Genomic DNA, 57,671 nt, shown 5'->3' with positions numbered 1-57,671 from the left:
GTGCTCCTGGCCTGGCTTCTCCTCAAGGAGCGCATCACCAAGGTGCAACTCTTGGGCCTTGCCATGGCGGCTGGGGCGCTGAGCCTGGTCGCCTACGGGCAGTAGTTCACGAACCGAGATCGCTCGCCTGGGCCGAACGGCCCTTCTTGGGAGCGGACGGACCGAAGTTCCTCAGGCGAGTTACTTCAGATCCGATACGGGAATCGTGAGGAACCTTTGGAAATTCTGGCTTGTCACGGCGTTGACGCTCACCACCGTCTACTTCGTGGCCCCGCACTCGTCCGAATCGAAGCTGCTGCTCTACAACGGCACGGGCCTGCTCGCTGTGTTGATGACGCTCGTCGGCGTCAAGATCAACAAGCCTGATCCGCGAGCACCGTGGCTGTGGTTCGCCGCCGGTCTGGCCTCGTTCCTCACGGCCGACATCATCTACTACGTCCTCGAGCTGACGATGGAGGAGCCGCCGTTCCCCAGCATCGCCGACTTCTTCTATCTCCTCATGTACCCGCTGGTGATCGTCGGCCTCACCAAGCTCGTCCGGGCCACCTCCCCCGGCCGCGACGGCGCCAGCTTCATCGATGCCGCAGTGGTCGGCATCTCGATGTTCGGTGCGCTGTGGGTCCTGTACGTCGATGACGTCTTCATCACGGGCGACCACTCGACGGCGGCGCTGATCACCCAGCTCGCCTACCCGGTGATGGACGTCGCCCTCCTCGCCGTGGCCGCACGTCTCGTGGTGACCGTGCACCTCAAGCATCCACCGTTCGCCTTCATGGCCATCTCGTTCGTGTCGTTGGCCATTGCCGACATCGGCTACGGGATCGCCAACGCAAATGGCACGTTCCAGACCGGCTCGTACCTCGATGCCATGTGGCTCGGGTTCTATGTGCTCCTCGGCTTGGCTGCGCTCCATCCCGACGCCGGCCTGCCGGCGAAGTCGTTCGATGTCACGTCGACGACTCAGGGCCGCCTCACCGGCGTCCAGCTGGTCTTGATGCTGGTCGCCACCATGGGTGTGCGCGTGATCGACCTCTTCTGGGGCAATGAGCAGGATCGCATCGTCACGATCCTCGCCTCGGCGGCACTGTTCCTGTTGATCCTCGTCCGGGTGTGGAACCTGATGAAGGCGCTCGAACGTGGCCGTGACGACCTTCGCTACGAAGCCACCCACGACTCGCTGACCGGCTTGTGCAACCGAGCGGTGTTTGCCGAACGGACCGACGCGGCGCTCCACAATGCCGACCGCTCGAACCAGATCTCGGTGCTCTTCATCGACCTCGATGACTTCAAGACCATCAACGACAGCCTCGGCCACGAGGCCGGCGACCAGCTGCTGGTCGAGGTCGCTCGTCGCCTGCAGCGCTGCGTTCGTGCCGGTGACACGGTCGCCCGCCTCGGCGGCGACGAGTTCGCCGTCCTGCTGGAGTCCGCGGTCGACCGCAACGACGTGATCGCCGTCGCTCATCGAGCCCTCGAGTCGCTTGCCGAGCCCGTACATCTCGAGATGCGCACGGTGTCTGCTTCGGCGTCGATCGGCATCGCCATGGACCTGGCCGACGACATGGACGTGCAGGACCTCCTGCGCAACGCCGACGTTGCCATGTACCTGTCGAAGTCGCAGGGCAAGGGCCGCTTCGAGTTCTTCGAGAACAAGATGCAGGAAGAGGCGATCGAACGCCTCGACCTCAAGGCCGATCTGCAGAAGGCGGTCGACGAGCAGCAGTTCGTGCTCTTCTTCCAGCCGATCTTCGATCTCAACTCCGGTCGAGTGACCATGGCCGAAGCGCTCATCCGGTGGAAGCACCCCGAGCGCGGGATGGTCATGCCCGATCGCTTCATTCCGCTGGCCGAGGAGAGCGGGCTGATCGTGCCCATCGGCGAGTGGGTGCTGCGCGAGTCCTGCAAGCAGGCCGCCAAATGGCGCAAGATCGCCGGCTGCGAGGACATGAGCATCACGGTCAACCTGTCGATGCGGCAGCTGTACGAAGCGGAGCTGTTCACCACGCTCACGTCCGCCCTGCGTGAGTCCGGCCTCCCGGCTGAGTACCTCGTGCTGGAGATCACCGAGTCGATGCTCGCCGTCGACGCCGAGCGCACGACCGGTCTCCTCGAGCAGCTGAAGACCGTCGGCGTGAAGCTCGCCATCGACGACTTCGGTACCGGCTACTCGTCGTTCAGCTACCTCCGGAGCTTCCCGGTCGACTCGATCAAGATCGACCGCAGCTTCATCAACGAGCTGTATCGCAGCCCAACCTCGACGGCGCTGGTGGAGGCCATCGTCAACCTCTCCAAGGCGCTGGGTGCCTACACCGTCGCCGAGGGCATCGAGCATTCCGAGCAGGCCAGCGTGCTGCGTCGCCTCGGTTGTGATCGGGGCCAGGGCTTCTACTACTGCCGTCCGATGGCGGCGCCGGCCATCACCTCGCTGCTGCGGGAGCACGCCGACGAAGCCGTCGAACCACTCGATGCCTGGCGGCGCTCCTCGGACAAGGTCCAGGATCGGATCTTCGACATCGAGGTGCACCGCGGTCTGCGGGAGATCACACCCCTCACCGATCAGATCAACACACTGCACGAAGAGGTCGGTGCGCCGCTGATGGCTCGCCTGCCGTGGCTGTTGAACTGGGCCGAGGCCTTCGACGCCTGGAAGCCGATCGCCGTTGCCGTGAGGTCGGCCGAATCGGGTCAGCTCGTGGCCTGCGCCATGCTCGCCATGCGGGAGCGGGCCGAAGGCACCGCCATCGTGGCCATGGGTCACGGCAGCTCAATCTGCTCCGTCCTGCCGGCCCTCGGTCCGGAAGCGGCCGACGCGTTGGCGCATGGCATTGCCGACTTCCTCAGTGAGGTCGAGGGCACCTGGTCGCTCGACCTGGAGCAGGTCAATGACCTCGACCCGGTCATGCTCAAGCTGTCGGATCTCCTCGAGAACGCTCAGGTGCTGCCGGAGCTGAGGATTCCTCGAGTCGCCTTCGCCGCCGAGCATCGGGCCGACAACATCTTGTCGAAGAGCATGCGCAAGCAGCTCCGCCGCTCGACCAACAAGATCCACGCCGACGAGCTCGAGATGACGATCGGCTTCGACCGTGGTCGAGCGATCACCGCCGAGCTGATCGACGAGGTCGAGGCCGTCCACATCTCCCGGGACCGGGCCGCTCGTCGCCAGAGCGATCTGGATCGACCGAGCGAGCGGGACTTCTGGCGTCGTGTCGTCGAAGGCGGCGTCGACGCCCAATGGGAAGTCGAGATCGCCACGCTGCGGCTCAATGGTGAGCTGGCGGCGTACGTGGTCGCACTGCTCGATGGGGACGTCTACCGGGTGTACGACGGCCGAATGAACACCGATTGGCAGGACTACTCACCGGGTCGACTCGTCGAGTCGGCAGCACTCAACCGAGCGTTGGCCGATGCTCGGTTCAAGACCCTGGACTGGATGAACGGGGTCGCCGCCGAGAAGCTGCTCATGACGAACGTCGCCGAGAATCGGGCCCGCATCGTGGCCACCTCGGGCAGCCGGTTCACCAGTGTGCCGAAGCGCCGGGCATCCGAACTCGAAGAGGTCGGCGCGTAACGGCGCTCGAAGAGGTCGGGGCGTAACGGCGCTCGAAGAGGTCGGGCCTGAGGGTGCGACCGTGACAACAGAACGAGGGCGTGAGATGGGCCGGTGTCGAGCGATCGACGTCGGCCCGTTTCGCGGTCGACGACATCGAGGATGGGTGTGAGGCCCAGCTGTGCCGCATGGCCGGCGGCGTGATCGAGGAGGCCACGAGCGATACCCGAGCGTCGCTGCTCGGGATCGACGAGAAGACGGGCCACCACGGCGATCTGCGGCGGTGACAACGCGAGTTCGGTGCCGGCCAGTGCCATGACCGCATCCGAGGACGAACGGTGGAGCGCGACCTGCGCCGCAACGCGATCGTCAACGCGCGCCACCCACGCACCAATCGCGTCGCCCGATGCCAGGAAGCCCTCGAGGTCATCGCCGGGGAGATAGGGCGGGTAGCCGTCGGCGGCGTGCACACGCCGGGCGATCGGCAGGAGCGCATCGAGGTCAGATGGCCGTCGCTCGTCGATCTGCACCGGGTCAGGATGGCAGGTGCTCCGCGTCGAGGCGAGACACTTTGACATGCAATTGATTGACGGCCAATGGATGGACGTGCAATTGATTCAAATAGCCGGCGACATCGCTGAAACCGATTGTTGTGACATCGTTGACAATTGGTCACGTTTTCCCATGTCAGCGAGATTCGAGCTCGGTGAAATCATCGCGATCAACCATCGTTACTTCTCGGTAGGCGACTTCGCCTTTTGACCAATCACGATTGTTATGGCACCTTGTGCGACACCGCGAACGACAACGTTCGCGCCCCGAGCCGCTGGACTCCCCAGCTGTCGTGACTCGCAACGGAGCGTGCCGATGACATCAACCCCTGTTCGACCAGCACCGGGCCGCGAGGCCCTGGGCCTCCGCCAACTCGATCACGTGGTGGTCCTGGGCGCCAACGGCACCATGGGCTTCGGGAGCGCAGCGCTCTTCACCCAGGCCGTGCCTCGGGTCACCTTCTTGGCCCGCAGCAAGGAGAAGGCACAAGAGGGTCTCGACGCGGCGATCAACCAGGTGCGCTCCAACACCGTGGCGCTGCGAGCCGACACCGGCTCCTATGACGATGATCTCGAAGCCGCGCTCGCCACCGCCGACCTGATCTTCGAGGCGGTGGCCGAGGAGATGTCGCTGAAGAAGGCCATCTTCGATCGCATCGAAGCCCATCGCCGCCCGGATTCGATGATCGCGACCGTCAGCTCGGGGCTGTCGATCAATGCGCTCGCCGAGGGGCGTTCCGACAGCTTCCGCCGCAACTTCTGCGGTCTGCACTTCTTCAACCCACCGAACGTCATCACTGGCACCGAGCTCATCGCCAACGCCGACACCGATCCCGAGGTGCTCGACTTCCTCGAGGCGTTCGGTCGGATCAGGCTCGGCCGGGAGATGGTCCGCACGTTCGACACCCCGGCCTTCGCCGGGAACCGGGTCGGCTTCAAGGTGATGAACGAGTGCGCCCAGTTGGCCGAGGGCATGAGCCCGCTCGTCGTCGACGCCATCGTCGGGCCCTACACCGGACGGGCGCTCACCCCGCTGGCCACCATCGATCTCGTCGGGTGGGACGTCCACCAGGCCATCGTCGACAACGTCTACGCCAACACGAGCGACGAGGCCCACGAGACCAACAAGCTCCCCGACTACATGGCCTCGCTGATCGGCCAGGGGGTGCTCGGCAACAAGACCGGCGGCGGATTCTTCAAACGCAAGGAAGGGCTCGTGCTCGATCCGGCGACCGGCGAGTACGTAGCCAACGATACGATCGACATGCCCGACCTGTCCTACGTCGCCGAGATCGCCGACCTGTATCGGCAAGCCCGCTACGTGGAGGGGCTGCAGGCCCTCGTCGACGCCAAGGGCGACGCCGCCAAGCTCGCTCGCAAGGTCATGGCCGGCTACATCAGCTACTCGTTCGAGCGGGTCGGCGAGGTGTGTGAGACCATCACCGACATCGATCGCATCATGGGCATGGGCTTCAACTGGGCGCCGCCCTCGGTCCTGGTCGACTATCTCGGTATCGACAATACGGTCAAGATGTTGTCCGAGGCCGGGGTCGTCGTGCCTCGAGCCATCGCCGACGCCTCCCCCGGCACCACCTTCTTCCACCACCCACAGACCAACCGCGGCCGCTTCTTCGTCGCCAGCTGAGAGGACCACACCATGACCACCCCTGATGTTTACGTCCTCGGCGGCTACCAGACCGACTTCGGCCGCAACTGGACCAAGGAGAACAAGCACTTCTCCGCCCTGATGAACGAGAGCGTGCAGGGCGCGCTCGATGCCACCGGAGTCAATCCCGAAGACATCGAGAGCGCCCACGTCGGCAACTTCGCCGCCGAGCTCTACTGCATGCAGGGCCACCTCGGCGCCTTCTTCACGGAGGCTCACCCGTCGTTCAGTGGGCTGCCCACGGGGCGCCACGAGGCGGCGTGCGCGTCGGGCTCCATTGCGCTGCTGGCCGCATCGGCCGAGATCGAGGCCGGGCGCTACGACCTGCAGGCGGTCGTCGGCATCGAGCAGATGAAGAGCGTGAACTCCTCGCTCGGTGGCACCTACCTCGGGACGGCGGCGTGGTACGAGAAGGAGGCCGAGGGCATCGACTTCCCGTTCCCCAAGCTGTTCGGCAAGCTGGGCGACGAGTACGACGCCCGCTACGGCCTGGCCGACGAGCACCTGGCCGAGATCTCCAAGATCAACTACGACAACGCCAAGCTCAACCCGAACGCCCAGACCCGCACCTGGTACATGAACAAGGAGCATGCGCTGGCGCGAGACGACATGAACGCCGAAGTCGGTGGTCGCATCCGCTTGGCGGACTGTTCACAGGTCACCGACGGCGCGGTCACCGTGTTCCTCGCGTCGAAGCGCTACGCCGAGCTCTACGCCCAGCAGCGCGGCATTCCGCTGTCGTCGATCCCCCGTATCAAGGGCTGGGGCCACAACACCGCACGCCTCAAGTTCGAGGACAAGATGCGCGAGAGCCGCGAGGCGGAGTACGTCCTCCCCCACGTGCGGTCCACCATCACCAAGGCGATGGAACGGGCCGGCATTGCCGACGTCTCGGGCATCGACGCCATCGAGACCCATGACTGCTTCACCACGTCGGAGTACATGGCCATCGACCACTTCGGTATCACCGCCCCCGGCGAGAGCTGGAAGGCGATCGAAGAGGGTCGCATCGCGCTCGACGGCGACATTCCGATCAATCCCTCCGGCGGTCTCATCGGTGCCGGTCACCCAGTCGGCGCCACGGGCGTCCGTCAGCTGCTGGACGCGCACAAGCAGGTCACGAATGCGGCCGGCGACTATCAGGTCGAGGGCGCCAAGAACGTCCAGACCCTCAACATCGGAGGCTCCGGCACCACCAGCGTGAGCTTCGTCGTCGGCGTCGACTGACCCTGCTTCCAGCGCTCCTGTCCGAACTCGAGAGCCAGAGCGACAACCCCCATCGAACCTGAGAGCCCTAGCGACACTTCTGTCGCTGGGGCTCTCGAGTTCGGGTGGGGGTGTCGCTGGGCGTCTCAGGTTCGGTCAGGCCTCGGTGTTCGGCTGGACGAGGGCGTTGAGGGCACCCTGGGCGTGCAGGTCGGCGATGAAGGACCGCTCGTAGACCCGCTCGGGTTCGGCCCGGACCATGGCGTCGACGATGTGCGCGTCGTCGCCGACCAGGATCCGCCACTGGTTGTTGCGGACACCCTCGAGGATCACGTGCCCGGCCTCATCGGCGGTCGTCGGAGCGAAGGCCCGGAACATGTTGGAGCCTTCGACCACCTCGGGCTCGGCCTCCATCCCGTGCACCGTCGCCGAGTTTGCGACGATCCCCGTACCGATGTGGCCGGGCATGACTACCGAGGCCGACACATGCGGAGCGTTGACTCGGAGATCGGTGATGAGCGCCTCGGTGAAGCCACGCACGGCGAACTTTGCCGCCGCATACGCGGTATGCGGACGGTCCGGCCCGATCGACGCCCAGAGGCCGTTGATGCTGGAGGTGTTGATGAGATGGCCCTCTTCGGCGGCGATGAGGAGCGGCAGGAAGACCCGAGTGCCGAGGTAGACGCCACCCCAGCAGACGTTGAACGTGCGCTCCCAGCTGGCCCGCTCGTCGGTCACCATGCTTCCGGCGCCGCCGATCCCGGCGTTGTTGAACACCAGGTGCACGTGGTCGGTGTCGTGTTCAGCCATGACGGCATCACGGAACGCCTCGAGCTGGGCCTCGTCGGAGACGTCGCAGCGATGAGTGGTGACCCGAGTGCCTTCGGGTGCGACGGCCAGGGCGGCCGCCTGGCTGGTCGCGAGGTTGGCTTCGTTCACGTCGCACATGGCGACGTGACAGCCTTCCGAGGCGAGCGCGACGACGAGGGAGCGGCCCATGCCGTCTCCCCCGCCGGTCACGATGGCGATCTTGTTGGCAAAGGAGTCCATGAGCGGCGATTCCAGCAGCTGGTCTCCCGCCCGTCCAAACGCCGATCGTTCGAATGTCGCCCCCGGATCGATGGCGTCAGCGTTGCGGCGTGCCCAGGAGGGTCACGGCGAGGACCGAGTCATCGGCTCCTCGCTTGGCCCCGCCGAACACCACGCCGATCCGGTCGGCGTCGACGAAGGCCCACGACGGGTAGCCGTTACCGATGTCGCCCGCCTCGGCGTCATCGGTCGACCAGGTCGAGCCATCGCCACTCGTGGCGATCGTCCACTCCATCGGTCGGTCTCCATTGCCAGTGTCGGTGCCAAGGACGACCACGATGCCGAGATCACCCGCCGCTGCCGTGGCGATGTAACTCGTGTTCCCGAGACCGGGAGCGAGATCGTTCGTGGTCAACTCCCGCCACGTGGACCCGCCATCCGACGACAGTGCAATCGAATCGGTCATCGACTCGCCGCGGTACATCCGTGCGACGAGCGTCCCGTTCGTCGTCCCGATGATGTCGAGCGAATCGGCCGAATCGATGGCGATCGGGCTCCAGTCGGTGCCGTTCGCCGAGCGGAAGTACGAGGCCTGGCCGGTCTGAGAGTGGTCGGCGGCCACGAAGACACCGCCGGCGAACCACACCTGTGCACCGGGAATCGTGGCGGGCGACCAGGTGACGCCATCGGTCGAGATGGCTGCTGCGGACTCGATGAGGTCGCCCTCAATCCCGAGCTCGCCGAAGCTCGCCTCGGCCACGATCGTCGGTTGCATGCAGGGCTCGGGCGTCGTCTCGGCCATCGTGTCGCCGTCGGACGGTGCCATCGTGGTGGGCGGGGTCGCCTGCTGCGACGCCCATGCCGCCTCGCATTCGGTGTAGTCCCGCAGCACCACCTTCCGGCCCCCGCTGCCGTCGTCGAGGATCTCGGAGTACACGCTGTCACCGGCGTGGCCCAGGAACGCCGCCAGCTGCTGGTCGTCGAACCATCGGTAGCGAACGGCGGTAGCGATGAGCTGATCGTCGCCCACAGCAAGCGTCAGCGACGGAGTTCCCTCGGGGAAGAGGAGGCCGTTGGGATCGGTGACCGTGCCGAAGTCGAGCGGCACGTCGACGCCGCTCCACGCTGCGCCGCTGTCGTCGGAGCGAAGCACACGGTTCACGATCTCGCCGTTGGTATCGGTCGAGGTCGACACCGAGTACATGACGCCGTCTCGGGTGTAGAGCCCGCCCAGGCGTGGTCCGTCCTGGTCGATCACGTCCCAGTGCTCACCGTCGGTCGTTCGATAGATCGCCTGCGGCACCGGTGTGTAGCCATCACCGGAGGCATCGGAGAAGCGGGTACCGGGCGCCGTAGAGAGTGCGTACCGGAATCCGTCGGCGCCGACGAAGCTGGCGATGGGCCAGTCGACGTCGGCGTCGGCAGTCCGCCACTCGAGCGAGAGCGAACCAACCGTTGCAGCGTCGGACGTGGTGCCATCGCCAGACGCCGCAACGACCGCGGTCTGTGCGGGAGCACGAAGAGTGAGGGCGCCCAGGGTCAACCCTCCGATCGCAACGACACCAGCCGCCACGGTGGCGGTGGTGCGACGCTGTTGGCGCTGGCGGGCTCGGGCGATGGCGTGGGCGGGGTCGCCGGTAACCGGAAGGTCGGCCGCCGACTCGTGCAGTTCGGCGCTGAGCCGGTCCTGGAGGTCGTGGTGGTCGTTCGTGAGGGAGGTCATGACAGTTCCTGCGTGTGGTGGAGTTTGGTTTCGAGCAAGGCGAGCGCCCGGTGGAGGCGGCTCTTGACGGTGCCGGGTCGGATGTCGAGCGCTTCGGCGGTCTGGTCGACCGACCAGTCGGCGAGCAGGCGACACACCACGACGGCACGAAGATCGACATCGAGCGAACGGAGGGCCTCGGCAACGAGCGGATCGCGAACCTCGGGCGGAGCGACCTCGCCACGGCCGATGATCGGGAGCTGGCGGGCCAGCCGGCGATGGATCGACCGAGCCCAGTTGAGGCCGACGCGGTAGGTCCAGCCCGCCGGGTTGGCGTACTCGCACACCGTCGACCAGTTGGCGTAGGTCCGCGCCATTGCCTCGTCGGTGGCGTCGCGGCCCAGCTCGACGTCGCCGAGGGTGTAGCTGAGCGCCCGCACGATGTCGCCGTAGTGCCGCCGGTAGTAGTCCTCGAAGGATCCCCCGATCGGTACCGCCCGGTCGGCGATCACGATCGGGTGTTCGCCCGTGTCGGCGGCTTCGGCTCTGGTTGCTGTTGCTGGCACGTACACCAGACGTCCGAGGCCCGCATTCGGTTCACGATTTCTCGATCGACTCGGCCAATGCTCTGAGCTCGGGATCCTCGGGAGCGAGATCGAGGGCCCGTCCTACCTGTTCACGGGCATCGTCCGACCGCCCCGCAAGCCGCAGCGCCTCGGCGTGAGCGCCGAGGAGCTGCGGCGAGTTCGGGGCGTCAGCGGCCGCTCGTTCGGCGGCGTCCACGGCGGCCGCCAGGTCGGAACCCAGACCGGAGCGACGCGCCCGCTCCACCAGTGCGAACACGTACTCGGTGCGTAGCGCCGGGTCGCCCGGATGATCGACGAGCCCGGCCTCGAGGATCGACAGTGCCTCGTCGAGGTCGCGCAGCGTCGGACCGTTGAGGTGCACCAAGGCGACCGCGTAGACGAGGCGAACCGACTGGGGTCGAAGCGCGAGCGCTCGATCGGCGGCCTGCTCTGCTGCGGCCTGATTGAACGTCGCCGATCCGGCGAGGCGGTGTTCGGCCACGGCCGCCGTTGCGTTCCACCACGACGAAGCCGCCATGGCGACAACGCCGACGGCCGCTACGACGGTGGGCAGATGCGAGCGGGCGGGGTGATCGCGCAAGGCCATCCGGTGGTGGTGCTCGGTGGCGTTCCCAACGAGTGCCCCGGCGAACAGCCAGATCATCGGATCGAGTTCGGCGAGCGGAAACAGCACCAACTGCTGGGCGAGGCCGGCTACCACGGCGGCCGCAAGCCCGATCGTCGTCGGCGAGGCCTCGTGCTCACGCACCCGACGCAGGGCGGAGTGCCCGACGAGCACCCACAATGCGCCAAGCAGCGCTGCAGCGAGAATTCCCGATGACAACGCGATGTCGATGAACGCGTTGTGCGCCCGGTCGGTGATCACCGACGACCCGTAGGCTCGGACGTAGTCGGCGTCGACCAGGCGTGGGAACTGGTCTCGATATCCCTCCGGGCCGAACCCGAGGAGCGGGCTCGCCCGCACCCCGCGGAGGCCCACCGTCCACTCATCGATCCGTCCGCCGAACGAGTCCCAGCCTCGTCGCATCGAGACGACGGCAGCGGTGCAAGCGACCGCGCCAACGGCCGCCACCCCCGTCCACCGTTGGCCGCGTGCGACGAGCACCACCATGACGCCGACCCCGAGACCGAGCACCGGTCCACGAGCCGCCGTGGCGACGAGGGTGAGCACACCGGCGGTGGCGATCGCCGCCGTCGCCACTCGACGCAGCCCACTCAATGAACGGTCGAACGCCGGCGCCGCAGCCAGCGGGAGCAGCACCACGAGCGCAACCGCGAGGTAGGTCGACTGGGCGAACGGCGCTCCGACCCGTCCGCCGGTCCACGCCGTGTTGCCCGGGTCGAACCCCAACAACTCGAGTCCGGCAAGACTCGCCAACAGCCCGACCGCAAGAGTGGCCGCAGCGGCGAGGAGATGCTCGGAACGAGGGGGTAGCGATGCTCCGACGCCGAAGGCGATTGCGAAGCCCATCCAGGTCAGGAGCCCGAGGTTCCGCTCGGGTGTGCCGAACACACCATGCCAGCGGTCGGCGCCGGTCAATGCCGACGCAGCGATGACGGCCAGGAGCGCCAACCAGACCCGGCCCATGACTCGCAGCGCCCGGCTCGGCGACATCGACGACCGACCGACCACGACCGCGCCGATACCCAGGACGACGGCGAGCGCGGCGAAGCGTGCCGGCCCGGAGGGTGCGAGCCCGCCCGGGTCGACGACGAAGATGCAGCCGATGAGCAACACCGCCACCGCTCGAGCTGCCACTCCGCTCCTCGTCATCGCCACAGCATGCCCGCTCGATCCACACCCAGGGAGGCGCCCCACTCGCCCTCCCCTCAGCAACTTTGGAGAGTTGATGCCGCTGAGAGGTGTCGGGACGCCAGAGTTGCTGGGGTTTCGGGAGGGTGAGCTAGCGTCGGCGTCATGATCGAATTCCTGGATCCCCGGGGTGAACCCGGTCAACCCATCGAGCCCTACGAACTCGGCATTCGAGCCGGCAGCGGTCCGATCACGATCGGCCTCCTGGCCAACGGCTTCCCCGATTCGGTGCGCTTCCTCGACGCCGTCGAACGAGCGCTCGCCACTGCGAACCCCGAGGCGACCTTCGAACGCTTCGACAAGGGCGATGCCTCCTCGATCGTCTCCGACGCCATGCTCGACGATCTGGTCGAGCGGTGTCAGGCGGTCGTCGCCGCCTACGGCCATTGAGGCAGCTGCACCACCGGCACCGTGCGTGACGCAGTGAAACTGGCTCATCGAAACATCCCCGCCGTCGCCCTCGTCACCGAGGCCTTCTGGGACCAGGGCGACTTCGTCGCCCGATCGGTCGGCATGCCCGACATCCCGAGGGTTCGGCTCCCCCACCCCGTGGCGGGCACGGGCGCCGACAACATGGCGATCGTCGCCAACGACATGACGCCGCTCATCCTCGAGCAGCTGGCCGGCGCGAGCGCGGGAGGCGGGGCATGAGTCTCGTTGACGCCAACCGTTCCGGCGTGCTCGAAGCCGCCGACGAGGCGGCCGCGCTCGAGGAACTCCACCGGCTCGGCTGCACCGACGGTCTGCCGGTGGTCATTCCCACACCGCCCCGGGTCGACCGCATGGTCATCGCGTCCGGGCATCCCGCCGACCTCGAACTTGGGGTGATGGGCCCCAACCTCGGCAGCTGCACGGTCGAGAAACTGGCCATCGCCGCCGTGATGGCGGGCTGCCTCCCGGACTACTTCCCGGTGGTGCTCGCCGCAGCCCGGGCGATCATGGACGAGCGGTTCGACCTGACCGAGGTCCAGGCCACCACGCACTCAATCGCACCGCTCATCATCGTCAACGGTCCGGCCGCCCACTCGTGCGGTCCGATCTCTGGCAGCTTCGGCGCTCTCGGGCCCGGCCACCGGGCGAACGCTTCGATCGGTCGGGCGATCCGGTTGGCGATGATCAACGTGGGTGGAGGTCGCCCCGGTGTGTCCGACATGGCGTTGCTCGGTCATCCCGGGAAGTTCACCTTCTGCCTCGCCGAAGACGAAGCGGCCAGCCCGTTCGATCCGCTGCACGTCTCGCTCGGCTTCGAACCCGACCAGTCCACCGTGACCGTGCTCGGGACCGACGCCCCGCATTCGGTGATGGCCATCACCGACGCCGACGATCCCGGTTCGAGCGATCGGCTGCTCACCTCGCTCGCGCTGGCTTTTGCCCACGTCACGACCAACAACGCCGTGCTCCGCAACGGCCGGGCGGCGCTCGCCATCAACCCCGATCACGCCGCCATGCTGGCGGCAAACGGGCACACTCGGGCCAGCGTGGCCGAGGCGGTCGTCGAACGCGCGACCGTCCCCGGTCGGGAGCTCCTGCGTGCTGCCGGCTCGATGGGTCGTGTCGACCCGGAGCGGGAGTACGCCTGTTTCGCCTCGCCCGACGATCTGCTGCTGTTCGTCGCCGGTGGTGGCGGCCTTTACTCGGCCGCGTTCCCGTCGTGGTGCGCCGGACCCCACCGCAACCAATCGGTCACGGTCGAGATCGAGCTGGATCAGGCGTGCGAGGTGCCCTGGGCCAACGCCTGACCAATCGACGCGGCAGCGGCCGCTGCGCCCGATCCGCCCATCGGGAGATCGAGCGCGAGCATCACCGACTCGATCGTGGTGAGCGTCCCCAGGATCATCGGTGGGTTGAGATGGCCCATGTGCCCGATGCGGAACCGGTCGTCGGGATGGCCGAGGCCGAGACCGAGGGTGAGGTTGGTGGCCTCGGTACAGCGTTGCTGGAAGGCCGGCGAGTCGATCGAGTTGGTCATCACGCCCGTGACGGCGTTCGACCGGGCGGCCGGGTCGACGACCTGGAACTCGAGACCGTCGGGCGTCGACCACGCCTCGACCGCGGCCCGCACGGCGTCGGCGAGCATCTCGTGCCGCCACCACACATGGTCGAGGCCCTCGTCGAACAACAGGTCGAGGGCGACTCGCATGCCGTAGAGGTGGCTGACCGGCGGCGTGCCGGCGAAGAGTAGATAGTGCGGCCCCCCGCTCATTCGGGGTGTCCAGCTCCAGTACGGCGTGACGAGATCGGCCTGCTCGTGCGCCTCGATTGCCTTGGCGCTCGCCCACACGAACGACAGGCCGGGTGGTGCCATTAGGCCCTTCTGCGAGGCGGCGATGGCCACGTCGACACCGAGCGCATCCATCTCGAACCGCTCGCAGCCGATCGATGCCATGCCGTCGACGAACAGCAGGGCCGGGTGATTCGCCGAGTCCATGGCCGCCCGAATCGCGGCGAGGTCGGCCCGCACCCCCGACCCGGTGTCGACGTGGCAGACCAGCAGACCCTTGAGCTCGTGCTGCGAATCGGCGGCAAGCCGGTCGGCCACGGTCGCGGGGTCGACGGGGTGGCGTGGAGACGGGGCAGGCAGGACCTCGACGTCGAGGCCGAGCTGCTCACAGAACGACGCCCAGATGGTGCCGAACTGGCCCGAGCCGATCACGAGCACCTTGTCACCGAGCGACAGGGTGTTGGACAGCGCCATTTCCCACGCCCCGTGCCCATTGCCGATGGCCACGAACCCGTGGCCCTCGGTGCGAACGACCTTCGGCAAGTCGGCGACCAACGACCACGACAAGTCGGCCACCTCACCGTCATAGATGTTGGTGATCGGCCGACCCATGGCGGCGAGGACGGCGTCGGGAACGATCGATGGGCCGGGGATGGCGAGCATGTTGCGTCCCTGGGCGAGGCTCGCCAGGGTCGGGACGTTGCTGCTGGTGACGGTTTCGGGAGTCGGCACCGCGCCATCCTAAGTCGGCCTGCTCCCATCTCGATCATCGCCTCTGCGAGCGCCTCGGCATCATCGGGCTCCCACCGGCGCCCCCGGATAGGCTCGGCTCCGCTCCAGGCCACTCCCGAGACGAGGTAGCGAACGTGACCGACATCGTGATCAGCGGCACCGGGTTGTTCACCCCACCCGAGTCGATCAGCAACGCCGAACTCGTCGAGTCGCTCACGATCGCCACGAACGCATGGAACGAGACGAATGCCGAGGCCATCGCCGCCGGCACCCTCGCCGCTCGTCCCCTGCCCGACGAGGAGTTCATCTTCAAGGCCTCGGGGATCAAGTCCCGCTACGTGATGGAGAAGTCGGGCGTGCTCGACCCCGAGCGCTTCCGTCCTCGCCTCGAGCTTCGCAGCGAAGACCAGCTCGGCATCCAGGCCGAGATGTCGATCCCCGCAGTCGAGCAAGCCCTGGCCGCTGCCGGCCGTACCGGAGCCGACGTCGACGCCATCATCGTCGGCTGCTCCAACCTCCAGCGTCCCTACCCCGCCGTCTCGGTCGAGATCCAAGACGCCATCGGCGCCGGCGGCTGGGCCTACGACATGAACGTCGCCTGCTCGTCGGCGACGTTTTCGATCCAGGCGGCGGTCGATGCGCTGCGCGCCGGGTCCGCCTCGTGCGCGCTCGTCATCAATCCCGAGATCACCTCGGGCCACAACAACTTCGAGCTGCGCGACTTCCACTTCATCTTCGGCGACGCCTGCACTGCGGTCGTGCTCGAGCGGGCCGACGACGCCGTCGCCGCCGTGCAGTGGAAGGTGATCGGCACGAAGTTGGCCACCCAGTTCTCCAACAACATTCGCAACGACTTCGGGTTCCTCAATTCCTCCGAGGTCGGCGAGCGCGATCCGCACGAGCTCATCTTCCGCCAGCAGGGCCAGCGGGTGTTCAAGGAGGTGTGCCCGATGGTGGCGACGCACATCACCGACCATCTCGTGTCACTCGGGATCGAACCGACACACGTTCGTCGATTCTGGCTCCATCAGGCGAACCTCAAGATGAACCAGTTGATCGCCAAGGGGGTGCTCGGTCGGGTGCCCGACACCGACGAGGCGCCGGTGATCCTCGACGAGTACGCCAACACCAGCTCGGCCGGCTCGGTCATCGCCTTCCACAAGCATCACGACGGCATCGAGCCCGGTGAGATCGGGGTGCTGTCGTCGTTCGGCGCCGGCTACTCAGTGGGCAGTGTGGTGCTCGAACGCTGCTGAGGTCGACCGATCCCCCCAACGGCCCCCGAGGCGTAGGGGGATGCCCCCGATCCTCGGATGCCGTCACCGTCGTATGGTGAAGACATCGCAGCAGCGCACCACACCACGACGGCGAAGCGCAGGTTTGAGGGAACCGGCGCCGGCCAGGGTTTGAGGGAACCCAGCACATCAGGATCGGCGAGCCTGGGCTTGAGGGAGCCCGCCCGCCGAGACCCTGGATCGGGAGGTGGTGCGCCGCTGCATCCCACGGCGGCGGAGCCGAGCGGCGGGGTCCAGGATTCGAGGGAACCAGGACCCGGCCGCGCCCAGGCGGGTGGGTTCGGGTCTTGAGGGAGACCCGAACCCACGCCAAACACCCGCCCTGTCGACGTTGCCTACACTCGGCCGACATGACGTGCCGACGAACGCTGGGATCCATTCGATGAGCCGGTGGGAGCGCTGGCACGAAGGGCTCGCCCACCGACCGAGCGTCACCGGCACCATTCCCGATCTCCTGGAGCGAGCGGCAGCACAATGGCCTGACGTTCCGGCGCTGAGCGAGCCCGACGGCACCACGACCAGCTTTGCTGCCCTAGCTGGCCAGGCGGCGGCGCTCGGATCGGCACTCCGTGATCGAGGTTTCGGCAACGGCGAACCCGTTGCCGTGATGCTGCCGAACGGCACGCCCTACGTCGTCTCCCTCTTCGGCATCTTGCGCACCGGTGCTCCGGTCGTTCAGGTCAACCCGATCTACACCGGGCCCGAGCTCGAGTACATGCTCGACACCACCAAGGCGACGGCGATCGTCGTGGGGGCCGACAAGCTCGAGACCGTGCGCGGCATTCGGGCCGCCACCTCTCTGCGTCTGGTCATCGTTGCGGGCAGCGAGGTGCCGCTCGACGATGGGGAGATCTCGCTGGCGGCGCTCATCGACGCCGGTGATCCGTCGGCTGGTTGTGCGCCGATCGATCCCGACACCGATCTCGCCACGTTCCAGTTCACCGGTGGCACCACGGGTCGGTCGAAGGGAGCGATGCTCACGCACACCAACCTGCTGGCCGGCATGCAGCCGACGTTCGACATGGTGCTCGCCGACCCAGATCGCCTACCGCCGGGCAGCAAGGCGGTGGCGGCTGCGCCGTTCTTCCACATCTTCGGCCTCACGATGGTCCTCTTCGCCGGCCTCCATCACGGTTGGCACCTGCTGCTGGTTCCCCGCCCGACACCAGACGGCTTGGTCGATCTCATCCGTGATCAACGGCCCGGGTATCTCGGCGGCGTGGCCACCTTGTTCACCGCACTGGTCAACCACCCCGAGGCGGCGACGGCCGGGTTCGACAAGCTCGAGCTCTACACCTCCGGCGGGGCGAGCGTTCCCGAGGCCCTGCTGCGCAACTTCGAGCAGCTCTCGGGCCGCACCATCTTCGAGGGCTACGGCCTGTCCGAGGGCGCTCCCGTGTCGTTCAACACCCACGTGCGGGGCAGCGTCTCCGGCTCGATCGGCATCCCCATTCCGGGTACCGAGGTTCGCATCATCGACGTCGAAACCGGTGACGAGGCTGCTCCCGGTCAACCGGGCGAGCTACGAGTCCGGGGTCCTCAGATCATGCAGGGCTACTGGGCGATGCCCGACGAGACCGCAGCAGCGCTGGTGGACGGATGGCTGTGCACCGGCGATGTGGCCACGATGGACGAACAGGGCTACCTACGCATCGTCGACCGGATGAAGGACATGATCAACGCGTCGGGCTACAAGGTGTACCCACGCGAGGTCGAGGAAGTGGTCTACCAGCTGCCCGACGTCGTCGAGGCCGCGGTCATCGGGGTCGACGACGAGTACCGAGGCGAGACCGTGAAGCTCGTGGTGGCGCTACGCGCCGGCAGCGAACTCGTTGAAGGGACAGTCGTCGACCACTGCCGAGCCCACCTCGCGCCCTACAAGATCCCCCGGATCGTGGAGTTCCGCGACGAACTCCCGAAGTCGAACGTGGGCAAGATCTTGCGACGAGCGCTGCGCGACACACCGTCGACCTGACGGTCGCCGGGCCGCCGGTGTCAGTTTCGATCGAGTGCGCCCAGCGACGTAGTGGGCTCGACCGCAACCAGCTTTCGAGCGCGAGCGTCATCGATGTTGAAGGCCTCACCCGCCCCGAGCTCGCCGACCCGCCAGCCGAACGATCCTTGGTCCAAGACCAGCCCGAGCGCGGTCGGTCCGATGGCCTCGACTCCGTCGATCGTGACCGACGAGACGCCGGTGTCGTCGGTGCGCAGCACCACCTCGACCCAGCGACCGGTGGCCGGAGTTCCGCCCGGTGGGGCGAAGCCGGTTCGGTTGCTGCCGACGAGGGTGGCGAGATCCCAGCCTCCTCCCCCGCCGAGCGCTGTCTCGTACTGGTCGGTCGGAGCGTCACCGGTCCGGGTGCCCGCTGCCAGATCCACGCCGGTGGTGGTCGTCATCCACCACCAACTCCGGAACTCGATGCCGGGCTCATCGATCCCGATGGCGGTGAGCCAGGCATCGGCCGTTCCGGGAACGACGGACGGCGCGGCCGCGGCGTTGGATCCGGACCGTGACTGGCTCGTCGTCACCGACCATGCGGCTGAGACACCGGTCTGACGGGCGCCGACGGTCACCGAGGCGCTGGGGGCGACGATGTTGGCGTACTCGGCGGCGATTCGATCGGCACCGAGCGCCTCGTGGAGCACCCGGGGCTCGTCGATCGCTCCGGTCAGGCCGCGATCGGCGGCTGCGAGGTTGCCTACCGTGAGGGGAACCGTGAGGTCGGTTGCCAGAGAGCCGGAGGCCGAAGCGGTGTCGACCGGCGCCCCGTCGACGTACAGCACGATCGTCGACCCATCCCAGGTCACGGCCAACTGATGCCACACGCCGGCACCCAGTGACCCGCCGGCCACCGTGTGGGTCACGCCCCCGATGCGGAGCCGCGCCATCGCCTGACCCGAGGTCGGGCTGAGATCGTCGACCAAGAGCTCGTAGACCGTCGACCCCTCCGCCGACGACTTGGCGACGACTCGGGGGTCGGTCCCGAAGGTGGCGGCGTTGACCCATGCCGACGCGGTGAGCCCGGTGTCGGCGATGTCGGTCGCCGTGGCCACGAGTCGATCGTTTGCACCGTCAAATGTCGGCGCGTTCCCGGCGACACCGACGACTGGCCCGGCGAGACCACCGACCGCGATCACGTCGTTCCGACGGACCGAGGCATCGTCGACGAACAGCGAATCGTTCCGAACGGTGACCGTGTTCGAGAACTCCGACGTCGCCCCGTAGGCCGGGCCGGCGAGCTGCTGGGTTACCGTGGCCGACAGGTGCTGGCCCTCGGCCCCGGCGAATGTGGTTGCGAACGTCTGGACACCGCTGCCCGAGGAAGTGACCGTCGATGTGTGCACCAGCGCAGACGCCTCACCGTGTCCGCTGGCGTCGGGAGCGCCGGTGTCGTAGACCTCGAGCCGGTAGTCACCCGCCGGTACATCGAGGTCGAAGGAGAGGATCGTGGCTGGGGAGCCAACGGCCTGGCGCAGGATCGGATAGTTGAGCAGTCCGTTGGCGCCGGAGTCGACGTCATCAGCGTCGTTCGACGTCACCCCGTCGCCGGCGAGGTCGAAGGCGAGGCCACCGTTGGCACGGATCGTGTTGCCCACCATGGTCAGTGTGCCGGTGTAACCCGGGCCGGTCGAGATGCCGGCACCAGGTGAGCCGGTGATGACGTTCGGCTCGCCAACGCCGGTACCACCGATCCGCACCGTCGAGGAGCCGACAATGGACACGCCGTCGTTGGTGAACGGGAGCGCAGTGGTGAGGTCGGGTGCGACGCCGATCAGGTTGTCGGTCACGACTGCGTCCGCAGCGCTCTCCACACGGATCGGGCCGTACCCGAAGCCGAACACGTTCCCGCTGATGACCGTGCCAGTCGCCGTGCCGCCGACCCGTACACCACGACCGTTGTTGCCCCCATCAGCGAGGGACGGGTACAGGCCGACGAAGTTGTCGACGATCGAAGCCGAGTTGCCGGTGACCTCGATGCCATCATCCGGCGCTCGCACGACGGCGAGCCCGTTGATGGTCACGTCGTTGCCCGTGACGGTGAACGTGTCGTTCCCCACGCCGATGCCAGCCCCGTCGACGACGATCACTGGGCTGCTGACGTAGCCAGGCTGCGAGGACCCGTCGATGACGACCGCCGAACTGATCGGATCGAACGGCGTGCCGGTCGGCGCGATGGTCCAGACGCCCGCGCTGTGATTCGGGTCCCCGGTGCCGATCGAGAACTCGATGCCGGCGATCTCGGGCCGGGCGTTGGCCTCGGCGATGGCCGCCCGCAGCGTGCACTCAGGGTCGGCGCCGATGAGCGCTCCGGTGTCGCAATTGCCGTCACCGATGTTGCTGTCAACCGCGTCAGCGGTGGAGTTGACCACGAGGGTCGGCTCGGCGGCGATCACGACATCAGCCGAGAACTCCGACGTCGGCCCGAACGAACCGCCGCCGAAGTCAGGGGTGGCCGTGGCGGCGATGATGTCATCGATGTCGGCCGTGACACTCAACGAGAACGATTCGACGCCCGAGCCGGTGTGGGTGATCGTCTCGGCGTGGACCAGGGTTTCGCCTTCGCCGTAGCCGGACGGGTCGGCGGTCAGGTTGGCGAACACCTCGATCCGGTAGTCGCCGGCAGGTACGTCGAGATCGATATCGACGTCGGCCGTGCCGTTGTACCCGATGGCCGAGGTGAGGACCGGATGATTCATCAGGTCGTTCGGGCCGGCGTCGCCATCGCCCGGATCGTTGGCGGTCACGAGCGCAGCGTTCTCCGTACCGCCGACGAGGTCGATGCCGAGCGCGACGCTGTCGCGGATTTCGTTCCCGAGGATCGACACCTGCGAGTTGGCAGTGACTTCGACACCGTTCCATAGGCTGTTGGCCACCACATTCGCTTCACCTGGACCGGTGCCTCCGAAGCGCACCGAGCCGCTGGTGTCGGTCCACAGGCCCTGGGCGTTGCCGAAGGCCACCGTGCCGGATCGATCGGTACCGATCCAGTTGCCGGTGATCACGATCCGATCGGCAACAGTGGTCACGGCGATACCGGCGCTCGAGTGGCCGCCGATGACGTTGTTGCGAACCACCGAATCCACACCGTCGTACACGGTGATCCCCTCCGTGGCGTTTGCGGCGACGGTCACGCCGTCGGGCATGACACCGACGTGATTGGCCTCGATCAGGGCGCGATCGACACCGACGAACATGCCGTCGCCCGGGAACGACACAATCGAGAACCCCCGGACCTCGGAGTCGTCGGCGTTGGGATCGATGCGAAGACCGACCTCACTCCCCGAGAGGCCCGAGCCGTCCAGCAGGACCACTGGCGCTGCGTCGCCACCGAGCTGGGTGGTGGCGTCGAGCACCGAACGCTCGGCCCACAGGTTCGGTAGTTCGCTCGCGGGTGCAATCTGCCAATGATCGACCGCGCCGGCAACGTAGCCAGCGTCCAGGATCGGGATGTCGAAATGGACGACGTCGATCGCAGCGGACGCGTTGGCCTCAGCGATCGCAGCTCGAAGGGAACAAGCGACGGCACCGTCGGCGTTGGTGTCCCCGGTGTCGCAACGACCGTCGCCGAGGTTGATGTCGACACCATCGCCGCTGCTGTTGACCACGATCGTGTCGGCTGCCTCGACGGTCTCGACTTGACTCAGCTCCGACGTTGCGCCGTAGCTGCCACCGAGGTCCTCGGTCGCCGTCGCGCTGAGCTGCATCCCGGACGAGCCGCTGAACGTCGTGCTGAATGCCTCGATTCCCGAGCCGGAGTGCGCAACCGTGAAGGCATGAACGAGGGTCTCGGCCTCGCCGTAGCGGGTCGGGTCGGTTCCTGTTGGGTTGTCGAAAACCTCGATCCGGTAATTCCCGGCAGGAACGTCGAGGTTGAGATCGAGGGTGACCGTCCCGGCGCTGACGACCGCCCGCGACAGCGCCGGCTGGTTGAGGAGGTCGTTGACACCGGTGTCGACGTCACCGGCATCGTTCTGCGTCACGCCGTCGTCACCGAGGTCGATGCCGAGGCCCCCGTTGCCCCAGATCTCGTTGCCCAACAGCGTGGCGTCACTGCCGCCGGTCATGACGACGCCATCGCCGGTTGCGTTGGCAACGACGTTTGCGTCCAGCGGGTTGGTTCCGCCGATCAGGGCTCGATCGGTTCCGCTACCAACGACGACGCCGGCGCCACCGATCGTGCCGGCAACGGTGGCCGACGAGTCGGTCCCGATGCGGTTGCCCGCGACCACGGCATCGTCGGCATTGGCGAGCGAGATCCCGTCTCCCGGCGACGCAAGCACCACGTTGTCGCGCACGATGGTGCGTTGCGACCACGTGATGTCGATGCCAGTGCCGAGGTTCGGCAGAGGTGTCACTCCGTCGGCGGCCACACCAACGAGGTTGTTGCGCACCACCGAGTCAGCCATCGTTCCCGTGCCGACCTGCACTCCCGCAACCGCGTTGTCGGCGATCACGTTGCCCTCGGCGGGTGTGGCACCACCGACGATCGTGCGAGACGAGCCGTTGACGACGAGGACACCACGTGAGCCGTTCCCCAGTCCCACCGAACCGCTCGCGTCGGTGCCGATGTAGTTCCCGCTGATCACGGTGTCGAACGAGGACAGGCCGAGCCCGATGTCGTTGTACACCGCAACGCCGAACGAGCTGCTCGCCGAGATGATGTTGCGGTCGGCCGACGAGGATCCTCCGATCACGGAGTTCGAGGAACCGCTGACGTAGACGCCGTAGCGGTTGCCGGCGGCAACGGCACCGCCGGGGAGAACCCCGAGATGGTTGCCGGCGACGAGGTGGCCGTCTGATCCACGCAACTGAACGGCGGCACCGGGGAACGAGGTGATCGACAGACCCCACACCGTCGACCCGTCCGACCCGACGTCCAGCGACAGACCGTGTTCGGAGGTCAACGAGAGCGCAGCACCGTCGAGCCGGACCACCGGCGACGACACGTAGCCGGGCTGGGTCGTGGCGTCGATGAAGACCGGATCGGTGATGGCCGGCAGCACGGACGCCGGAGCGATGGTCCAGCTCGGTCCGGCACCGGCGATGGCGAATTCGATCACGCCAACAGCACCGGCATTGGCCTCCTCGATGGCCGCCCGGAGCGTGCACTCCGGGTCACCGGCGCCGACGGTGCTGCCAGTGTCGCAATTGCCGTCGCCCGGCGTCAGGTCCGGGGCGTCGCCGACCGAATTCACGACGGCGACCGCAGGCACGGTGATCGCAAGCGAGAACTCCGACGTCGATCCGAAGGTTCCGCCACCCAGATCCTGGGTTGCGGTGAGCGTGACCACCTCGCCGCCGGAGCCGGCAAAGGCGACCGAGAACGGTTCGGCTCCGCTGCCGCTGTGGACGATGTCGGTCGAGTCGACCAGGATCGCCCCTTCGCCGTAGCCGCTCGGATCCGCACCAGAGGCGTTGGTGAACGCCTCGAGTCGATAGTTGCCGGCCGGCACATCGAGATCGAGGTCGACCGTCACCGTTCCGGCAGCGGCGAGCGAGTTGGTGACCACCGGGAAGTTCAACAGCCCGTTCGGGCCGGGATCGCCGTCGCCGGGGTCGTTGGCCGTCGACCCGTCGAGACCGAGGTCGATGCCAACACCGGCGTTGTCGCTGATCGAGTTGCCGAGGACTGCGTTGCGGAGCGTGCTGGCGTCGGCAACGACCACACCGACGCCGCCGTTGAACCGGATGGTGTTCCCGGCGCCACCGGTCGTCCCACCGACCATCGTGTCGGTTGCGCCCGAGAAGAGGTGCACGCCATGCGATCCGTTGCCGCGGTTCGCCAACCCGGTGGAGTCGGTGCCGATGAGGTTGCCCTCGATCACGTTGTCGATGGTGGCCGCATTGAGGAATCCGTCGATTCGGATGCCCTCGGACACGTTGCCGGAGACCAGGTTGCCTTCTCCGACCGCAGCACCGCCGATCTGGGTGGTGTTCGCGCCGTTGTAGACCACGACGCCGTGTCGGCCGTTGGCGACGACGGTGTCGCCGTCGAGGCCCAAGCCGATGGTGTTGGCTTGGACGACGGTCCCGCCGGTCGCACCGAGGATCTCGATGCCGTCGTTGCCGTTGCCCGAGATCACGTTGCCGGACCCGACAACACCGATCACGGTGCCGGTGCTGGCATTGTCGACCCGCACCCCGTCCTGACTGTTGCCGAGCGGCGCGTTGCCGGTCGTATCGGTGCCGATCCGGTTGCTCGTGAGCGTGGTGTCGGTCGATCCCCAGACGATGACACCGCTGCCGGAGACCGTCGCCGAGATCGTGTTGTCGTCGATCGTGGTGGTCGACGCGACGTTCACGTCGATGCCCCGACCGGTGTTGCCGAGTGCCGACAGCCCGTCAGCCGTCGTGCCGATCAGATTGCCGGTGATCGTGACACCCGTCGTACCGTTCAGGCCGATGCCCGGCAGATCGTTGCCCGAGATCACGTTGCCGCTGATCGTCACGTTCGTGGCGCCGTCGGCGAAGATGCCTTCGAACGCATTGGCAGCCGCTGCGCCTCCGTCGATGGTGGTGCCGATGTAGGACGCCTCGATTCGTGCGCCATCGGAGGTCGATGGCAGGTAGATGCCGGCGGCGGGGAACGACGAGATGGCGAGCCCTCGCACGGTGATGTCGTCACCGGAGATCTCGAGCCCATCGGTGCCGGGCCCAGCTGACGCGCCCGAGAGTTCGATGACCGGTGAGAAGCCGTAGCCCGGCTGCGTGGTGGCGTCGATCGTCACCGGTTGCGTGACGGCCAGCACCGATCCCGGCGTGATGGTCCACGACGGACCGACCGCCGAGTAGCCGGCATCCGAGGTCGGGATGTCGAACTCGATCCGCTCGGCGGCTCCCGCATCGGCCTCCTCGATGGCTGCGCGCACTGTACATTCCGGGGCGCCGGCGCTGTTGAGCCCACCGGTGTTGCAGACGCCATTGCCGGGGTTCGAGTCGGACGCGTCGCCGGTGGAGTTCACGGTCAGCAGGGAGGTCGGTGTGAAGTCGAGCGCATACACCGCACCGGCCTGTGCTCCGGAGGTGCTGTCGGCCCACGCACCGACAAGAAGGTCGAGCGCACCGTCGCCGTCCAGATCGCCGAGACTGCCGACGTCGTAGCCGAATGCACCGTTGCCCAGATCGGAGGTCACGCCCCCGGACACTTCGGAGATCTTCGCCGTCGAGGTCGCCGCGCCGTTGGCGGCGAGCGTGAGCACGTAGACGGCACCGTTGCCTGCACCACCGTCGCCGTCGTCGGGTGCACCGACCGCAAGATCAGGGATCCCATCACCGTTGATGTCGCCGATGCCCGCAACTCCACTACCGAAGTCGTCGCCGGGATCGAGGGTGCCGGTGAAGCCGCCGACTCAATCGGTCAGCTTCTGGATGCTCGTGGCAGATCCCGCCGCATCGAGGAAGGCAATGTACACCGCGCCCGCGTCCGCTCCTGCGTCGTCATCGCCCCAGGCACCAATGGCGAGTTCCGGGCTGCCATCGCCGTCGAGATCACCGATGGTGGCCAGGCCGATCCCGAAGTTGTCGGTGTTGTCGAGACCTGGACCGCCGCCGGCAGACTGGGAGATCTTCTGCTCGGCCTTGACTGTTCCATCAGCGTTCAATCGCAGTACGTAGACCGCGCCACGATCAGCGCCACCGTCGTCATCGAAAGCGGCGCCGACGGCGAGGTCGTTGATCCCATCACCATCAATGTCGCCGAGCCCGGCCACGGCGGTCGCCCAGCCGCTGGGGGTAGCCACCAATCCGCCGGTCGTGTCGGAGATCTTCTGTTCGGCCTTGACGGTGCCGCTGCTGTCGAGGAACAGAACGTAGACCGCTCCTCGGTCCGCACTCCCGTCGTCGTCGAGCTTCGCCGCCACCGCCAGATCGCCGACACCGTCACCGTCGATGTCGCCCAGGCCGGCGACGGCGTAGCCGAACTCGTCGTTGTCATCGAGCGGACCGGTCAGGCCACCTTGCGTCGAGCTGATCTTCTGCTGGCTCTTGACCGTGCCATCGGCGTTGAGGAGCAGCACGTACACCGCACCTCGGCCGGTGCCGCCGTCATCGTCGCCGTTGGCACCGATCGCGACATCGGTCACGCCATCACCATCGATGTCGCCGATCGGCGTTGCGCCCGTGCCGAAGAAGTCACCGGCGTCCAGTGCGCCGGCGAAACCACCGAGCGCCTCGGTGATCTTCACCTCGGTCGAGACGGTCACCGTCGTGGCGCCCGCTTCGACGTCGAGCCAGTCGGGCTGGCCGTCACAATCGGCGTCAAGCGCATCGCGGGGATCGCCGTCACCATTCGGGTCGGCGTTCTCCGACGCCGTCGGGATTCCGTCACCGTCGTCATCGGCATCCAGGTAGTTCGGCGTCGTATCACCATCGGTGTCCGGACCGGGAGTCGTCGCCGGGTCATCGTCGAGGTCGGCGTTCGCGTCCTCCTCGCAATCCCACAGGCCGTCACCGTCGGAATCGGCGGCACACGACGTTGACACGGCGCTGACGGCGTAGGAGAACTCCGACGTCGCTCCGTAGTTGCCGGCGCCGAGATCGCGGGTGGCGGTGGCCGTGACAACGTCGGTGGCCGACCACGCCGGGAGGCCAGTGAGGGTGAAGGCCTCGCCGCCGGCAGCACCAGTGGCGGTCACGGTCTCGGCGTGGACAAGGGTCTCGCCCTCGCCGTAGCCGGAGGAATGCGCGCCGCTCGTCGGGTTGGTGAACACCTCGATCCGGTAGTCACCGGCGGGCACGTCGAGCGCGACCTCGAGGGTCGTGGCGCCGGCATTCGGACCGGTCGGCACCGGGAAGTTGAGCAGGTCGTTGGGGCCTGTGTCGACGTCCTCGGCGTCGTTGGCCGTCGGACCGTTCCCCGCGAGGTCGATGCCGGTGATCGTGTTGGTCCAGAACGAGTTGCCGAGCGACGTGAAGGTGGAGTCGCCAAACGTCGCGACGCCGCCAAGACCGTTTGCGAATCGGTTTCCGGCACCGGCAGCGGTCCCACCGATCGCTCCGGTCGAGGTGCCGTTGGCGGCGATGGCGTACCAGCCGGTGGAACCGGCGCTGCCGTCGCCGAGGAGCCCGAAGTCGTTGCCTTGCACGATCGTGCCGATCACCCCGTCGCCATCCAGCATGATGGCGGCGCTGGTACTCGCAGAGAACAGGTTGCGATCGGCCGCGGCCGTGCCGCCGATCCGGTTGCCGGTGGAGGTCGAGCCGACATAGAGGTGCAGCCGGTTGGCGGCAGCGACGAGACCGGTGGCGTCGACGCCGAAGTGGTTTCCGGCCAGCAGGTTGTTCGACGACGCCCAGATCACGATCGCTTCGCTGCTGGATCCGGTGAAGTCGGTGAAGGAAAGGCCCCGGATCTCCGTTCCGTCGGCGCCGGTGACGATCGACAGGCCGTCGTCGTCCGCCCCGAGAAGCGCCGATCCCGAGATCTGGATCGCGAGCGAGCTGTCGACGTTCGCCGGAAAGCTTGCACCGCCCGGCGTCGCCCCCGGCTGAGTCGTGCCGTCGATCGTCATGGTCGTGTACAGGTCGGGCAACTCGGTGGCTGGCGTGATCGTCCACACGCCGGCGGCGTGGCCGGCATCGGAGGCGGGAATCGAGAAATGGACGGTGTCGATCGTGCCCGAAGCGTTGGCCTCGGTGATGGCCGCACGGAGGGTGCACTCGTCTGCGCCCTCGTTGTTGACTCCGCCCGTGTCGCACAACCCGTCGCCGGGCGTTGCGTCGGCGGCGTCGCCTGTCGAGTTCACCGTCGCCGTCCCCATCGGAGCCGATGTCAGATCGAGGATGTAGAACGAGCCCTGGTCGAGGCCGCCGTCATCATCGGCCACCGCACTCACTGCGATGCCGATCGTGCCGTCCTCGTCGAGGTCGCCCAGTCCCGACATTGCCGCCCCGAACTCGTCGCCATCGTCGAGCGGACCCGTGAAGCCGCCGGCGGTCGAACTCAGCTTCTGCTCGGCCTTCACCGTTCCGCTGCTGTTGAGAAGCAGAAGGTAGATGGCACCGCGGTCGGTGCCACCATCGTCGTCGCGTCCAGCGCCGACGGCGATATCCGGAACGCTGTCGCCGTCGACATCGCCAAGCCCTGCGACGCCGTATCCGAACCAGTCACTGTCGTCCAGCGTGCCCGTCAACCCTCCCTGGGTGTCGGAGATCTTCTGCTCCGACTTCACCGTGCCGTCGCCATTCAGAAAGAGCACGTAGACAGCACCTCGGTCAGAGCCACCGTCATCATCCCAGACGGCTCCGACCACGAGGTCTGCCGTCCCGTCGCCGTCGATGTCGCCTGGGCCGCCGACCGAGAAGCCAAACTCGTCTCCGGCCGTCAGATTGCTCGAGAGCAGCCCCTGGGTATCGGAGATCTTCTGCTCCGACCTAACGGTGCCGTCGACGTCGAGGAACAAGACCAGCACCGCTCCGGCGTCGACGGCGCCGTCGTCGTCGGTGAAGAGGCCGACTGCCATGTCGGGGATGCCATCGCCATCGACATCACCCAGACCCGAGACCCCCAATCCGAAGCGATCCGCATCTGCGAGGTTCTCGTTGAGACCCCCCTGAGTGTCCGAGATCTTCTGCTTGCGCTTCACCGTGCCGTCGCGGTTCAGGAACAGGACGTAGACGGCGCCGCGGTCTGCACCACCGTCGTCATCCCAGATCGCGCCAACGGCGACGTCGGGGACACCGTCTCCGTCCACGTCGCCGAGGCTGCCGACATTGACACCGAAGAGGTCTCCGTTGTCGAGGCCTGATCCGAAGCCACCCGCGGTGCTGCTGATCTTCTGTTGTGCGCGGACGGTTCCGTCGCCGTTCATGAACAAGACGTAGGCTGCGCCACGATCGGTACCGCCGTCATCGTCGGTTTCCACGCCAGCGAGGAGGTCGACCACCCCGTCACCATCGAGATCGCCGATCGCAGCCAGGCCGCGGCCGAAGCGATCGCCGGGATCCAACACCGCTCCAAGCCCCCCTTGGATCTCTGACACCTTCTGCTGGCTGCTCAGGGCCAGCGACGCGGGACTTGCTGGGAGGTCGAGATAGTCGGGTTGTCCGTCACGATCGGAGTCAAGGGCATCACGAGGATCACCATCGCTGTTCGGGTCGGCGTTCTCCGACGCCGTCGGGATGCCGTCGCCGTCGTCGTCGGCGTCGAGTTCGTTCGGTGTCGTGTCACCATCGGTGTCGCCGAACTGTGCCTCCCAACAGTCGCCCAGCCCGTCGCCATCGCTGTCGTCGGCACAGGTGTCCGCACCAGCGGCCCACAGGAGTGATCGTTCGATGATGGTCTGGTAGTCGGCAGTCCAGACCGAATACAGGGCAGCGTCGCTGGGGATGAAGACGCGGCGGTTCGGGGCCACGTTCGCCGAGTACAACGTTGCGCCGGTCTCGGCGACGTAGAGCGCCTGGTGCTCGGTATTGGTCGGCGAATCGGCAAGGACCTGCACCCCGCTCGGCAGTGCGGTGATCGTTCCGAGCCAGTAGTTGACGTCGTCGGCGGCGCTGTAGATCGTCAGACTGCCGGTCGCAAAGGGCTCGGTGATGAAGTGGGTGTTGTCGACAACGGTCATCGTCGTCTGGTTCGTGAAGTCCTCGTTCGGGGTCCCGAACAGGTAGATGCCCTTTGAACCGAATTTCTCGGCCACCACGCCGATGTCGGCGTCGCGGACCTTGGCTTCATGGGCAACGTCGTTAATGGTGTCGGAGACGAACATCACGTCATTGGCGCTTGCTGCGGCCGTGAACGCCGCAGCGCCGGCGCTGTCGTCGATGGCACTCACGGTCCAGCCCAGCGACTCGAAGAACGTCCTCTTTGCCGAATCGTCACCCGACGTGAAGTCGCCGGTCGGCGTCACCATCACGAGGTTCTGCGACGGTGCCGCAATACCGAGAACGTGCACTGCGTCCCGATCGCCGTTGAGCCTCACCGTGCCCAACGCCAGCGCGACGAGGACCGCAACCAGCGTTGCGGTCCTCGTCGTGCGGGAGAGGGATCGGAGGTCCATGCGAGTCCTGGGTCGGCGACCCGAGCCGGCCGGTGTCAGGGCGACTCGGCTGGGGCTAGGGGTTGTTGGCGGTCTGTTCGGCGAGGAAGTTGAAGATCGCCGTGGTGGTTGCCCCCTGGGCCGTCGCAGTCAGCGGCAGTTGAACGTGGAAACACAGCGCCTCGTTCAAGCCACCGTTGAGCACGCGATCGCCGGCGTCGGCACCGGCCGCAGCGCTGCCCAGCACTGGCAGGCCTCCGGACGTGGTCGAATCGCCGAGAATGCCTTGGTAGACCTGGGTGCCCGTGGCGTCCCAGTTGGCGACGCTGCAGTCGGTCACGTTGTCACGAATTGTCAGCACCAGCTCGCTGGCCAGCACGTCCTCGCTGGTCTCGGAGGTCACGGCGTACCGGAGCTGCATCGACCCGGTGTTGGCCACGGTGATCGGGGCGACGACCTCGTCACCGGGATTCATGCTCGGCGCCGTGAACACGGTGGCGTCGGGCGTGGCGTCGATGTTGACGGTTCCGGTCGAGAACGTGTTGTTGGGGACCGAGTCGGTGTCGGTGAAGAGCGCCAGCGATGCCACGGTGACCACGCCGAGGGCAACGGCGAGCACGGCGATACTGGCGAGTAGTCGAACGGCGAGTCCGCCCCGAGGGCGGCGGTCGGGTGGCGACTCGTACTGTTGCTTGTCGTCAGCTGACGGAGCGTGGATGGTGGTCACGGGCGAGGCCTCCTCCTTCAACTTCTGTATCGGTTGTTTTCGGCCCGATATGAAGCGCGTGGGTAGATCGACGTGTCGTCCGTGAAGCCGAATGGCTCAGTCGTGGAGCACCAGGTCGGCGCCGTCGCCAAAGACGTTCTCGGCATCGCTTTGATCGGCGGCGCTCGGGTTGCCGTAGTAGACGAACAGCTGTGAGTCGAGATCGAGGCTGGGCACTCGGACCCAGGCGGTGACCGAACCGGCCCCGCTGTCGAACGACTCCAGTTGGTGATCGAGACGGGTGATGCCGTCACGATCGGTGAAGACCACGTCGTCGCCGTCGAGTTGCGTGGCACCGACGAGGTCGGGCGACGTGAACTCGACGAGCAGCGGGAAGTCGGTGAGCGCACTGGCCCCTGGATCGATCTCGACACCGATCGGCGATCGGTAGGCCCACGTGCCCTGCGCAAACCACGTGCCCGTCTCGTGGGCGCCGACCGACACGAAGGTCGAGCCGGGTCGCTGGTTCCGGTACGCGGCGAGCAGCCAAGGGAGGGGACGGAAGTCCGATTCGACTCTCACCTCGTCGATGCGACCGTCGACACCCCGATCATTGCCGGGGACGTTGCCCACTGTGACGGGCATGGTGGCGGAGTTTCCGAGGGCGCCCGTCGCCGGCCCGCTTGCCACGACCGAGCCGTCGATGAGGACCGACATCGTGGCACCGTTCCAGGTCGCCGCCACGTGGTGCCACCCTCCGACGGGCACCGAGCCTCCGACGAGCTCGGTCGTCGCCCCGTCGAGGTCGAGGCGGAACCGGAGGGCACCACCGGCCGCCGTGCCCAGCTCGTAGCGCCGACTCGCGCTCGAGCCAGCCTGCGCCACGATGACGGAGTCGGCGGCGTTGCTGTCGAAGTCGACCCAGGCCGACAGGGTGAGCACATCGCTCGCCACGGCGAACGGCTGGGCCTGAAGGACATCATCGATGCCGTCGAAGTCGATCGCCTTCCCGGCCACACCAGAGACGAGATCGGTCGAGGTCATCGACCCGCTGCTGAGCCCGTCACGCCGATGGGCCGAGAGGTCATCGAGCTGCGGAGCACTGCCGGCCGGATCACGGTCGAGGTGCCACACGGCTTCGGCGTCGCCCCACACCGCAGTTGGCCGCTGCTGGTCAGCGGCGTTGGCCGCCCCGTAGTACAGGTGGAAGCTGGTGTCGGTGGTCGACGACACCGTCGGCAACCGCACCCATGCGATCAGCGATCCCGAGGCCGAATCCCAGTCCTCGATCTCGTGGTCGAGCGGCGTGCCATCGCCCAAAGCGAACCGAATGTCGTCACCGTCGGCTTGGGCTCCTGCCCCCAGCGCCGCGTCGACGAGGCGAACCAGTACCGGGAAGTCGAACAGGTCCTGGTCCACCTCGGCGCTCGACACGGTCAGCGGAATCCGTTCGGTCCACGCATCAGCCGTATACCAACCCGTGCCGCCCGTTCGATCCTCGAAGGCGCCGAGCGTGCCGCTTTCGAAGTCCTCGTCGAGCAACCAGACGAGATCGGGATCGGCCATGGGTGCCGGCGGCGCCGGGTTGCCGTAGTACAACCAGTACGAGTCCGACGACAGCACATCGATCGAGGCCGTCGTGCGGAACCACATGGTGGTCGCTGCGTTGTCCCAGCCGCTCGCGTCGTCGAGCACTCGATCGAGTTCCACCCACGAGGCGCCGTCCCATCGAAGGAGCCGGAGGTCATCGCCCGACGCCAGCGACAGCCCGGAGGTCACCATGTTGGCGTGGTCGATGGTGACCGGCACCGAGTAGCCGTCGGGTGAAGCACTCGACGTCGTCGTCACGTCGATCCGCTGGCGGAAGGGGTAGTCGGTGTCCCACCAGCTCGGCCCGCCCCACTCGATCACCTGCCAGCCGAAACTCGCATTGGCGCCGGCGTCGGTTCGCTCGACCCGTAGCGTCGCCGGATCGCTCAAGGCGAACGTCGCCGACGACGACCCGAGCGCGGTTGGGTCACCGGAGTCGGTTGCACCACCGCTCAGCGAACCGGGGGCATCCACCGTCGACATCGCCGTGGCCCGGCTCGGATCGACCGGGTTGAGCGCCACATCTGCGCTGGGCTGACCGTTGGCCAGGTTGACGATGCCGTGCTGCACCAGGGTGCCGTCGGTGAAGGTCACGATCTGCAGGGTCACCTCGAGCGGTCCACCGCTCGCCAGGCGCGTGAGCTGCACGGTCGAGGGAGAAGAGAGATGGGCCCGGACCTGGCGATCGCCGATCGGCGCACCGGTGCCGGCGCTTGCGGCGTGAGCGATGATCAGTGTCGTGGCCGGATCGACTGGGGTCGCCAAGTTGACCGTGAGGTTGTCGGATGCCGACAGGGTCGCCATGTCGGTCTGCACCGAGACGTCGCCGCCATCGGAGTAGCTGAGCAGTTGCCAGCCGTAGAGGTGGTCACTCGGCAGCGTGCCTCCCGATGCCGCGCGCAGGCGTAGCGTGCTCGCTCCGGCCAGCACGGCGAGGTGGTCGTCGTCACCGTCATGGGCGCTGTCAGCCCGATCGGTCGATGACGTCGTGAGGACGAACGAGTCGTCGGTGTCTACCGGACTCACCGCAATGTCGAGGAAGGCGGCGTCATTGCCGAGCGTGGTCCCCCGCTGCACCGTCACGCCACACTGGAATTCCACGAGCGTCCAGGCGACATCGAGCGCCGGAGGGGCCACGGCGTCGGTCCGACGCGTCAGCTCGATGGTCGTGGCGTCGGCCAACGTTGCGACGACCATGGCATCGGCCGGTTCGGCCGCCGCTCCTCGCGCCGAGGTGAGGAGGATCGACCGAGTCGGATCGACGGCGCCGACGGTGATCTGTTGCACGCCCTCGGCCGCATTCGTCGCGACCCCCGACTGGATGCCGGCCACCGTCGCATCGAAACAGGCCGCCGTTCCGAACTGGTTGTTGGCCACACCGTCGTTGGCATCGAAGAGTGACCAGGCGACCCCGCCGAAGAAGACGCCGAGGAACGTCGCCAACGACACCGCGACCCTGGCAGGGCGCCGACCGGTAGCGGTGGCGGCACCGGCATCATCGCTCTCTTCTGAGGCGCCGGCCTGTGGTGGCGGCGCCCACCAGATCCACCGGAGGGCGACGAAGGTCACGAGCGACACCGCACCCAAGACCACTGCCAGTGCGGTGAAGGGGTCACCGAGGCGGAGCAGCAGACCGCCGCCGGTGGGCATGATCCAACGTCCGACGAGCGGATCCCCAACGAGGCGGTAGGGCTCGGCATCGACAACCGGATTCGCGTCGCCCTTGGTGATGGCCAGCCGTTGGTCGTTGGCGCCCGGTTCGATCGCCACGACTCGGTGAGTGACGGTGGCCCGGCCATCTCGCTGCATCACGAGGATGTCGCCCAGCTGTACGTTCTCGGCAGGTCGTGGCGCGGCGACGATGATCGACGATGGCGGAGCGGTGTCGCCCATACTGCCAGTGGTGATCACCACCGGGCGGTACCCGTCGATCAGCATGAAGCCGACCATGGCCATCATGGCGATGACCGAGGTCAACGAGCCAAAGGCGAGCAGGCGACCGTAGCGTCGCTGGCGGAGCGGCTGATCGCTCACGGCGTCGCCCCCTCCTGCTCAGCTGCGAGATCGTGCTCCGCCGACGCAACGAAGGTCAGGTCGAGGACCCGACCTTGGTGGGTGTTGCCCGTCGTGGCCGGAAGCGTCGAGCGAAGGCAGATCCGCTCGCTCGTTGCGACCCCGAGTGACCGGAAGCCGAGATCGAGCTCATCGATCGCCACATCGGCCGCCAGCACATCGACGCCAGTCGCTCGAAGGCTGCTCGAGCAGACCTCGGCCACCCACACGTCCCAGCGCAACGCGTCGGCGAGGAGATCGCCGTCGTGCTCAGCAGTCAATTCGTAGCGCAGCGGCAACGTGCCGGCATTGAGCACATCGAGCTCACCGAGGACTTGTCCCCCGGGGGCGAGGTCGCTGATCTCCATGACGGCGGTTTCCTTGCCGAGTTCGATGTCGAGGGTCGCGGCGCCGACTCGGTTCACACCCAGCTGCTCGTTGTCGCCGAACGCAGCGCTCGACGAGCGGCCGACGGCGACAACGAGGATCGGTGTCGACAGCAGCGCAACGATGCCGACCATCACGACGACCAAGGCGACGACTCGCTTCTTCTCCGCTGGAGCTTGCTGCTCGACCGACGCGGTCATGGCGCCGCCTCCCACACGATGTCGAGCGTCGACGAACGACCGAGCGCAGCCTGGACGTCCTGAAGCGCGAACCGGAACCGGAACGTGAAGGCATCACCCTGGTTCAGGGCTTGCCCGGCAGCGATGGGCTCGGCGCGGACCAGCTGTGCGAGCGTGCCGTCGAACACCGTCGTGTCGGCGTCGAACGTCGTGCAGTCGTCGAAGGACCCTCCGGTTCCCCGTTCGACCACGACGTCGAGGTACGGCGCGAGGTCGCCGGTCGCCTCGGCCTCGACCGTCACATCGGCGGGCAGCAGGCTGCCGTCGTAGGTCAGCACGATGCACTGCACGCTCTGCTCGCCGGGAGCCATGTTGGCGAGGTCGAACAGTGAACGCCCGCCGTCGTCATCGACCAAGCTCACCGTTCCCGACGCAACGGTCGTGCCCGACACGGTGCCGTCAGGTTCGAGTGCCTCGCTCGAGCGTTGGATGACCAGTGTCGAGACAAGGAGGGCAGAGATGGCCGATGCGAAGGCGCGGGCAGTGGCCCGAGCAGCGCGTCGATCCTGAGTGCTGCTCGGAGCATCGCTCGCCATCTGGTCGAGTGGACGTGCCATCAGGAGCTCACCCCCAGTGGGTCGGCCACACTCGACGGAAGCGCACTCCCCCGCCGATCGCTGGTGCGGCGCGGAAGGCCGCGCTCGAGCAGCTCGGTGACGACGTCCGCCGAACAGGGGCGAGAGATGTGGTAGCCCTGCAGGTAGTCGCACCCTGCCGCATGTGCGGCGCCGAGATGGGCGTCAGCCTCGATTCCCTCGGCGATCACGACCAGTGACAGCGCGTGCGCCAGCTGGGTGATCGATTCGAGAATGATCCGGTCGGCGTCGCTCTTCACGGCGTTGTCGACCAAGAGTCGGTCGAGCTTCAAGCCGCTGATCGGGAGCCCACGCAGGTAGGCGAGCGATGTCCTTCCCTCACCGAAGTCGTCGAGCAGGAGGCGCACACCCAGATCGTGGAGGCCTTGGAAGGCGGGATGTGCCGCCGGCGCCGTGTCGGGGATGGCGAATCGCTCGGAGAGCTCGACGAAGAGCGCATCGGCGGGCAGCGCAGTCTCGACCAGCGCGTCGCGGACGTGATCGACGAACTCAGGTGACTCCAGCTCGGCCGGTGACGCATTGACGGCAACGAAGAATCCGTCGCCCATGATCTGGCGCCAGCCAACGGCGTCGAGACAGGCCCGCCGCATGATCCAGCGATGGAGCGCGTCGGTGAGGTTGCCGGCTTCGGCCAGCAAGATGATCTCCGGACTTGGAATCGGTCCGAGGTCCCGATGCCGCCAGCGAAGGAGCGCCTCGACGCCGATCGGAGCACCAGTCCGACTGGACACCACCAGCTGGTAGTCAAGGGTGAGCCCGTCGCCGGCAATGGCACGACCGAGCTCCCCCACCATCCACTGCTGGCGACGATCAGCTTCTTCCATCGCCGGGTCGTAGACCTTCCAGGCCGCTCGGTCGTCGGACTTCGCCCCGTACATGGCAACGTCCGCTCGGCGAAGCAACTCGGCGGCGCGGAGCTCGCGCTCGCTGATGGCGATGCCGATGCTGGTGCCGACCGATAGCTCACGATGACCGAGCCGGATCGGCTGTGAGACGACCTGCACCAGCCGTGCGGCGAGGGCGCACGCGTCGTCGGCATTCGACGCTTCGAGCAGCACGGTGAACTCGTCACCGCCGAGCCGTGCGACCAGCCCACGCTCGCCCACGGCGTTGGACAGGCGCCGAGCGATCACTCGCAGCAACTCGTCGCCGACATCGTGGCCATACTGATCGTTGACCGGCTTGAAGCCATTGAGGTCGGAGAACAGCACGACGGTCGATCCCTCCGCCGCCACGGTGTCGAGGGCGTCGGCGGTCCGTTGCAGGAACTGCGCCCGGTTGGGGAGCCCCGTGAGCACATCGTGGTTCGCTTGATGGTGGAGTTCGTTGTGGAGGGTCTGCAGCTCACCGACCAGGCGGTCGTTCTGCAGCGCCACCGTCGCTTGCCCGGCCAGTAGCCGCAGCGCGTCGAGCATGGCCGAGGTGATCGAGCGATGGGGCAGCACCGCCGCCCGCAGGGCAACGGCCACCGGCTGCTCGCTGACCGTGGTTCGCACGATGGCGCCGAAGCCGGACGTCGCGAGGGCGCCGACCTCGGTGGCGTCATCATCATCGCTGTCGACGATGACGTTGGGTGTCGACAGATCGGTCACACGCAACGTACTCGCCGGATCTCCCGGCGTCGGGAGCACCACCGTGTCGGCGGTCGCCGAGCCCGCGACGACATGCCATGCCCCGTCATCGACGGCGACACAGATGTCCGCAGCGTCGAACCCCAATTCGGTCGCCGCCGCCACCATCACTTCGAAGACGTCGGAGCCGAGCCGGTTGATCTCGTGGCCCACTTCGACCACGCCTTCGAGCATCGCGTTGCGGGACTGGGCGATCTCGGTGGCTCGTCGCTGATTCCCGACGTCACCGATCAACTGCTCGGCCAGGTACGCGCCGGGGATGACGACCAGGAGGAGCACGCTGAGTTGATCCAGTACCTGGTCGAGCTTGTCGATCAGCAGGCCATCACCGGCATCGGTTCGCTCGATCAGGGCGATCTGTGTCGCCAACGTGGCCGCCGTGAGACCCATCCAGTGTAGGAGGGCACCGGACACGCGATAGCGAGCAGCAGCTTCCACGATGGGTAGGGCGAACAACACCCAGCCGATGCCGTTGGTGCCCGCTGCGGCGGTGAGGACGATCACGAACACGGTGTCCCCGACGAGTTCGATGATCGCGAACCGTTCGGCCTGTTGCGGCGTACCAGAACGGTCGACGCGGAAGGAGATCAACGTCAGCGCGCCGAGACCGAGCAGCGAGGCACCGAAGACGAACCCTCGGGGAATGGCTTCACCCGCGATGTCGAACCTCGAGGGTTCGATCACGTACTGGCTGATGATCATGGCGCCCACGAGGATTCGAACCCGCCGGATGGCGCGCTGGGCGAGCGGTTGGCCCTGCGCTTCGGCGCTCCGGTCTCGAGGCGAACGCAGGACCGCGATCGCACTACGGATCGAGACGACGAACGCGGCCAGGGTGACGATGATCCACGCTCCAAGCGCGACGTAGTTCTGGGTCTGGTACCAAACGATCGGTAGCCCGACGAGCGGGACGACGATTCGTCCGACGCCGAGGGTTTGGTCGGGGCGCACCCGTTCCAGGTCGACCGATGGATTCGCGTCGCCCTTGGTGACGTACTCGTCATTCTCGACTGCGTAGACCCGATGGGTCACCAGCTCGCCGCTGTCCCGCTCGAACAGGATCACCGCCCGTTGCGGCAGCATCTGGTCCGCAGGCGGGTCGGCGATCAGCAGCACATCTCCCGGCTCGACGGCAGGCCGCATTGATCCGGTGGTGACCACGACCGGCTGGTAGCCCGTTGCCAGCGACGCCAGCAGCACCCACCCGGCGAGCAACGCGAGCAAGTAGAGATACACCCACACCAGCAACAGGGCGCTCGGCTGGAGCAGGCGTTCGACGGTGGCCGTGGTTCTCCCTGGCTTCATGGACGGGCTTCCACGATGACCCAGAATTCACTGCCCAAGCCCTGGGCCGCATCGTCGTCGAGCACCGAGACCGACGCGCGTAGCGCCAGCTGCTCGCCCGGGGTCATGGCCGCTGCGAGGCGGATGCCCTGTTCGTACGAGCCGTGGCGGGCCGTCAGTCCGCTCAGGCGTTCATCGAAGAGCGCCTCGTCGGCGACGAAGCTCTCACAGTCGCCAGTCGCCATGCGGCCGAGTTCGATCGTCGTCGCGAGATAGTCGTCGAGCCCGGTCCCTCCGGTCGCCCGACCATGGAGTCGCACGTCGGCGTCGAGTGACCCGGTGTAGGTCACCTCGACACACGAAGTCTCGACCCGGCCGGGGTAGAGACCGTCGACGTCGAAGAGCAGTTGCGTGGCCTGTCCGGTGGCCACCTCGAGATCAACCACAGCACTGGTGAACAAGCTCGAACGGTTGTCGGTGGATGCCGAGACGCGACCGCTCGCCGTGGTCCCGACGGACCACGCGAGGACACCCGCCGCCACGACCACGATGGGTGCAGCAATGGCGGCGAGCGGACGACTTGACGGACGACGGTCCACCCTCTCAGCATCGACATCTCGAGGGTGATACTTAGTTTGAAGTGCGTGGGCTGGGGTCTCTGCCCGCCGTGATGGGCCGTTCGGCCTACCGACGGCCCATCGCTTGTCGCGCTGGTTTCTACAACCGGGTGATCACCGAGGTCAGCAGGATCTCGACCTAGGGTCTGCGCCGTGCTGCGCTTTGTGAAGAAGGACGTCCGATCGATCTACGAGGTCGACGGCAGCGACGACGCGTCAATCGCGCCGCTCCATGGCCGACGGTCCTGGACCCGGGGTTCGACCACGATCGCCGGCGAGCCGATCGAGTTCGAATCCGGCGGGCGCGGCCAGGTGTCGGTCGTCAGAGCCGGGAGCGTCGTGGCGCAGGGAGCGATGGAGCGCACCGAGCACCGTACGACGTGGGACGGGCCCGAGATCGTGAGCCGCCGCAAGGGACGGCGCCAGTTCGTCGCCGAGTCCGACGGCCGTCAGGTTGGAACGGTCGACCTGGTCGGCGTCGCCGGGCGACGCATCGAGGCCGACCTCCCGACCGACCTCCCGATCGAGGTGCGGTTGCTGATCTCGTTCATGGCCATTGGCGCTTGGAACCGGGCGGCCAATTCGGCCCTCTGATCAGTCCGGACTGACGGCAGGTCAGGCGTCACCGAGCGGATTGGGCGCCTCGATCTGCCGCATCGTGGTGAGTGCATGCACTGCCAGTTCGTCGTCCTGGAAGAACTGGGTGGCCACGAAGACGGTGCGACCGCGATGCTTCTCGACCTTGCTCTCGATGACGAACGTGGGCCCGAGGATCGGCTCGAAGTAGTCGATGCGCATGTTGGTGGTGGCCAGCCACCCCCGAGGCACCGCAGGGTCGAGGCGACCCGGGCCGGCCCGCACGGTGAAGAGCGCCACCAGATCGACATACGTGGGGGTGAACCCACCGAACAGCTGACCCCGCGGGTTCAGCGCGTGCTCAGGAAGGTGGGCCTGGATCTTGAGATAGCCCGGTGACTCATCGAGCACCAGCCACTCGTAGGCCTCGAGGAAGTCGCCGGCCTGGTGGCCTCGCCCCACCAGTCGGTCCGGCGACGTCACGACGAACGGCGGTCGATTGTCGGGAGTGGAGGTGTCGGGCTCGGTCATCGGGAGCATCATCGCAACCCTGCCCACCGATTGCGACCTGGGACCGGTGTTTGCCCAGGCCGTGGCCGACTGCGACACTGCATCACACATGTTCAAACGATTGTTTTTCGCGCTCGTCGTCGCCTCACTGCTCGCCTGGCCCTCGGCCGCTGCACCGGCAACTCCCACGGTCGATGACCTGATCACCGAACCGGGGTTCTCGACCAGCCAGGCCGACATGCTCCGCCTCTACCGAGCGTTCTTCGACCGCGAACCCGATGACGTCGGCGCCGCCTACTGGCTGCGCGTCGCGGAGGAAGGTGCGTCGCTCGATGTGATCGCCGAGAGTTTCGCGGCCTCGACCGAGTTCACCACCACCTACGGCGCCACCACCGACGAGCAGTTCCTCGAGATCGTGTATCGCAATGTGCTTGGCCGCGACTACGACCAGGGCGGGTTCCAGTACTGGCTGGGCCAGCTCCAGACCCAGCTGAGCCGTGGCGGCACCGTCCGCTGGGTTGCCGCCAACGACGAGTTCGTCGCCAAACACCCGTATCCGGCCCAATCAGTCCGGGTCTCGTCGGTGACCGATGGCGACTCGTTGGTGCTCGCCGACGGACGATCGATCCGTCTCGCCCAGGTCGACGGCCCTGAGTACAACGAGTGCTTCGGCACCGACGCCACTCGCTATCTGCGTGACCTCGTCGATGGTCGCGAGGTCTTCCTGCGCCGTCCCGACGGAGCGCCGACGTTCGACGCCTACGGCCGCACGGTGGCCGACGTGCTGATCATGCAGGGCGACCGACTCGTTTCGGTGAACGAGGCGATCGTCGCCGACGGCTACGGCGAGTACGACGAATCGTTCGCCCACGAGGATCCCGCACTCGGACGTCGACTGGCGGCGGCGGAGTCGTCCGCTCGCGCTGCCGGCCGGGGGCTGTGGACCGCCTGTGCCGCCACACCGCAGCAGGTGCCGGTCCAGCCAGTCGTCCCGTCGACGCCGACCACACCTGGCGCCGGCTGCCACCCGGCCTACACACCGTGCGTACCGCCGCCGGCGCCCGATCTCGACTGCAAGGACATCGGCCATCCCGTCCAGGTGAACCATGCGTTTGGCGATCCTCACCGACTCGACGGTGACGCCGACGGCGTCGGCTGCGAGTCCTATCGCTGACCGGAGCCGAGAAAGCCAGACAAGGGTTCCTTCCGCTCCACTACCCTGCGCGCCATGAGCGAGCCCGCCGATACCCCCGACACGATCGCACCCTACGACATCATCCCCGACGACAAGGACTGGACGTGGGTGCTCGAGGAACGATGCCCCGACTGCGGCTTCGACGCCGCCGGGCTCGACGTGACCAAGACCGGCGACGCCGTGCGGGCAAATGCGGCCACCTGGGCCGAGGTGCTCCGTCGGGCTGACGCGACGCAGCGGCCTGACCCGACGACCTGGTCGCCGCTCGAGTACGCCTGCCACGTTCGAGATGTGTTCCGCCTGTTCTCCACGAGGCTTGCGCTCATGCTGAATGAGGACGATCCGCTGTTCGCCAATTGGGACCAGGACGCCACCGCAGTGGCGGAGCGCTACGGCGAACAGGATCCGGCCGTCGTGAGCGCCGAGCTGGTTGCCGCGGCCGACACCGTCGCTGCCGGCTTCGATGCCGTCGCCGGTGATCAGTGGCAACGAGTCGGCCGTCGCTCCGACGGCGCTGCGTTCACCGTCGATTCGTTCGCCCGGTACTTCCTCCACGATCCCGAGCATCACCTCGCAGACGTCGGCGCCGGCTGATCGGTTGATCAGGCCTGGGCGATGCGCACGAGGTTGCCCGACGGATCGCGGACTCCACAGTCGCGCACACCCCACGGTTGGTCGGCCGGTTCCTGGACGATCTCGGCGCCCGACGCCTTCACCCGCTCGAAGGTGGCATCGAGATCCTCGGCCCGGAAGATCGCCGCTTGCAGCGACCCCTGGGTGACGAGCGCCAGTAGCGCGTCACCCTCGGCCTGGGACCGACCGCCGTGCGGCTGCGACAACACGATGGCGACATCCTGACCAGGAGCGCCGACGGTGACCCAGCGAAACCCGTCGGCCGCCACATCGTTGAGGACCTCGAGACCCAGAGCGTCGCGGTAGAACACCAGAGCGGCGTCGGGGTCGTGGACCGAGATGAACATCTGCGAGAGAGAAACTGTCATGCCGTGACCCTATGAGTGCGACCCCATGCCGTGCTTCTTCGATCCTGCTCGCTTCGCAATCGACGGACCGGTGGACTTTGGATTGCTCATCCCGTCGTGGCGGTTCGCCGTGGCCGGGAGGCGATCATGGCAACACAGGGCGGGATCTCCTCGTGGGCGCGGTGGTCCCGCGCTCGATACTGCGACGGCGTCTCGCCAACCACTTCGGTGAATCGCGAACTGAACGAACCGAGCGATGTGGCACCGACCGCCATGCAGGCGTCGGTCACCGACTTGCCCTGCCGCAACAGCGCCTTCGCCCGCTCGATCCGGCGAGTCATGAGGTAGGTGTAGGGCGTCTCCCCGTAGGCGGCCCGGAACTTGCGCGAGAAGTGGGCCGACGACATACACGCTGCTGCTGCGATGGCCTTGATGTCGAGCGGCTCGGCGTAGTCCCGGTCGATCAGGTCGCGTGCCCGCCGCAGGTTCGCGAGATCGGCGAGTTCCTGCGGTGTCATGGCGGTGACGCTACCTCACCCTCGGTTGGCTACGGTGCGGCTCGTGGATGCCATCTCGTTGCTGAAGAGCCATCGTTCGATTCGCAAGTACACCGAGGAGCCGGTGCCCGAGGACACCCTCGCCGACATCATCTCGGCCGGGTTTGCTGCGGCCACGTCGTCGAACCTGCAGGGCACGACTGTCATCCGGGTCCGCAACCCCGAGACCCGATCTGCCATCGCCGCTGTGGCCGGCGGCCAGACCCAGGTCGAGACCGCCGCGGCATTCTATGTGTGGTGTGCCGACCTCCACCGCTCGGCGGTGGCCTGCGAGGCGAACGGCGGCGAGTTCTCCGCCGGCATGACCGAGCACTTCATGATCGCCACCGTCGACTGTGCGCTCGCGGCCCAGAACGCCGTCGTCGCCGCCGAGTCGCTCGGCCTCGGCATCTGCTACATCGGCGGCATCCGCAACGATCCGGCCCAGGTCACCGAGCTCCTTCGCCTCCCCCAGCAGGTCTATCCGCTGTTCGGCCTGTGCATCGGCTGGCCCGACCAGGATCCCGAACTCAAGCCCCGCCTTCCCCTGTCGGTCACGCTCAAGGAAGAGTTCTACGACGAGCGTTCCGACGCCGAGGGCATCGCCGCCTACGACGAGGAGATGCGGGCGTACTACCACGCTCGCACCGGCGGCAAGATCGATCGAGTCTGGTCGGCCGACATGCACGCTCTGCTCGGCAAGGAGAGCCGCCCCCACATGCGCGACTTCCTGGCCTCCCAAGGCTTCACCATGCGCTGACCGCCACAGCGGCCCAGCCAAAGCTCCGGGGCTCCGTACGCTCAGCCGCGCACAACCCCGGAGGTTGCCAAGATCCCGGACACCAACGGCAAAGCTCCGGGGCTCCGTACGCCCAGCAGCGCGGAATCCCGGAGGTTTGCTGGAATTGGACGGTGGCCCGGAGGTTTACCAGTACTCCTCATAGTGGATGTTGCCGGGGCTGCGGCGCTGGTCGAGGGTGAAGCCGCGCTCGGTCATCAGTTCGACCACGCCCACGGTCTCGGGGAAGGTCTTGTTGCCTTCCTCGCCCTCGGGCAGGCCGATCATCGATGGGTTGCCGCAGAGGAAGATGTGGGTGTTCTCGGGGTCGAGCGTGAGCCCGTAGTCCTTGCCGAACACGTCGTCGGTGATCAGATCCTGGATGTACCGCTTCGGCACGTCGGGCTCGCGAGTCGGCATCGGCAGGTAGTGGTAGTTCGGATAGCGCGACTCGAGCTGGCGGTGCTTGTCGAGGTAGCCGAGGTCGGCCCACTTGCGCACCGAGACCGCCGACACGATCGGACCCATGTGGCCCTTGCGGAGAAGTTCGACGACCATGCCGTTGTGCGGCGCCTCGCCGGTGCCGGTGCCGAAGAACAGCACGGTGGCGTTGGGGTCGGTCACGGCATCGAGGGTGTAGCGACCGGCCACCTTCGGTCCGAGGTAGATGCGATCGCCGGGCCGCTTGAGCGCCAGCCGGGGCGTGAGCGCCGGCACGTTCTCGGGCGTCGGGGCCACGAGCACGATGTAGAACTCGAGCTCGTTGTGACCGGCCTCGGAGGTGAGGTAGCCGTGCTCGTCGAACATCCGACTCGAGATCGAGTAGGAGCGTCGGATGAGCTTGTCCCAGCGCTCGTCGAGGTTGCGGTCCTCGGCGTCGTCGATGCGGGGCTCCCAGAATCCGAGCCCCAACGATGCGTACTGACCCGGCTGATGCGAGGTCTCGCCGTGGTCGGGCCGAATGCGCAGCACCCAGAGATCGGAGTGCGTGGGTTCGAAATGGGTGATCGTGGCGTTGTAGTGCTCGTCTCGCAGCTCCTCGATCACGGCGGTGTGGCGCTGGCGTCTCTCGATCACGGGCGCCGGCTCGACCAGCTGCAGTTCGGGGAAACAGGCGGCAGCGATGTCCTGCCCGACCCGCCAGCCGGGTGAGGTCGGGGCCACGGTCGACTCGTCGGGCTCGCCGACGAAGAAGACCTTGCCGGTGGCGAGCGCCGCGTCGGTGAGGCCGACGTCGGCCGGCCCGAGTGTGTTGCGGCCCGAGGCGAAGACCACCTGATCGAACTGGAGGTCGGGCGTGTGGCGATCGGCGAAGTACGCCATCGGATAGCCGGCGACGTTGCCGATCTGTTCGGGCACCGAGCGATACAGCAGGGTGGCTCGGCGCTCGCGCTCCAACCGACGGAGCATGTGTTCGCCGGCCGGCGAGAGCCGCGTGGGGTCCATGCCTCCGGCGGCGAGTACCACCCGGGCACCGGCAGCGGCAATGGTGGCGGTCAACTCGACGGCGTGGTCCATGTAGCCAACGACGAGGACGTCTTCGTCGGGCCGGGCCACGATCTCGTCGACGTGAATACGCGAGTCGAGCGTGGCCGGTGTGTTGATCGGCGGATTCCACGACGGATCGGAGCGGCGGTTGGCCACCAGAACCGCTCGGGTCCGGTAGGCAAGGCGGTTCGTGGTGACGATCAGCAGCTCGCCGTCGGTGTCGATCGACTGGACGTCTTCGCCGTAGCCGATATCGAGCTGGTTGTCGCCGACCAGCTCGGGGAAGGCGACCGCCGAATGTGATTCGATGACCCGGACAAGGCCGAGGCCTGACCGCAGCGAGGAGATCGCAACGGACAGGCCACTGGCGGTCCCGCCGATGATGACGAGATCGTATGCATTCGACCCGGTGGTGGGGCCGTCGGTAGTTGACATGGCCCTTAGGGTGGATCGAACCGGCGCCGAGCGCAAGCCTTGTCGGGAGGTTGGTTCAGGCGTTGATCGAGGCGACGGCCTCGCCCGAGAACACCGTGACCCCGGCGCCATTGGTGGTCGCCACGGAGAGGGTGACCGTCGGGTCATCGCCGGTGTCGACCGCGGTGACCTCGGCCGTCGCGCTGAGGTCGTCGCCGGGCCACACCTGCGAGGTGAACCGCCCACCGAACCGCTTGAGGACGCCGTCGCCGACGAGGTCGGTGATCATGGCGCCGGTCATGCCCATGGTGAGCATGCCGTGGGCGAACACGCTCGGATAGCCGGCGACCTGGGTGGTGAAGATCTCGTCGGTGTGCAACGGGTTGTAGTCGCCCGACGACCCGGCGTACTGCACGATCTGGGTGCGCTTGAGGTCTTCGACCAGGACGGCGGTGAAAGTCTGGCCGACGCTGAGATCGCCGGCGGACAGCTTGGGTGCGGTCATGATCAGTTCTCCACGGGCTTCTCGGTCTGGACCCCGACGCCACGAGCGGTGACGACGAGTTCGCCGGCTTGGTTGCGGTACTCGGTGATCGATTCGGAGAACACGAGCTTGCCTGCCCGCTTGCTCTCCTTCTCCCACGTCTTCCCCGGCTTGGTGGTGGCTGTCAACACGTCGCCTGCCCGGAGCGGCTGGTGGTACTCATAGTGCTGCTCGGCGTGGAGCCCGCCTCCGCTGCGCTTCTCGGTGGACTCGCCCTCGGCTGCCGCCGGCTTCGGCGGGGCACCGGTGGCGTTCTTGCCCGAACCGAACCAGGGCTGGCCGATCTTGGGACGCAGGAAGTAGTCCGGATCGAACTGCGCGCTCGCTTGCACGAAGGTCGGCGGGGCGATGATGCCGCCAGTCTCCTTGGCCGCTGCGGAGTCGGGGTCGGCGTAGACGGGATTGTCGTCGCCGATCGACCGAGCGAACATCAGGATGTGGCTGGCTTCGATGGGAAAGCGTTCGACTGCCATGACGCTGGACACTAACGAGCCATCGCCGTCCGGTCGAACCGCCCGGAGGATTCAGGCGTCAGCTGCAGTCATCGACGAGCAACGCCGCCAGCTCGGCCATCCGCGCGTCGCGTGCTGCCGGCACGACAGCGCCAATCGCACCGCTCGACGCGGCAACCTCGGAGCGGAACGCTGCGAGCACTCGGTCGACGACCTCAGCGGTCTCGACGGCCCCTTCGGTGGCGGTGAGCGCCGACGCTGCTGCACTCTCGGCGGCGACGGTCCGGTCGACGTCACCCGAGGCGTCGGCCAGCATCGCATCGGCGGCAGCAAACAGGGCGAACGAAGACCGGAGCTGCGCCGTTGCGCACCGGTCGTTGGCCTCCGAGACCACGTCGCCGGGGAACAGCTCGGGGTTCTGCGAGGCAAAGCCGCTGGCCAGTGCTGTCGCAATCAGCCCGCCGTGGTCGTGCGCTTCGAGACCGATCGCGAAGGCTCGGTCGTAGCGCCCCGAAGCCCAGGCATCGGCCTGGTCGAGGAGCTGAGTGACATGGCTGTGCAGAACGTGCTCGACGGTGTGCACGTCGAGTTCGCCGGCGGTCGCGGCTTCGAGATAGGACGAGAAATCATGTTCGTAGTGCCCGAGTTCGAGCCTCACCGATTCGAGCTCGGTCTCGTCACCCGCTCGCAGCGCCGACGCGTAACGATGGAAGAACTCGATGTGATTGGTCCACAGCTGGTCGAAGGCGAACGCGCCGTCGCGGCCGTAGATGAGTCCGATCGCACCCGTGAGTTCGTCGGTGTTGGTGGTTAGTTGGGCAACGGTTTCAGTCGGATCGTCCTCATCGATCGTCATCCGCATCGTCTCGATCGACAGCATCACGTGCTCGCTCAGCAGCGACTGCAGGAGGAGACGGAGATCCTTGGCCGGGATCTCGGCCGACGGGTCGACGAGAGCGAGGGGTTCGATGCCGTCGACGACGTCTCGCTCGAGCGCGAAGACCGGATCGGTCGCCGTCGCCTCTTCCTGGCCACCACACGCACTCGCCGCAAGGGAGGCGGCGAGCATCACGGTGCCCCAGCGAGCGCTCCGTCGGACGAACATCAGGACACCTCCACACTCGGATGGGCCACCGCGAACGTCGATGGCTCGTAGTGCTCCATCCATGCCTCGAGCTCGGCGACCGGCATCGGTTTTGCCACGTAGTAGCCCTGTGCCACGTCACAGCCGGCCTCGGCCAGCGCTGCCATCACCTCGGCATCCTCGATGCCCTCGGCAACGATCTCCATACCCATCGCGTGACCAAGGCCGATGCTGTAGCGAACGATGGCGTCGGCCTGCTCGTCGGTGAGCATCTCTCGAACGAACGACTGGTCGATCTTGAGCACGGAGGCGGGCAGTGTTGCCAGGTAGCTCAGCGAGGCGTAGCCCGTGCCGAAGTCGTCGATGGCGATCTCGCATCCCAGTTCACGGAGCTCAGTCAGCACGCCGACGGTCCGCTCCTGGTTGGCGACGATGTTGCCCTCGGTCAGCTCGAGGTGTAGCCAGCGAGCCTCGACGCCGAACTCGTCCAGCAAGCCGGCAACGATCGACGGCAGATGGGTGTCGTTGCAGTCCCGGGGCGACAGGTTGACCGAGACGGCAAGTGATCGGCCCTGCGCCTGCCAGACGGCAATCTGTTCGACGGCGGTGCGAAGGATGTGGTCGGTCAGCTCCCGGCCGATCGGGAGGACCTCGACGGCGGGCATGAACGAGAACGGCGGAAGGAAGCCACGCTCGGGGTGATGCCAACGCACGAGCGCCTCGGCCCCGACCAGTTCGGCGGTGGTGTTGTCGACCTGTGGCTGGTAGTAGAGCTCGAACTGGCCGTCGGCGATGGCCGAACGCACCTCGCCCAGCAGGGCCAGCGCTTCCGGCGAGAACCGTTCGAGGGCCGGTCGATAGACCTCGACCGTGGTGAACTGGGACTTGGCTTCGCCCAACGCCACACGACTGCGACGCAGCAGCTCGGCCGCAGTGTTGGTCTCACCGTCGGTGAGACAGATACCGGCCGATGCCCGGACGTCGAGGCGAACGCCCTCGACATCGATCGGCTCGAGCATCGACGCAAGGAAGCGCGAGGCCAGGATCGGCAGCTGTTCCGCCGAGACGTTTCCACCAAGCACGACGGCGAACTCGTCGACGCCCACGCGTGCCACCAAGTCGGACGAGCGGGCCTGCCCCGCCAATCGATCGGCAACGGCTCGGAGCACCGCGTCACCACGCTGATGCCCGAGCGTGTCGTTGACCGTGTCGAAGCCATCGAGTCCGAGAAGGAGCAGCGAGCCCGGACGCATCCGCCCGCGCCCACTATCGAGCATCGAGTTGAGCTCGGCCAGCAGGAGTTCCCGGTTGCCGAGGCCGGTCACTTCGTCGTGTGTCGCTTGGTGCAGGTTCTCCTCGGCCTGCTCGACAATCGTCTTCGAGGCCCGCCGCACCAGTCCGAAGAGTGCGAGGTAGAGCACGATCGTTCCGGCCGCCAATGCGCCGACGAGCCGGTAGGTGGTGACCCACGCTCGCTCGTAGATCGGCGCCGTCGGAAGGTAGATCTCGTAGGCACCGATGATCTCGCCGGTCCCGCTCGTCTCGAGCGCACCGTCGGCACCAAGCCGGATCGGTACGTAGACCGCAAGCAGTTCCTCGTCGACGATGGCGACGTCAGCCCGTTCTTCCGGGGCGGAGAGATCGGTGAACTCCGATACCGATGCCCCCTCGAAGGTCTCTTCGAGGTCGGCCGAACCGGCGAACCATCGGCCCCGGAGCGCAGGGTTGTCCGAGTACGTCAACCAGTGCTGTCGATTCCAGACCTTGAGCCGAACGATGCCGTTCTCCTGCAGGCTCGGCGTCAGGGTCTGGTCGAGTTCGAGGAAACGTTCGTCCGAGAGTGGAACGAAGTCCCGCTGAAGGTCGTCGGCGGTGAGAACCGAGGACACCGCGATGTTCGCAGCGAGCGTTCCGGCTCGAGTCGCGTCGTCGATCGCCTCACTGCGGACCGCCTGCTGGATCAAGATGGCGAGCGTGAGTCCGATCGCCGCGATGACCACGAACGAGGTGAGGGCGTAGCGCGACAACAAGGTCGCTCCCCTCCTCACCCGTCGTCGACGCTCACGGACTACACGCACGTGGTGCCTGTCGGCCCCGACCGCCGAGGTATGAGCGGTCCGAATGAGTTGATCGAGGGACTCCGAACGCGAAGATCCCGGGTCGCCGAAGCCACCCGGGACCTCGAGGTCTGGTGAGTTGACCGCCAGGCGGATCGATCAGTTCTGCGTCGACGCCTCGGCCTGGCTGGCGATCTCGGCCTTCACCTGCTCCATGTCGAGTGCCTCGACCTGCGAGATCAGGTCTTCGAGCGCGTCACCCGGCAGCGCACCAGGCTGGGAGAACAACAGCACACCGTCACGGAAGATCATGAGGGTCGGGATCGATCGGATGTTCAAGGCGCCGGCCAACTGCTGCTCGGCCTCGGTGTCGACCTTGGCGAAGGTGTGCTCGGTGTGCTTGGCGGCCGAAGCCTCGAAGATGGGGCCGAAGGTCCGGCACGGGCCGCACCACGACGCCCAGAAGTCGATCAGGACCACACCGTCGGCCCCGACGGTGGACTCGAATTGGTCAAGGGTGAGATCGATGGTGGATGCACTCATGAGTGGTCGCCTCCTCTGGCGAAGGACCGACGGGGGACGGTCCGGGTAGCGATGGCGGTCACTCGAATCCCTTCACCGTGTCGGGTAGGGCATCCAGCTTCCGGCATCGAAGTCGTACACCTTGCAACCACGTGTTGCCGCCAGATAATCCCGCCACCGGAACCGGCGCTCGACGACCCGATCGGGATACGCCGCGATGATGGCGTCGGCGGCCGCTTCGAGTTCGTAGCACGGGATCCTCATGTCGACGTGGTGAGGCATGTGCACGAAGATCCAGTGGAACACGAGGTTCGCACCCGGCGGCATACGCAGCACCGTGGTGCCGTCGAGTTGGCCACCGACCTTGGTCCACTCGGAACGCTTCAGCCAGTGCATGTCGGGATCGATGTGGTGGACATAGACGGTCCAGCCGATCACCCAGCTGAAGAGGAGGAACGGCACGACCAGGAGCTTGAAAGTGAGCCAGGCGGCACCGAGCAGGCCTGCGACCACGCCGTCGGTGGTGAGGAAGCTGGCAACGGTCAGCCCGCCGACGATGAGGGCGAGCGCCACATCGAGGAAGCTGCGATCGGAACGAATCCGATCCGCCCATTTCGCCGGCGGGTCGAGCGTGACCATCTTGTTCCACCACACCCGATGGAGGTAGTAGACCCCGGCGCCGAACGCCGACCACTCCAGTCGGTGCACCAGCTTCTGCGTCGAGCTGAGCTGGCGGAACTCCTCGGGCGTCACCGGGTGCCACACGAAGTCCATCCCCTGTTTCAGCGTGTGCCCGTGGTGGATGCGGTTGTGGCCGAGCACCCACGACTCGTGGATGTGGAGCGCCGGGACGAACAGCAGCCGCCCGATCGTGCGGTTCAGGTCGTCGTCATCGACCAGCACGTTGTGGGCGGCGTCATGTCCGAGCACGAACATCCCTGACACCGCCAGGCCGGCAAGGAGCCACAGCGGAATCAGCAGATACCACGTATCGGTGAGCGCCAGCCCCACGATCGTGAGTGCGTAGAAGCCGACATCCCGGGCGACGAGTCCGAGGCCCCGCCCGGTCTTGCGTTGACGACAGGAGTCGGGCACGGCGCGAATGACATCGAGCAGTTGCAGCTGCGGCGCGGACAGGTCGGTCATGGACGACTCCAGCCAGTTTCTCTCGGGAACCGCGCAAGTCTGCGGGGAGCGACTCCCGCTCGTTAGGGCCGAAGGTCCTGGGCACCGGTCACATCACGCTCCGCAGCGCGCCGCTCACGCGACGAGCCTCCTCGCCGGACCTGACCGAGCCACAGCGACGACCTAGCCCGCCCTGTTCAGTAGCGGTCCGGGGTTGGGGGTGGTGAGTCCGCGGAAGTGCCCTTCTGGTGCGGGAAACTTGTGCTTGTCGAAGGCCAAGTGATCCGAACCCGAAGGGCACTTTCATGGTGAAGCGTAGACCGCGGCGGCCGGCTCTGAAGGTGACCGGTGATGGGAATGGTGTGGCCAATCACGCAGGGGCGCGTCTGCTTGCCGATCTGGCCGACGCGGTGGGGTTGACTGGGGCGTTGTCGGCGGCGATGGCGCCGACCAAGCAGCGTCACCGGGGCCACGACCGTGGCGAAGTGCTGTGCGATCTGGCGGTCGCGATCGCCGATGGGGCTGAGACGATCTCGGATCTCGCGGTGCTTCGCGACCAGCCCGACCTGTTCGGCCCGGTGGCGTCGCACCCCACGACGTGGCGGTCCCTGGCCGCGATCGACGGCGAGGCGCTGGCACGGATCAAGGCCGCTCGTGCGCAGGCTCGAGCGAACGCCTGGGAGGCAGGCGCTGATCCTGGGTTCTATGTGATCGATATCGACGCCACGCTCGTCGGGTCCCATTCGGACAAAGAACATGCGGCGCCGACCTGGAAGCGCGGGTTCGGGTTCCATCCGCTGCTGGCCTATCTCGACGCCACCGGTGAAGCACTCGCCGGTGTGCTGCGACCAGGCAACGCCGGCTCAGGCACCGCCGCCGATCACGTCACCGTGCTCGACGAAGCCCTCGGCCAGCTACCAGTTGACCCGACCCAGGACGAGATGATCGTGCGGGCCGACTCCGCCGGCTGGTCACACGACTTCGTCGAGGCCTGCCGCGGCCGGCACGTACGGTTCGTGATCGGTCACCAACTCACCGTGCAGATCGCATCCGTGCTCGTTGACCTGCCGCAACGGGCGTGGCAGCCAGCGATCTCCGCCGACGGGTCCGACTGGCGCGAATACGCCGAAGTCGCCGAGATCACCCATCTCGTCGCCGACGTCTTCAACGCCACACGACCCTGGCCCCCAGGGCTCCGGATGATCGCCCGCCGCGAACAACCACACCCAGGCGCCCAACTCACCTTCACCGACATCGACGGACACCGCTACCAAGTGTTTGTCACCGACCTCGCCGACACCGACATCGCCTACCTCGAAGCCCTCTACCGCGGCCGGGGTCGAGCCGAACGACAGATCTGCGACACCAAAGCCACCGGACTGGCCAACCTGCCATCGCACTCATTCGCCATCAACCACGCCTGGCTCCACCTCGTGCTCTGCGCCCACGACCTACTTGCTTGGACCAAGCTCCTCGCACTCAAAGGCACCAGCCTCGCCAACGCCGAACCCAAACGGCTTCGCTACTGCCTCCTGCACACCGCCGCACGCATCGGACGCACCGGACGACAAACCACCTGCCGGCTCGCCGCCAACTGGCCCTGGACCCCCGACCTCGTCACCGCGTTCGACCGCGTCCGCCATCTTCCGCTGCGCTGCTGAGCAACACATCGCGGTCCACCGGCGACCGCAGCACCCCGCCAGCCGGCCAACCCACACCACCCCCTCCACACCAACCCCGCACGCCCCGACACCGAACCAGGCCGCCACGAACACCCGACCACGACCCACCCCCTCACCACACCAACACCAACAACCCCTACCGAACAGCCTGGGCTAGCGGCGTCGTTTCCGCAGCACCTCCAGCGCTTCGTCGGCGTGGGTGTTCATGTTCATCTCGCTGGCGATTTCGGCCAGGAGCGTTCGGTCGCTGTCGACCACGAAGGTCGCCCGCCGATTGGGCAACGGGCCGGGTCGCTTCGCCCCGAAGATCTTGGCTGCGACCTTGTCGGGGTCGGAAAGCAGGGGGAACCCCAGCTCGTTCTGGGCATCGAACTGCGCTTGCCGATCAACCTGATCGGCGCTCACCCCCACGATCGTGGCCCCGAGTTCGGCGAACTCGGCTGACAGATCACGGAAATGCTTCGATTCGATCGTTCAACCAGGCGTCATCGCCTTCACGTAGAAGTAGAAGACCGCCGGACCCGAGTCGAGCAGGTCGGAGAGGGTCACCGTGTCACCGTGTTGATCGAGCAGCTCGAACTCGCTCACCCGTTCGCCAACCTTCATGGGGTTCCTCGCTTGGTCATGCCCGCACCGTAGTCGATGTCGTCCGACCATCCCGGACCAACGCACGAGCCGCTACCCGGCAGGTAATCGCAGCGCAGGAGGTGGGCGTCGATGATGAGAGCAACGGGCCGACCCCACCGAACGGTCGCCGGCCACCGACGAAAGGACATCGATCATGACCGACCTCACCGCCACCATCGATACGCACCTGGCGGCCTACTGCGAGCCCGACCGGGCTCGGCGCCTCGAACTGCTCGAGGCGTCGTGGGTTGCCGATGGCGTCCTGCTCGACCCGCCATTCGACGGCAGTGGCATCGATGGCATTGCCGATCTCGTCGACGCCGTGCTCCAGCACTACCCGGCGCATCGCTTCGAGCGCACCACGAGCGTCGACTCGCATCACGACATCGCTCGCTATGGCTGGTCGCTCGTCGGCCCGGATGGCTCGGCAGCCGTCACCGGCGTCGACATCGCAGAGGCGAACGGCGACGGCAAGCTCACTCGGGTCGTGGGCTTCTTCGGCGAGTTGACGCCAGCTGCATGACCGTGACGTACCGCACGACGTGATCGGGCAGGTGCGGCCACCTTCGTGAGCGGCTGCGGCTGGGGATCCCCCAGAGGGCTTTGGGGGATTTCCGGCGCAGACGGAACGTGCATCGTGCGGCTCAATGAACGACATGCCAACCGCACCAGCCATCACCTCCATCGACCACCGCCGAACTGCCGCTGCTCCGAGCGCTCGACCGGCGGCGACACCATCACTCGGCGAGCTCGCCGGTGCCGCCAAGGCCGACCGCAACCGGGCCGTCGATCTCTATCGAGTCGTCGCCATGGCCGCCGTCGCCGTCGGGCACTGGATCGCCATGGCGATTTCGGTGAACCCCGACGGGTCGCTCAATGGCGGCAACGCGCTCAGCGAAGACGCATCACTCTCGTGGATCAGTTGGATCCTTCAGGTGATGCCGCTGTTCTTCGTGGTCGGCGGCTTCTCGTCGGCGATGTCGCTCGATGCGCACATGAAGGCAGGCAACGCAGGCCGCCCCCAGGACTGGATCTACGCCCGGCTCCGCCGAATGGTCACCCCGACGGCCGTGCTCGCCTCGACCTGGCTGGTCGTGATCGCCGGCGGCTACCTTGCCGGCGCCGGAGCGATCGTTGCCGCCGGTGCCACAGCGGCGGCACTTCCGCTCTGGTTCCTCTCGAACTACACGATCGATACGGCCATCGCTCCGAGCGTGCTTCCGGCATTTCGCCGCCGACCCGGCCTCGTCGTCGGTGGCGGGATCGCCGCCTACCTCGTCCTCGAAACACTGCGCTTCGTCGACGTGCCCGGTCTCCACCACCTGAACCATGTGAACTGGGTGCTCGGTTGGCTGCTCTTCCAGGTCGCCGGGTTCGCCTGGCGCGATGGCATGCTTCCGACCGGTGGACGCATGTTGACGATCGCCGGTGGCTTCTGGGCCACTGCCATTGCCGCCGTCACGATCGGGCCCTACCCCACCTCGATGGTGCACTTCGATGGCATCGTCAACTCCCCCACGCACCCGCCATCACTCGCACTGATGCTGTTCGGCGCCGCCTACTCGGCGACCGCCATCGCTGCTGCCCCCGCCATTTCCCGCTTCCTCGCCGGCAACGCCCGGGTCTGGTCTGCCGTCGTGGGCGCCAACGCCGTGGCCATGTCTGTCTATCTCTGGCACATGACGGCTGCGGTGGCCGCCAGCGCCGTGCTCTACGCCTTCGGCTTGCTTCCCACCGCCGCAATCGGCAGCGCCGCCTGGTGGTGGCAGAAGCTGCCGATCATCGCTCTCGCCATCGTGTTCCTCGCCGGCATCGTCAGCGTCGTCGCTCGCATCGAGCAGAAGGCGCTGCTCGCTCCTCGCACCGGCTGGAACGGCAGCCTCGCCACGATGATCGTCGTTGCCGCGGCACTGTCGGCGGCGATCAAGCTGTGGGCGTCGGGTTCGGTCACGACCGTCATCGCCGGCACCGTGATCACGTCGGTACTCGCCTTCGGACCGACCCGACTCAGCTCGGCTCGCTTCGGGGAGCGCCAGTCGACCGCCTCCCGAGGAGTATGAGTCGGTCGTTCAATTTCTGTTCTCCGGGACCGATAGGCCCATGTGAAGTCGACCTCTCGACTCGTCGAGCGACCTGCTGCGCCGCGGCGCCGAGCCAGTGCCGTGGTGAACGGCCTGGCTCTCGCCGCGTCCATGGTGGTCACGACGCTGGTGGCCCCCGCCCTTGCCAGCGTCTTCGTCGGGTCCCGCATGTTGGCTGAGGTGCCCCAGTTGTCCAGCGGCATCGTGATGCTGGATCTCGAGTCCGGATCACAGGTGCCGTTCGGCGGCGCCGGCCTGTGGGATGCGGGGACGAAGACCGGCACGATCACGGCGACCGACGGATCACTGTCGCTCGCTCACGGAGGCGACGCCCCGCCGAGTTCGTCTCCCACCTGGTGGGATCAGACCTGGTCCTCTCGCCAGTGCTTCGTGATGGACAACCCGGGAGCGCCAACCACGGAGTTCCCCGTCCAGATTCAGCTCGACACCGCAACACCGCTCGCGAACGGCGACATCCAGGCCGATGGAGCTGGTCTTCGGGCCATTGCCAGCGACACCGGGCTCGAGCTTCCCCTGTGGATCGAAGGCGCCATTCCCAGTGCCGCGACCGACATCTGGGTCCAGCTCGCAGACGCCCCGACCGGGCCGAGCGAGTTCTGCCTCTACTGGGGCAACCCGTCGGCGGCCAGCGTGAGCGACCAGTCCTCGGTCTTCACCTTCACGTCGCAGCGGATCCGCTACTACACCCTGACCGACAGCTACACCGGTGCGAACAACGTCGGCGGTCAGCTCTCGGTCGTCAGCTATTCCAACGGCAACTCGATCACCGTGGATGGCACCACCCAGGTGGGCAACCGGGGTCAGATGCTGACCTTCAACAACGTGACCCGCAACTCGGTGATCACCGCAACGGCCCCGTTGTCGGGCAGCGGTCTCGGCAATGCGACCGATTCCATCGTCCCCGAGTCCTACGCCGACACCGAGTTCATCTTCCCGACCAAGCGCAACGTGCAGACCATCTGGGTCCGCGCCCCGTTCGGCGCCGTCGACCTCGAGTTCCGGCACGGCACCACGGTGACGACCCAGACCGTGACCCCGGCCGACGGCTCGGTCGGCATCATCGCCGATGCCGACCCTGGCGGCGGCACCGGTGTTGGCGGCGCCGGCGAAGGTGTCGCCGTCCGCTCGACCAACGGCGTCCCCTTCTTGGCGATCAACAAGTCGCAGAACAATGACTCCATCCTCGGTGTGCCCTTCACCGGTGAGCCGCTCTACGGCATGCGGAGTCGAGACCTGCGCATCGGTGCCGGCTTCGCTGATGCGACGTTCGGCCTGCTCGGCTCGGACGGCACCGACCTTCCGGCCGAGACGGTGCTGGCCGGCTTCACCAACACCTACTACCTGGCGACAGACCTGCGAGGCGACGGCACGGCCTTCAAGCTCACGCCTACCAGCGGTCGCTCCGCTGCCGTGCAGCAAGCCGACGCCAACTCGTCGGAGTCGACGGCCTTCATTCCCTACTCGTTGCTCGACTACGAGTACTTCCTGCCGCAGGACGCCACCTACATCTCGATGGTCTGTCCGGTGCCCGGGCAGGGGGTCACGCTGACCGCACCCAGCCAGGCCCCGGT

The 57,671-nt window shown here is 67.0% G+C and carries 45 protein-coding genes (2 of these 45 cut by a window edge); 20 read left to right on the top strand and 25 right to left on the bottom strand.

Features of this window, described 5'->3' with window-relative positions:
- From R2733_18095 to R2733_18065, 7 genes are all read left to right on the top strand, one after another.
- Nucleotides 1-105, top strand: partial view of a DMT family transporter gene (locus R2733_18095; GenBank protein ID MEZ5378420.1) — the 3' portion only. It extends 780 nt beyond the left edge of the window; only the last 105 of its 885 coding nucleotides appear in the window; its start codon lies off the left edge, out of view; its stop codon occupies nt 103-105.
- A 100-nt stretch (nt 106-205) separates the two neighbouring features.
- Nucleotides 206-3,568 (top strand): GNAT family N-acetyltransferase, encoded by a 3,363-nt coding sequence (locus R2733_18090; protein ID MEZ5378419.1) that lies wholly within the window; start codon nt 206-208, stop codon nt 3,566-3,568.
- A gap of 80 nt (nt 3,569-3,648) precedes the next feature.
- Nucleotides 3,649-3,834 (top strand): hypothetical protein, encoded by a 186-nt coding sequence (locus R2733_18085; protein ID MEZ5378418.1) that lies wholly within the window; start codon nt 3,649-3,651, stop codon nt 3,832-3,834.
- Between the two features lie 51 nt (nt 3,835-3,885).
- Nucleotides 3,886-4,122 carry a hypothetical protein gene (locus R2733_18080; protein MEZ5378417.1) on the top strand — a complete coding sequence of 79 codons (237 nt, stop codon included), beginning with the start codon at nt 3,886-3,888 and terminating at the stop codon, nt 4,120-4,122.
- Between the two features lies 1 nt (nt 4,123).
- Complete coding sequence (locus tag R2733_18075) at nt 4,124-4,309, top strand: hypothetical protein (GenBank protein ID MEZ5378416.1); 186 nt, start codon at nt 4,124-4,126, stop codon at nt 4,307-4,309.
- Between the two features lie 105 nt (nt 4,310-4,414).
- The gene (locus tag R2733_18070; protein ID MEZ5378415.1) at nt 4,415-5,743 is read left to right on the top strand and encodes a 3-hydroxyacyl-CoA dehydrogenase family protein; all 1,329 of its coding nucleotides are present in this window, start codon (nt 4,415-4,417) and stop codon (nt 5,741-5,743) included.
- Nucleotides 5,744-5,755: 12 nt separating this feature from the next.
- The gene (locus R2733_18065) at nt 5,756-6,991 is read left to right on the top strand and encodes an acetyl-CoA acetyltransferase (protein ID MEZ5378414.1); all 1,236 of its coding nucleotides are present in this window, start codon (nt 5,756-5,758) and stop codon (nt 6,989-6,991) included.
- A 135-nt stretch (nt 6,992-7,126) separates the two neighbouring features.
- On the opposite strand, the gene R2733_18060 is transcribed toward R2733_18065, so the two are convergent.
- The 4 genes from R2733_18060 to R2733_18045 all read right to left on the bottom strand — a co-directional run bounded on the left by R2733_18060 (nt 7,127) and on the right by R2733_18045 (nt 12,062).
- Nucleotides 7,127-8,020: an SDR family oxidoreductase gene (locus R2733_18060; protein MEZ5378413.1), complete on the bottom strand. Its 894-nt coding sequence runs from the start codon at nt 8,018-8,020 to the stop codon at nt 7,127-7,129.
- 76 nt (nt 8,021-8,096) lie between these two features.
- Nucleotides 8,097-9,722: a sialidase family protein gene (locus R2733_18055; GenBank protein ID MEZ5378412.1), complete on the bottom strand. Its 1,626-nt coding sequence runs from the start codon at nt 9,720-9,722 to the stop codon at nt 8,097-8,099.
- Complete coding sequence (locus R2733_18050; GenBank protein ID MEZ5378411.1) at nt 9,719-10,267, bottom strand: sigma factor-like helix-turn-helix DNA-binding protein; 549 nt, start codon at nt 10,265-10,267, stop codon at nt 9,719-9,721. Before R2733_18050 ends, R2733_18055 begins: the two co-directional genes overlap by 4 nt.
- Before the next feature lie 31 nt (nt 10,268-10,298).
- On the bottom strand, nt 10,299-12,062 hold the full coding sequence (locus tag R2733_18045; protein ID MEZ5378410.1) for an O-antigen ligase family protein: 1,764 nt from the start codon (nt 12,060-12,062) through the stop codon (nt 10,299-10,301).
- A 144-nt stretch (nt 12,063-12,206) separates the two neighbouring features.
- Between R2733_18045 and R2733_18040 the strand changes: the two genes are divergently transcribed.
- The 3 genes from R2733_18040 to R2733_18030 are packed head-to-tail and all read left to right on the top strand — an operon-like array spanning nt 12,207 to nt 13,840.
- Nucleotides 12,207-12,491, top strand: coding sequence for a hypothetical protein (locus tag R2733_18040; GenBank protein MEZ5378409.1), 285 nt, complete (start codon nt 12,207-12,209; stop codon nt 12,489-12,491).
- A gap of 21 nt (nt 12,492-12,512) precedes the next feature.
- The gene (locus R2733_18035) at nt 12,513-12,752 is read left to right on the top strand and encodes a hypothetical protein (GenBank protein MEZ5378408.1); all 240 of its coding nucleotides are present in this window, start codon (nt 12,513-12,515) and stop codon (nt 12,750-12,752) included.
- Entirely contained in the window at nt 12,749-13,840 is a 1,092-nt protein-coding gene (locus R2733_18030) for a hypothetical protein (GenBank protein ID MEZ5378407.1), read from the top strand. The genes R2733_18035 and R2733_18030 overlap by 4 nt, the downstream gene beginning before the upstream one ends.
- On the opposite strand, the gene R2733_18025 is transcribed toward R2733_18030, so the two are convergent.
- Nucleotides 13,807-15,054, bottom strand: coding sequence for an aminotransferase class V-fold PLP-dependent enzyme (locus R2733_18025; protein ID MEZ5378406.1), 1,248 nt, complete (start codon nt 15,052-15,054; stop codon nt 13,807-13,809). The two genes, R2733_18030 and R2733_18025, sit on opposite strands and share 34 nt — an antisense overlap.
- 134 nt (nt 15,055-15,188) lie before the next feature.
- Here R2733_18025 and R2733_18020 point away from each other — a divergent pair, with 134 nt between their 5' ends.
- Together R2733_18020 and R2733_18015 are read left to right on the top strand one after the other, a co-directional pair.
- Nucleotides 15,189-16,310, top strand: coding sequence for a beta-ketoacyl-ACP synthase III (locus R2733_18020; GenBank protein ID MEZ5378405.1), 1,122 nt, complete (start codon nt 15,189-15,191; stop codon nt 16,308-16,310).
- Between the two features lie 394 nt (nt 16,311-16,704).
- The gene (locus R2733_18015; protein ID MEZ5378404.1) at nt 16,705-18,324 is read left to right on the top strand and encodes a long-chain fatty acid--CoA ligase; all 1,620 of its coding nucleotides are present in this window, start codon (nt 16,705-16,707) and stop codon (nt 18,322-18,324) included.
- A 20-nt stretch (nt 18,325-18,344) separates the two neighbouring features.
- On the opposite strand, the gene R2733_18010 is transcribed toward R2733_18015, so the two are convergent.
- The 8 genes from R2733_18010 to R2733_17975 form a co-directional block, all read right to left on the bottom strand.
- Complete coding sequence (locus R2733_18010; GenBank protein ID MEZ5378403.1) at nt 18,345-25,550, bottom strand: right-handed parallel beta-helix repeat-containing protein; 7,206 nt, start codon at nt 25,548-25,550, stop codon at nt 18,345-18,347.
- Nucleotides 25,551-25,700: 150 nt separating this feature from the next.
- The gene (locus tag R2733_18005; protein MEZ5378402.1) at nt 25,701-30,347 is read right to left on the bottom strand and encodes an FG-GAP-like repeat-containing protein; all 4,647 of its coding nucleotides are present in this window, start codon (nt 30,345-30,347) and stop codon (nt 25,701-25,703) included.
- Nucleotides 30,348-30,402: 55 nt separating this feature from the next.
- Nucleotides 30,403-31,053, bottom strand: coding sequence for a TasA family protein (locus tag R2733_18000; protein ID MEZ5378401.1), 651 nt, complete (start codon nt 31,051-31,053; stop codon nt 30,403-30,405).
- A gap of 96 nt (nt 31,054-31,149) precedes the next feature.
- Complete coding sequence (locus R2733_17995; GenBank protein MEZ5378400.1) at nt 31,150-34,656, bottom strand: DUF2341 domain-containing protein; 3,507 nt, start codon at nt 34,654-34,656, stop codon at nt 31,150-31,152.
- Nucleotides 34,653-35,261 carry a TasA family protein gene (locus R2733_17990; protein ID MEZ5378399.1) on the bottom strand — a complete coding sequence of 203 codons (609 nt, stop codon included), beginning with the start codon at nt 35,259-35,261 and terminating at the stop codon, nt 34,653-34,655. Before R2733_17990 ends, R2733_17995 begins: the two co-directional genes overlap by 4 nt.
- Nucleotides 35,258-35,857, bottom strand: coding sequence for a hypothetical protein (locus tag R2733_17985; protein ID MEZ5378398.1), 600 nt, complete (start codon nt 35,855-35,857; stop codon nt 35,258-35,260). The genes R2733_17990 and R2733_17985 overlap by 4 nt, the downstream gene beginning before the upstream one ends.
- On the bottom strand, nt 35,857-38,832 hold the full coding sequence (locus R2733_17980) for a signal peptidase I (protein ID MEZ5378397.1): 2,976 nt from the start codon (nt 38,830-38,832) through the stop codon (nt 35,857-35,859). Before R2733_17980 ends, R2733_17985 begins: the two co-directional genes overlap by 1 nt.
- Nucleotides 38,829-39,410 carry a hypothetical protein gene (locus R2733_17975; GenBank protein MEZ5378396.1) on the bottom strand — a complete coding sequence of 194 codons (582 nt, stop codon included), beginning with the start codon at nt 39,408-39,410 and terminating at the stop codon, nt 38,829-38,831. Before R2733_17975 ends, R2733_17980 begins: the two co-directional genes overlap by 4 nt.
- 171 nt (nt 39,411-39,581) lie before the next feature.
- Between R2733_17975 and R2733_17970 the strand changes: the two genes are divergently transcribed.
- Nucleotides 39,582-40,022: a hypothetical protein gene (locus tag R2733_17970; protein ID MEZ5378395.1), complete on the top strand. Its 441-nt coding sequence runs from the start codon at nt 39,582-39,584 to the stop codon at nt 40,020-40,022.
- Nucleotides 40,023-40,043: 21 nt separating this feature from the next.
- Here R2733_17970 and R2733_17965 read toward each other — a convergent pair whose 3' ends face one another.
- Nucleotides 40,044-40,535 carry a PaaI family thioesterase gene (locus R2733_17965; protein ID MEZ5378394.1) on the bottom strand — a complete coding sequence of 164 codons (492 nt, stop codon included), beginning with the start codon at nt 40,533-40,535 and terminating at the stop codon, nt 40,044-40,046.
- An 88-nt stretch (nt 40,536-40,623) separates the two neighbouring features.
- Between R2733_17965 and R2733_17960 the strand changes: the two genes are divergently transcribed.
- Nucleotides 40,624-41,688: a DUF4214 domain-containing protein gene (locus R2733_17960; protein ID MEZ5378393.1), complete on the top strand. Its 1,065-nt coding sequence runs from the start codon at nt 40,624-40,626 to the stop codon at nt 41,686-41,688.
- A 54-nt stretch (nt 41,689-41,742) separates the two neighbouring features.
- Nucleotides 41,743-42,303: a DinB family protein gene (locus R2733_17955; GenBank protein ID MEZ5378392.1), complete on the top strand. Its 561-nt coding sequence runs from the start codon at nt 41,743-41,745 to the stop codon at nt 42,301-42,303.
- An 8-nt stretch (nt 42,304-42,311) separates the two neighbouring features.
- On the opposite strand, the gene R2733_17950 is transcribed toward R2733_17955, so the two are convergent.
- The gene (locus R2733_17950) at nt 42,312-42,710 is read right to left on the bottom strand and encodes a VOC family protein (GenBank protein ID MEZ5378391.1); all 399 of its coding nucleotides are present in this window, start codon (nt 42,708-42,710) and stop codon (nt 42,312-42,314) included.
- Between the two features lie 86 nt (nt 42,711-42,796).
- Nucleotides 42,797-43,207 carry a helix-turn-helix transcriptional regulator gene (locus tag R2733_17945; protein MEZ5378390.1) on the bottom strand — a complete coding sequence of 137 codons (411 nt, stop codon included), beginning with the start codon at nt 43,205-43,207 and terminating at the stop codon, nt 42,797-42,799.
- A gap of 43 nt (nt 43,208-43,250) precedes the next feature.
- Between R2733_17945 and nfsA the strand changes: the two genes are divergently transcribed.
- Nucleotides 43,251-43,985, top strand: a complete 735-nt coding sequence (gene nfsA / locus R2733_17940) for an oxygen-insensitive NADPH nitroreductase (GenBank protein MEZ5378389.1) — start codon at nt 43,251-43,253, stop codon at nt 43,983-43,985.
- A 165-nt stretch (nt 43,986-44,150) separates the two neighbouring features.
- On the opposite strand, the gene R2733_17935 is transcribed toward nfsA, so the two are convergent.
- The 7 genes from R2733_17935 to R2733_17905 form a co-directional block, all read right to left on the bottom strand.
- Entirely contained in the window at nt 44,151-45,926 is a 1,776-nt protein-coding gene (locus tag R2733_17935) for an NAD(P)-binding domain-containing protein (protein MEZ5378388.1), read from the bottom strand.
- Nucleotides 45,927-45,981: 55 nt separating this feature from the next.
- Complete coding sequence (locus R2733_17930) at nt 45,982-46,410, bottom strand: MaoC/PaaZ C-terminal domain-containing protein (GenBank protein ID MEZ5378387.1); 429 nt, start codon at nt 46,408-46,410, stop codon at nt 45,982-45,984.
- A gap of 2 nt (nt 46,411-46,412) precedes the next feature.
- Complete coding sequence (locus R2733_17925; GenBank protein ID MEZ5378386.1) at nt 46,413-46,922, bottom strand: MaoC family dehydratase N-terminal domain-containing protein; 510 nt, start codon at nt 46,920-46,922, stop codon at nt 46,413-46,415.
- A gap of 58 nt (nt 46,923-46,980) precedes the next feature.
- Nucleotides 46,981-48,006 carry a hypothetical protein gene (locus tag R2733_17920; protein ID MEZ5378385.1) on the bottom strand — a complete coding sequence of 342 codons (1,026 nt, stop codon included), beginning with the start codon at nt 48,004-48,006 and terminating at the stop codon, nt 46,981-46,983.
- Nucleotides 48,006-50,015: a bifunctional diguanylate cyclase/phosphodiesterase gene (locus tag R2733_17915; GenBank protein ID MEZ5378384.1), complete on the bottom strand. Its 2,010-nt coding sequence runs from the start codon at nt 50,013-50,015 to the stop codon at nt 48,006-48,008. Before R2733_17915 ends, R2733_17920 begins: the two co-directional genes overlap by 1 nt.
- Before the next feature lie 186 nt (nt 50,016-50,201).
- Nucleotides 50,202-50,585 carry a thioredoxin gene (gene trxA, locus R2733_17910; GenBank protein ID MEZ5378383.1) on the bottom strand — a complete coding sequence of 128 codons (384 nt, stop codon included), beginning with the start codon at nt 50,583-50,585 and terminating at the stop codon, nt 50,202-50,204.
- A gap of 72 nt (nt 50,586-50,657) precedes the next feature.
- Nucleotides 50,658-51,710 (bottom strand): fatty acid desaturase, encoded by a 1,053-nt coding sequence (locus R2733_17905; protein ID MEZ5378382.1) that lies wholly within the window; start codon nt 51,708-51,710, stop codon nt 50,658-50,660.
- Nucleotides 51,711-51,994: 284 nt separating this feature from the next.
- Between R2733_17905 and R2733_17900 the strand changes: the two genes are divergently transcribed.
- On the top strand, nt 51,995-53,350 hold the full coding sequence (locus R2733_17900; protein MEZ5378381.1) for an IS1380 family transposase: 1,356 nt from the start codon (nt 51,995-51,997) through the stop codon (nt 53,348-53,350).
- A gap of 174 nt (nt 53,351-53,524) precedes the next feature.
- Here the strand turns inward: R2733_17900 and R2733_17895 are convergent, their stop codons facing one another.
- Both R2733_17895 and R2733_17890 read right to left on the bottom strand, forming a co-directional pair.
- Nucleotides 53,525-53,842: a peroxiredoxin gene (locus R2733_17895; protein ID MEZ5378380.1), complete on the bottom strand. Its 318-nt coding sequence runs from the start codon at nt 53,840-53,842 to the stop codon at nt 53,525-53,527.
- Nucleotides 53,843-53,845: 3 nt separating this feature from the next.
- On the bottom strand, nt 53,846-53,977 hold the full coding sequence (locus R2733_17890; GenBank protein MEZ5378379.1) for a redoxin domain-containing protein: 132 nt from the start codon (nt 53,975-53,977) through the stop codon (nt 53,846-53,848).
- A gap of 175 nt (nt 53,978-54,152) precedes the next feature.
- Here R2733_17890 and R2733_17885 point away from each other — a divergent pair, with 175 nt between their 5' ends.
- The 3 genes from R2733_17885 to R2733_17875 form a co-directional block, all read left to right on the top strand.
- Nucleotides 54,153-54,521: a hypothetical protein gene (locus R2733_17885; GenBank protein MEZ5378378.1), complete on the top strand. Its 369-nt coding sequence runs from the start codon at nt 54,153-54,155 to the stop codon at nt 54,519-54,521.
- 133 nt (nt 54,522-54,654) lie between these two features.
- Complete coding sequence (locus R2733_17880; protein MEZ5378377.1) at nt 54,655-56,058, top strand: hypothetical protein; 1,404 nt, start codon at nt 54,655-54,657, stop codon at nt 56,056-56,058.
- A 42-nt stretch (nt 56,059-56,100) separates the two neighbouring features.
- Nucleotides 56,101-57,671 carry the 5' portion of a DUF2341 domain-containing protein gene (locus tag R2733_17875; protein ID MEZ5378376.1) on the top strand. Its footprint extends 943 nt past the window's final position, so only the first 1,571 of its 2,514 coding nucleotides appear in the window; its start codon is at nt 56,101-56,103; its stop codon lies beyond the right edge, outside the window.

The organism is Acidimicrobiales bacterium (genome assembly GCA_041394265.1).
In the GTDB taxonomy this organism is placed as follows: Bacteria; Actinomycetota; Acidimicrobiia; order Acidimicrobiales; family SZUA-35; genus JBBQUN01.
This window is presented reverse-complemented; position numbering and strand designations above follow the sequence as displayed.

Excerpts from the sequence above, each read along its gene's own strand:
- R2733_18075 (MEZ5378416.1), top strand. The coding sequence starts at position 4,124 with ATGCAATTGATTGACGGCCAATGGATGGACGTGCAATTGATTCAAATA.
- R2733_18070 (MEZ5378415.1), top strand. The coding sequence starts at position 4,415 with ATGACATCAACCCCTGTTCGACCAGCACCGGGCCGCGAGGCCCTGGGC.
- R2733_18065 (MEZ5378414.1), top strand. The coding sequence starts at position 5,756 with ATGACCACCCCTGATGTTTACGTCCTCGGCGGCTACCAGACCGACTTC.
- R2733_18060 (MEZ5378413.1), bottom strand. The coding sequence starts at position 8,020 with ATGGACTCCTTTGCCAACAAGATCGCCATCGTGACCGGCGGGGGAGAC.
- R2733_18055 (MEZ5378412.1), bottom strand. The coding sequence starts at position 9,722 with ATGACCTCCCTCACGAACGACCACCACGACCTCCAGGACCGGCTCAGC.
- R2733_18045 (MEZ5378410.1), bottom strand. The coding sequence starts at position 12,062 with ATGACGAGGAGCGGAGTGGCAGCTCGAGCGGTGGCGGTGTTGCTCATC.
- R2733_18040 (MEZ5378409.1), top strand. The coding sequence starts at position 12,207 with ATGATCGAATTCCTGGATCCCCGGGGTGAACCCGGTCAACCCATCGAG.
- R2733_18030 (MEZ5378407.1), top strand. The coding sequence starts at position 12,749 with ATGAGTCTCGTTGACGCCAACCGTTCCGGCGTGCTCGAAGCCGCCGAC.
- R2733_18005 (MEZ5378402.1), bottom strand. The coding sequence starts at position 30,347 with ATGGACCTCCGATCCCTCTCCCGCACGACGAGGACCGCAACGCTGGTT.
- R2733_17990 (MEZ5378399.1), bottom strand. The coding sequence starts at position 35,261 with ATGACCGCGTCGGTCGAGCAGCAAGCTCCAGCGGAGAAGAAGCGAGTC.
- R2733_17985 (MEZ5378398.1), bottom strand. The coding sequence starts at position 35,857 with ATGGCACGTCCACTCGACCAGATGGCGAGCGATGCTCCGAGCAGCACT.
- R2733_17980 (MEZ5378397.1), bottom strand. The coding sequence starts at position 38,832 with ATGAAGCCAGGGAGAACCACGGCCACCGTCGAACGCCTGCTCCAGCCG.
- R2733_17965 (MEZ5378394.1), bottom strand. The coding sequence starts at position 40,535 with ATGACCGAGCCCGACACCTCCACTCCCGACAATCGACCGCCGTTCGTC.
- R2733_17960 (MEZ5378393.1), top strand. The coding sequence starts at position 40,624 with ATGTTCAAACGATTGTTTTTCGCGCTCGTCGTCGCCTCACTGCTCGCC.
- R2733_17955 (MEZ5378392.1), top strand. The coding sequence starts at position 41,743 with ATGAGCGAGCCCGCCGATACCCCCGACACGATCGCACCCTACGACATC.
- R2733_17950 (MEZ5378391.1), bottom strand. The coding sequence starts at position 42,710 with ATGACAGTTTCTCTCTCGCAGATGTTCATCTCGGTCCACGACCCCGAC.
- R2733_17945 (MEZ5378390.1), bottom strand. The coding sequence starts at position 43,207 with ATGACACCGCAGGAACTCGCCGATCTCGCGAACCTGCGGCGGGCACGC.
- R2733_17935 (MEZ5378388.1), bottom strand. The coding sequence starts at position 45,926 with ATGTCAACTACCGACGGCCCCACCACCGGGTCGAATGCATACGATCTC.
- R2733_17930 (MEZ5378387.1), bottom strand. The coding sequence starts at position 46,410 with ATGACCGCACCCAAGCTGTCCGCCGGCGATCTCAGCGTCGGCCAGACT.
- R2733_17925 (MEZ5378386.1), bottom strand. The coding sequence starts at position 46,922 with ATGGCAGTCGAACGCTTTCCCATCGAAGCCAGCCACATCCTGATGTTC.
- R2733_17920 (MEZ5378385.1), bottom strand. The coding sequence starts at position 48,006 with ATGTTCGTCCGACGGAGCGCTCGCTGGGGCACCGTGATGCTCGCCGCC.
- trxA (MEZ5378383.1), bottom strand. The coding sequence starts at position 50,585 with ATGAGTGCATCCACCATCGATCTCACCCTTGACCAATTCGAGTCCACC.
- R2733_17905 (MEZ5378382.1), bottom strand. The coding sequence starts at position 51,710 with ATGACCGACCTGTCCGCGCCGCAGCTGCAACTGCTCGATGTCATTCGC.
- R2733_17900 (MEZ5378381.1), top strand. The coding sequence starts at position 51,995 with ATGGTGAAGCGTAGACCGCGGCGGCCGGCTCTGAAGGTGACCGGTGAT.
- R2733_17890 (MEZ5378379.1), bottom strand. The coding sequence starts at position 53,977 with ATGAAGGTTGGCGAACGGGTGAGCGAGTTCGAGCTGCTCGATCAACAC.
- R2733_17885 (MEZ5378378.1), top strand. The coding sequence starts at position 54,153 with ATGACCGACCTCACCGCCACCATCGATACGCACCTGGCGGCCTACTGC.
- R2733_17880 (MEZ5378377.1), top strand. The coding sequence starts at position 54,655 with ATGCCAACCGCACCAGCCATCACCTCCATCGACCACCGCCGAACTGCC.